This window comes from Streptomyces sp. NPDC006193, from assembly GCF_040613915.1.
In the GTDB taxonomy this organism is placed as follows: domain Bacteria; phylum Actinomycetota; class Actinomycetes; order Streptomycetales; family Streptomycetaceae; genus Streptomyces.
On record NZ_JBEXTB010000006.1, the window covers coordinates 225,906 to 280,621 of the forward strand.

Here is a 54,716-nt window from a genome sequence, read left to right on the forward strand (position 1 = left end):
ATGGGACGGGGGTGACCCGATGACCGAAGTGCTCCTCCTGCTCGTGGCGATCCTGCTGTCGCTCGCCTGCGGCGCCTTCGTCGCGGCGGAGTTCTCGCTGACCACGGTCGAGCGCGGCGAACTGGAGCGGGCCGCCGAGCGCGGCGAACGCGGCGCCGCCGGCGCCCTGAAAGCCGTACGGAACCTCACCTTCCAGCTCTCCGGCGCCCAGCTCGGCATCACCGTCACCAACCTGGTGGTCGGCATGCTCGCCGAGCCGTCCGTCGCCGCGCTGCTCGCCGGCCCGTTCCGGGCGACGGGCCTGTCCGGCGGCACGGCGAACTCCGCGGCGCTGGTCCTGGGCACGGCCCTGTCCACGGTGTTCCTGATGGTCGTCGGCGAGCTGGTGCCGAAGAACTGGGCGATCTCCTCGCCGCTGGCCGTGGCCAGGCGCGTGGGCAACGCACAGCGCTGGTTCAGTGCCGCCTTCCGGCCCTTCATCACCCATCTGAACAACACCGCCAACCGGTTCGTGCGCCGCTTCGGCATCGAGCCCGCCGAGGAGCTGGCCTCCGCGCGCGGGCCGCAGGAGCTGGCCGCCCTCGCCCGGCACTCCGCCCGGGAGGGCTACCTGGAGCCGGACACCGCCGAGCTGTTCGTGCGGACACTGAACCTGGCCGACCTCACGGCGGAGAACGTGATGACCCCGCGCGTCCAGGTCGTCTCCCTCGACATCCAGGCGACCTGCGAGGACGTGGCGAACGCGACCCGGGCCACCGGCCTGTCGCGGTTCCCGGTCCACCGGGGCACCCTGGACTCCGTCGTCGGCACCGCCCACATCAAGGACGTGCTGGCCGTCCCCGCCGACCAGCGGCGCCACCGCACGGTCGGCCAGGTGATGCGCGAGCCGCTGCTGGTGCCCGAGTCCCTGACCGTCGACCGGCTGCTGGACCGGCTCGGCGGCAGGCGCACCATGGCCGTCGTCATCGACGAGTACGGCGGCACGGCCGGAGTGGTGACGCTGGAGGACATCGTGGAGGAGGTCGTGGGCGAGGTGCGGGACGAGCACGACCCGCACGAGACGCCCGACCTCGCTCCCGCCGGCGCGGACGAGGAGGGCCGGGGCCTGTACCTGGCGGACGGCGCCGCCCGCACCGACCAGCTCGCGCGCGTGGGTCTGCGCGTGCCCGAGGGACCGTACGAGACGCTGGCCGGCCTGGTCGCCACCGAGCTGGGCCGGATACCCGCCGCCGGGGACAGCGTCGACGTCGCCGGCTGGCGGCTGGAGGTGGTCGACGCCTCGGGCCGCCGGGCCGCCCGGGTGCTGCTGCACGCGCCGCTGGACGACGAACGGACCGACGCGCAGGCCGGTGACTGGGCCGGGGAGCGGACCACGGGGAGGTCCGGGGAAGAGTCCGGCGGGAGGGCCGGCGGGCGGACGCGCGCCGGTGGGGGATCCCGCGGGCGGACGCCGGCCGGCGACGAAGCCGGCGGGCGGACGCGGACCGGCGAGTGGCGGGAGGGGACGCGATGACCGCCGTACAGCTGCTGATCGGCCTGACGACCCTCGTCGTCAACGCCTTCTTCGTCGGCGCGGAGTTCGCGCTGATCTCCGTGCGGCGCTCGCAGGTCGAGCCGCTCGCCCAGGAGGGCGACCGGCGCGCGCGGAGCGTGCTGTGGGGACTCGAACACGTCTCCGCCCTGCTGGCCGCCGCCCAGCTCGGCATCACCCTGTGCACGCTGGTCCTCGGCGTGGTCGCCGAGCCGGCCATCGCGCATCTGCTGGAGCCGGTGTTCCACACGGCCGGCGTGCCGGCGGGCGCGGGTCACGCGGTGTCCTTCGTGATCGCGCTGACCCTGGCGACCTACCTGCACATGCTGCTCGGCGAGATGGTCCCCAAGAACGTCGCGCTCGCCGAACCCGTGCGCAGCGCCCTGCTCCTGGGCCCGCCCCTCGTCGCACTCTCCCGGGCGCTGCGACCGGTGATCTTCGCGATCAACGCCTTCGCCAACGGTCTGCTGAAGCTGCTGCGGGTGGAGGCGAAGGGCGAGGTCGCGGCGACCTTCACGGACGCCGAACTGGCGGAGATCGTCAAGGACGCCAGCGAGGCGGGCCTGATCGACGGCCGGGCGCAGGAACGGCTGCACGACGCCCTGGAGCTGGGCAGCCGGCCGGTGCGGGACGTGGTGGTGCCGCTGGAGCGGGTGGTCTACACGCACGTGGGCGTCACCCCGGAGCAGCTGGAGCGGCTGTCGGCCGAGTCCGGGTTCTCCCGCTTCCCGGTGGTCGACGCGGGCCGCCGGATCGTGGGCTACCTGCATGTGAAGGACGCGCTGGACGCCACGCCGCGGAACATCCCGTTCCGGCTGCGGGACATGCGGTCCATCGCGCGCGTCCGCGAGCGCACCCCGCTGGACGACGTCCTCACCGCCATGCGGGGCAGCCGGACACACCTCGCGGCGGTCCTCGGCGACGACGGCCGGCTGGCGGGCCTGGTCACCATGGAAGACGTCCTGCGGCAACTGTTCGGCCACCCCGCGCAGGGGTGATCCCCCCTGCGCGGCCACGGCGGCCCCCACCGGGCGGCAGGCCGGCGGGCGGGGCGGTACCGGGACCCGCACCGGGCACTCCGGTGCGTCGGGCCGGGCGGCGAGGGAGGGCGCACGGCCCGGCCGGGTGCGCAGCCCACCGCGGGGGCGCGCCGGGGCCGGGGCGGGACGGTGGGTGGCGCGGGGGGACCGACCGGCGGGTATGCCGGGGGGATACCATCGCTGTCGCCATGCAGACGAACTCCACACCTCCCCGTTACTCAAGCCTGGTCGCGGTCGGCGACTCCTTCACCGAGGGCATGTCGGACCTGCTGCCCGACGGCTCCTACCGGGGCTGGGCCGATCTGCTCGCCGCGCGGATGGCCGCCCGCACCCCCGGGTTCCGGTACGCCAACCTGGCCGTGCGCGGGAAACTCATCGGGCAGATCGTGGACGAGCAGGTGGGCGTGGCGGCGGCCATGAACGCCGACGTCGTCACCCTGGTCGGCGGGCTCAACGACACCCTGCGCCCCAAGTGCGACATGGGCCGGGTCCGCGACCTGCTCACCGAGGCCGTGGAGCGGCTGGCGCCCTCCTGCCGGCAGCTGGTGCTGATGCGCAGCCCCGGCCGCCGGGGCCCGGTGCTGGAACGGTTCCGGCCGCGCATGGAGGAGCTGTTCGCCTGCGTGGACGAGCTGGCGGCCAAGCACGGCGCGCTGGTGGTCGACCTGTACGGGGCGCCCGCGCTGGCCGACCCGCAGATGTGGGACGTGGACCGGCTGCACCTGACGGCGGAGGGGCATCGCCGGGTCGCCGAGGCGGTGTGGCAGGCCCTCGGACACGAGCCCGAGGACCGCGAGTGGCACGTGCCGATGGCGGCCGCGGTACCGCCGGGCTGGGTGACGCGCCGGATCGCCGACGTCCGGTTCGCCCGGCAGCACCTGCTGCCGTGGATAGGCCGCCGTCTGACCGGCCGCTCCTCGGGCGACGGCCGCCCCGCCAAGCGTCCCGAGCTGCTCCCCTACGAGGACCCGGCGTAGGCGCCCGCCCCGCCCCGCAGCGAGGGCCCGGCACCCTGGAGTGACCGGGCTCTCGTAGCTTCCGCCGAACACCCCGGTGGCGCTCGCCTGCACGAACCGCCAGTAGAATCTGGACACGTGACTTCTGCGCCCGCCAAGCCCCGCATCCCCAACGTCCTCGCCGGACGGTACGCCTCCGCCGAGCTCGCCACTCTCTGGTCGCCCGAGCAGAAGGTGAGGCTGGAGCGGCAGCTCTGGCTCGCCGTGCTGCGGGCCCAGAAGGACCTCGGCATCGACGTCCCGGACGAGGCGATCGCCGACTACGAGCGTGTCCTGGACACCGTCGACCTGGCCTCGATCGCCGAGCGCGAGAAGGTCACCCGGCACGACGTGAAGGCGCGGATCGAGGAGTTCAACGACCTCGCCGGGCACGAGCACGTGCACAAGGGCATGACCTCCCGCGACCTGACGGAGAACGTCGAGCAGCTGCAGATCCGGCTGTCGCTGGAGCTGATGCGCGACCGCACCGTGGCCGTCCTGGCGCGGCTCGGCAAGCTCGCCGGCGAGTACGCCGAGCTGGTCGTGGCCGGCCGTTCGCACAACGTCGCCGCGCAGGCCACCACCCTGGGCAAGCGGTTCGCGACCGCCGCCGACGAACTGCTCGTCGCCCACGCGCGCGTGGAGGAGCTGCTGGGCCGCTACCCGCTGCGCGGCATCAAGGGCCCGGTCGGCACCGCGCAGGACATGCTGGACCTGCTGGGCGGGGACGCGGCCAAGCTCGCCGAACTGGAGGGGCGGATCGCGCAGCACCTCGGCTTCGGTCAGGCGTTCACCTCCGTCGGCCAGGTCTACCCGCGCTCGCTGGACTACGAGGTCGTCACCGCGCTGGTGCAGCTTGCGGCCGCGCCGTCGTCGCTGGCGAAGACGATCCGGCTGATGGCCGGGCACGAACTGGTCACCGAGGGCTTCAAGCCGGGCCAGGTCGGCTCGTCGGCGATGCCGCACAAGATGAACACCCGCTCCTGCGAGCGCGTCAACGGCCTGATGGTCGTCCTGCGCGGCTACGCCTCGATGACCGGCGAGCTGGCGGGCGACCAGTGGAACGAGGGCGACGTGTCCTGCTCGGTGGTGCGCCGCGTCGCGCTCCCGGACGCCTTCTTCGCCCTGGACGGTCTGCTGGAGACCTTCCTGACGGTCCTCGACGAGTTCGGCGCCTTCCCCGCCGTCGTCGCCCGTGAGCTGGACCGCTACCTGCCGTTCCTGGCCACCACCAAGGTGCTCATGGGCGCCGTGCGGGCCGGCGTCGGCCGCGAGGTCGCGCACGAGGCGATCAAGGAGAACGCCGTGGCCACCGCGCTGGCGATGCGCGAACAGGGCGCCGAGCGCAACGACCTGCTCGACAAGCTCGCCGCCGACGAGCGGCTGCCGCTCGACCGGGAGCAGCTGGCCGCGCTGATGGCCGACAAGCTGTCCTTCACCGGCGCCGCGGCCGACCAGGTCGGCGTGGTCGTCGGCCGGATCGAGGAGATCGTCAAGCAGCATCCGGAGGCCGCCGGTTACACCCCCGGAGCGATCCTCTGACCGGCACGCCCCGCCCTGCACGCTTCACGCGGGCGGAACTGGAGGCCGCCCGCGACCGTCTCGTCCCGGACGTGGTCTCGGACGGCCTCCGGGTGCTGTTCTGCGGCATCAACCCGGGGCTGATGACAGCGGCGACCGGGCACCACTTCGCCCGCCCCGGCAACCGGTTCTGGCCGGTGCTGCACCGGTCCGGTTTCACGCCGCGGCTGCTGAAGCCGGCCGAGCAGCGGGAGCTGCTGTCCTACGGCCTCGGCATCACCAACGTGGTGGCGCGGGCGACCGCGCGGGCGGACGAGCTGACCGCCGAGGAGTACGTCGAGGGCGGTCGGCTGCTGAGCGAGAAGGTGCGGCGGCTGCGGCCGGGCTGGCTGGCCGTGGTCGGGGTGACCGCGTACCGGGCCGCCTTCGGCGACCGCACGGCCAGGGTCGGCCCGCAGGAGCGGACGATCGGGGACACCCGGGTGTGGGTGCTGCCCAACCCCAGCGGCCTGAACGCGCACTGGACCACGGCCACGATGGCGGAGGAGTTCGCCCGGCTGCGCCGGGCGGCGGACGGGACCGGTCACGGCGGGTCGGTCTCCGTCACTATCCCGAGCAGCTGAAACGGCAGCTCCTCGTCCCACTGGGACACACCGAGGGCGATCCAGCGGCCCGCCCCGGGCGGCCGCCACAACTGGACGTCCGGGACGTGGCCGCTGAGTCCCGCCCACGGTTCCTCGAGATCCTCGCCCGTCATGGTGCGTTCGAACACGCTGTACAGGCTGATGTGCTGCGGCGGCCCCCACCGCTCGCCGAGGCGCTCGGCGAGCGCATCCCGCTCGGCCTCGTACTGCGCCCGCGTCCGGTCCCGTTCGCTGCCGTCGCCCTCCCAGAAGCCCTCGCTCGTCCGTAAAGCGGCTATGTGGTAGCCGGGCCCGCTCTCGCCGTGCTCCGTCCCGGCGCGCGCCGGCGGGAACCGCCGGGCGCACAGCAGGTCGATGAGGGTCAGGCACTGCGCGATGTCCATGCGATCCAGTAAACCGGTCGCCACTGACACTTGGCGTTCCGTCAGCCGGCCCCCGCTCCCCGCCGTCCGTCAGGCGTCCCTGGACCGGATGCTCCATCCGCCCGCGAGCAGCGCCGCCGCCGTCCACAGCGCGGTCACCGCGAGCCCGCTCCACGGGCCGAGGGCGCCCTCCCAGGTGCTGTGCAGGGCCACTTGGCCGGCCCGGTCCGGCAGGAAGTCCGCGACACCGCCGGCCAGGTCGCCGACCACGAAGGACACGATCAGCACGAAAGGGACGAGCACGGAGAGGGTGGCGGCGCCGCTGCGCAGGACGGCCGCGAGTCCGGCGGCGAACAGGGCCATCAACATCAGGTGCAGGCCGCAGCCGACGGCGCCGCGCACGCCCTCGGCCCAGCCGGGAGCGGACGCGCCGAGCGCCGCCCGGCCGACCAGGAGCGTGACGAACCCCGTGAGCAGCCCGACCACCAGCGCCGGCAGGGCGATCGCCGTCGCCTTCGCCGCGAACCAGCGCCCCCGGTCGGGCACCGCCGCCAGGGTCAGTCGCAGCGCGCCGCCCCGGAACTCCGCCGAGACGGCCGCCGTGCCGAAGGCGATCGCGGCGACCTGGCCGAAGCTGATGCCGAAGAACACCGAGTACAGCGGGTCGGAGTCGTCGCCGTCGGCCGTGGCGAGGGCGGACCAGGCGGCGGTGGCGACGAGGACCGCGGCGAGGGCGCCCAGCAGGGAGCGCAGCGTGCGGATCTTGAGCAGTTCGGCGTGGAGCACGGGTGCGAAGGGCATGGTCAGTCCTCCTCGGCCGGCGCGGCGAACTCGGCCTCGGCCGCGGTGAGATCGAGATAGGCCTCCTCCAGGGTGGCCTCCCGGGGGGCGAGTTCCAGGACGGGCAGGCCCGCCTCGGACATCAGCCGGCCGATGTCGTCCGCGCGTGCGTGCCGGACGGTCCAGGCGCCGTCCGCGTCCCGTGAGGCGTCGTGGCGGTGCCGGGCGAGGAGGTCGCCGAGGGCGGCGGGCTCGGTGGTGCGGATACGGACCCGGGGCCGTACGCGGGCGTGGATGAAGTCTTCGACCGGCGTGTCCGCGAGCAGCCGGCCGCGGCCGAGGATCAGCAGATGGTCGGCGAACGCGGCGGTCTCGCCCATGAGGTGGCTGGACACCAGGACCGTGCGGCCTTCCCCGGCGAGCCGGCGCAGCAGCGTGCGGATCCAGACGATGCCTTCGGGGTCGAGGCCGTTGGCGGGTTCGTCGAGCAGGACGGCCTCGGGGTCGCCGAGCAGGGCCGCGGCGATGCCGAGCCGCTGGCGCATGCCGAGGGAGTACGTCCGCACCGGGCGCCGGGCCACCGGGGCGAGTCCGGTCTCCTCCAGGACGGCGTCGACGCGACCGGGCGGGATGCGGTTGCTCGCGGCGAGGACCCGCAGATGGTCGCGGGCGGTGCGGGAGCCGTGTGCGGCGCGGGCGTCCAGCAGGGAGCCCACCCGGCGCAGCGGGTCGCACAGTTCGCGGTAGGGCCGGCCGCCGACGGTCGCGGCGCCGGCGGTGGGCCGGTCGAGGCCGAGGACGAGGCGCAGGGTGGTGGACTTGCCGGCGCCGTTGGGGCCGAGGAAGCCGGTGACCCGGCCCGGGTGCACGCGGAAGGTGAGCTGGTCCACGGCCCGCCGGCCGCCGTAGTCCTTGCTGAGGTCTCGTACGTCGATGCTGGTCATGGCACCAGCCTGGCCGCACGAGGGGGCCGGCTCCTCCCCCGCCGGTGGAGACCGTGTCCCCCCTGCGGGGGAGGTGTGCCGTCGCTCCCGCCTGCGACGATGAGCTCATGGCCCGCTTTCTGCGCCCGCTGCTGCGTGGGACGACGTACACCCGCCTGCTGCACCTGTGGGTGCCGGCGCTGGCGGTCAGCGTCTGGCTCCTGATCGACGTGTCGACCCCCTGGGTGCCCGCGCTGCTGCTCGTCCCGCTCGGCCTGGTGCCCGCGGTGCGCACCGCCGAGGGCGTGCAGGCGCGGCTGCTGCTCACGCCCGGCGAGCCGGAACCGGGCATCTCCGAGACGCCGTCGGCGACCTGGCGGGACCGGCTGCGTACGCTGCTGTGGCTGGAGCTGCGCATGCTGCTCGGCTGGGCCACCGCGTTCGCCTCGGTGTGGCTGCCCATCCTCTGCTGGGAGCTCGCGCGTTGCGCGTGGGGGGAGGAACCGGCCGGGGTCCCGCTGCTGGACCGGCTGCCGCCGCACCGCGCCTGGGCGCTGCTGGCGCCGCTGCCCCTGCTCGCCCTGTACGGCGTGGTCGTCGCATTGGGCGCCATGATCACCACCGGTGCGCGCCGGCTGCTCGGGCCGTCGGCCGCCGAGCGGCTTGCGGTGCTGGAGGAGCGCACCGAGCGGCTGCTGGAACGCACGCGGATCGCGCGGGAGTTGCACGACTCGATCGGGCACGCCCTGACGGTCGCGGTGCTGCAGGCAGGCGCCGCGCGCGCGGCCCGCGATCCGGAGTTCACCGACCGGGCGCTGAGCGCCGTCGAGGAGACCGGCCGGGCCGCGCTGGAGGACCTGGAGCGGGTGCTGGGCGTGCTGCGGGAGGCCGAGCAGCCGGTGAGCGCGCGGCCCACCCTGGCCGACGCGGGGCGGCTGCTGGAGTCGGCGCGGGCCGCCGGGGCGGCGGTCGAAGCCGAGGTGACGGGTGCGGTCGAGGCCGTGCCGGGGCCGGTGTCCCGGGAGGGGTACCGCATCCTTCAGGAGGCACTGACCAACGTGCTGCGGCACGCGGGAGCCGTGCCGGTGCGCGTCCGGGTCGCGGTCGACGGCGGCCTGCTCGCGCTGGAGGTCCGCAATCCGCTGCCCGGCACGACACCCGGCCCCGGCCGGGGCAGCGGCCTGCGCGGCATACGGGAGCGGGCCGCGCTGCTCGGCGGCACCGCCCGCGGCGGCCCCCACGAAGGCGACTGGCAGGTGCGCGCGGAGCTGCCGCTCGGCTGATCTACGCTGGCCGGATGCCCGTCACCGTGCTCGTCGTCGACGACGAACCCCTGGTCCGCGCGGGGCTGCGTGCCGTGCTGGAGGCGCAGCCGGACATCGAGGTGGCCGGCGAGGCCGCCGACGGCGCGGCGGTCATCCCGCTGGTCCGGCGGCTACGGCCGGACGTGGTCGCCATGGACGTGCGGATGCCCCTCATGGACGGCATCGAGGCCACACGCGCGGTGCTGCGCACGGTCCCCGAGCCGCCGAAGATCCTCGTGGTGACCACGTTCGAGGACGACGAGCTCGTGTACGAGGCGCTGCGGGCGGGCGCCGACGGCTTCCTGCTGAAGCGGGCCCGGCCGGCGGAGATCGTGCACGCGGTGCGGCTGGTGGCGGAGGGCGAGTCGCTGCTGTTCCCCGCCTCCGTACGGCGCCTCGCCGCCCGGTACGGCGACGGCGGCCGCCCCGCGCGGGCCGCGCTGGAGCGGGCCCGGCTGACGGAGCGGGAGGCGGAGGTGCTGCGGCTGATGACGCGGGGGCTGTCGAACGCGGAGATCGCCGCCCGGCTGGTCGTCGGCGCGGAGACGGTGAAGTCGCACGTGAGCGCCGTCCTGGCCAAGCTGGGCGCGCGGGACCGCACGCAGGCGGTGATCGCGGCCTACGAGTCGGGGTTCGTGGAGCCGGGCTGACCGGGGGCCGGCCGGCGGAACCCGGCACTCGCCGGGGTGGGCGTGGCCGAGTAGCATCCGGCCAACACGTCTGCGAGCTGGAAGGACGGACGGTGGGGCAGCTGACCGGTGGCGATCCCTCGCTGCTGCGAAGGATCAACTCCGCGGTGGTGCTGCACGCCCTGCGCGCGACGGACCGGGCGACGCTCACCGAGATCGCCCGCGTCACCGGACTGTCCCGGCCGACCGTCGAAGGGGTCGTGGAAGGACTCGTCGACGGCGGCCTCGTCGTGGAGGCGGCGGCCGACGGGGGCGGCACGCGCCGGCAGGGACGGCCCGCCCGCCGGTACCGGTTCCGGGCGGAGGCGGGGCACCTGCTGGGCCTGGAGGTCGGGCCGCACCGGGTCGCCGCGCTCCTGTCCGACCTCGACGGGCGGGTGCTGGGCGCGCAGGCCAGGGAGGTCGACGAGACGGCCCCGGCCGACGAGCGGCTGGACCGGTTGCGCGGCGCGGCCGCCGAACTGCTGCGCCGGGCCGGGGTCGCACGCGGCTCGCTGCGGGCGGTCGGCGTGGGCACGCCGGGCATCGTGGAGGCCGACGGCACGGTGCGGCTGAGCACGGCCCTGCCGCAGTGGACCGGCCTGCGGCTCGGGGAGCGGCTGAGCCGTTCCTTCCGGTGCCCGGTGCTGGTGGAGAACGACGCCAACGCGGCCGCCGTCGCCGAGCACTGGAAGGGTGCGGCGGCCGACTCGGACGACGTGGTGTTCGTCCTGGCGGGACTGAGCCCGGGGGCCGGTTCGCTGATCGGCGGACGGCTGCACCGGGGCTACGGCGGGGCGGCCGGGGAGATCGGCGCGCTGCATCTGCTGGGCCGGGAGGCGACGCCGGAGGCGTTGCTGTCCACCACCGACAAGCCGTTGCACCCGCTGGACGAACAGGCCGTCGCCGAGGTGTTCGCACTGGCGCGGCAAGGTGACCCGCGGGCCCTGGCGGCCGTCGCGCGGTTCATCCAGCGGCTCGTGCACGACGTGGCCGCGCTGGTGCTGGCGCTCGATCCGGAGCTGGTCGTGGTCGGCGGCTGGGCCGCCGGGCTGGACGGCGTGCTGGAGCCGCTGCGGCGTGAACTGGCGCGCTACTGCCTGCGGCCGCCTCGGGTGACGCTGTCGGTGCTGGGTGAGGCGGCCGTGGCCACGGGGGCGCTGCGGCTGGCCTTGGACCATGTGGAGGAGCAGCTGTTCGCCGTGGCCGCACACCGCTGATCCCCTGCGGGGTGGCGGGGGTACGGGGCGCGGGGTGCGCCTTCTGCGCCGGGTGCGGGCGGATGCGGGCTGAGCGCGCAGTTCCCCGCGCCCCTGAGGGGGTTGCGCCGGCCCCCGCTGGGAAGTGCGCTCGGCAACGGGGGTGCGGGTGCGCGTGCGTGGGGGGCTGAGGTGCTCCCCTCGGGATGAGGGGATGTCATTTCTCGGTCCCGGGCCGAGGGGTGACTGCGGCCGAAACGCAGGGTGGGGGCTACGGCGCGGGCGGCTTGTTGGGTGGTTCCCAGCCGTGTGTGAGGAGGTCGAAGATCGCCTCGATGGCGGCTCGGCGGTCCTGCCGACCGCGAGCGAGGGCCGGGATGTCGAGTACGAATCGAGCAAGGGCCGCACATGCGAGGTCGTCGTGGTCCACGCCGATCTCGTCGGCGATGGCTGCGCTGAGGCTGTCGGTGTACCGGGTCCACATGCGTTCGGCGTACGCCCGCAGCGCCGGCGTGGAGTTCACCAGGTTGGTGAACTCCGCCGCCTGAGGATGTGCCTCGACCGAGGGCCAGGTGTCGAGGAGGTGATGCCGGAGGGCGTCGAGGATGCTCTGACCGGAGGGTCGCTGCCGCACCGCGGCGATCAGTTCTGACTCCCTGTCCTTGTCCTGATCGAACACCAGGGCTTCCTTGCCGCTGAAGTGCTTGAAGACCGTGGCGGTCGACACGTCGGCGGCGTCGGCGATGTCACGGATGCCTACTTGATCGTAGCCATGCTCCAGGAAGAGCTGCAGTGCGGCGTCGGCGATCGCCTGCCGGGTGGCCGCCTTCTTGCGGTCGCGGCGGCTGACGGGGGGCACGGTCATGTCCAGAGCGTATCCGACAGTCGAACCAATCGCTAAGTAGAGTCGTTGCAGTTTTTTGCTTGTTCTGATTCCATGACGGTTGTGGGCACCTGAGCGGCACATACGTCCCGGCACCGTCATCACCCGCACCGCACCACCCGTCGCCGCCCTGCCCGGCGAGGCGACACGCGAGGCGTCTCCATGACCGGGGCCAGCACCGGGAGCGCCCCGCCCCGCTCCGTTCGCCCGATGCCTCCTCTTCGCCGACCGATAGGGACGACCATGAACTCCCCACATCCCGCCGACGCCCGCATCAGCATCATCGGCGCCGGACCCGGCGGACTGACCTGCGCCCGCATCCTCCAGCAGCGCGGCATTGCGGTCACCGTCTACGACCGCGACCCGGGCCCCGACGCCCGCAACCAGGGCGGCTCCCTCGACCTGCACGCCGACAACGGCCAGATCGCCCTGCGCGAAGCCGGCCTGCTCGACGAGTTCTTCGCCCTCGCCCGCCCCGAAGGGCAGGAAATGCGCCAGATGGATCCCACCGGCACGATCACATTCCATGAACTCCCGGCGCCCGACGAGCTCTTCAAGCCGGAGATCGACCGCGGCCAACTGCGCAACCTGCTGCTCGACTCCCTGCGGCCGGGAACCATGCGCTGGGGCCGCGCCCTCGACAGGGTCAGCGGACCCGCCGACGGGCCGCGGCGATTGCACTTCGCCGACGGCACGAGCATCGAGACCGATCTGGTCATCGGCGCCGACGGCGCCTTCTCCCGGGTGCGCCCGGCCGTGTCCCCCGCTGTCCCCGAGTACACCGGGGTCAGCTTCCTGGAAGCCTGGTTCTCCGACGTCGAGAACCGGCACCCCGAGATCGCCGAGCTGGTCGGTTCGGGCAGCGCCCACGCAGCCGACGGCGAACGCGCCCTGTTCGCCCAGCGCAACAGCGGGAACCACATCCGCGTCTACATAATCCGACGCGTCCCGGCCGACTGGATCAGCACCCACGGGCTGACCGCCGAGGACACCGACGGCATCCGCGCCGTGCTCCGCGACGAGTACGCCCACTGGTCGCCCCGAATGCGCCGGATGATCACCGAGAACGACGGCCCTTACATCGACCGCCCGATCCTCGCCCTCCCGGTCCCGCACACCTGGGAACACAACGCGACGGTGACCCTGCTCGGCGACGCCGCCCACCTCATGCCCCCGCTCGGCGTCGGCGTCAACCTCGCCATGCTCGACGCCAGCGAACTCGCGCTCGCCCTCGCGAACGCCGCCACCGTCGGCGACGCCGTCCGCGCCTACGAGAAGACCATGCTCCCCCGCTCCGTCAAGACAGCCAAGGCCCTCGAACACGGCGCCGAACACCTGCTGTCCGCCGACGTGCCCGACTCCGGCGACGACGACGCCCAGCCCTAGACCCGACGCCGCTCGGTCAGCGGTGGGTGTGTGGTGTCAGGAGGCCTTGCGGTGGGGGTCGTGGTGTATCTCGACGTCGGCCGTTTCGCCGAAGGTCAGCCGGCAGGTGTCGGCGCGGTACGTCGCCACCGAGAGCGCCGCGGTGCGGCCCTGGGCGAAGAAGCGGGTGGTGACGACGAGGACGGGCGAGCCGGGGAGCCGGTCGAGTGCCTTGGCGTCGTCCGCGCGGGCGGAGCCCAGTTCGACGGCGCGGTCCTCCCCCTCCAGCGGCAGGTGCTGCAGTTCCCGCAGCACCGCACGCGCGCGTGCCGGCCCGGACGGGGCGTCGATCGCGGTCAGGCCGGGCACCGAGGCCGCCGGGATGTAGAGCAGCTCCGTGGCGACCTGCTGGCCGTGGGAGGTGCGGGAGCGGCGCACGGTGTGGACGGGTTCGTCCAGGCCGGTCTCCAGGGCCGCGGCGACGGCGGCGGGCGGTGTCGCCGGCACGCTGTCGACGGGCTGCCAGGCGTCCCCGGCGGCGCCGGGCCAGGCGTGCTGCCGGGTGCCGACGGCCACGCCCATGCGCGGGGGCGCGACGGTCGTGCCCACACCGCGGCGGCGCTGCAGCCTGCCCTCCAGCTCCAGCTGTTCGAGGGCCTGGCGGAGCGTGGCGCGGGCCACGCCGAAGCGGGCGGCGAGGTCACGCTCGTTGGGCAGGATCTCGCCGACCGAGAACTCGGAGTCGAGTGCCTCGGTGAGCACGGTCTTGAGATGCCAGTACTTCGGTTCCGGTACCGATTCCAGCTGCGTGGTCCCCACCCTGTCCTCCGCAAGAGCCGTGGTCCGGCGGTTTTCGGCGCCCTTGTTTATTAAAGGTTGTTGCACTTCTCTGCGACCATAGGGCGGCCGTCACCCTTGGTCAAGACCAATCCTCGGGGTTCGGGGAGCGCACGGGAGGCCGGACGCAGAGCGTTCATGAAGCGTTCGTACGCGGGGGTGCGCGTGACATCGCGGCAAAGCCCCCGTCGTACGACGGGGCGCGCCGGGTGCGGCTCAGCGGCCGGTGAGGGTCCGCAGCTTGTCGGGGTTGCGGATGACGTACACGGACGTGACCCGCCCGTCGGCGATGTCCAGCTGGAACAGGGTGTCGGGCTTGTCGCCGGCGAGGACCAGCACGGCCGGGCCGCCGTTGGCCTCGATGAGCCGCAGGGTGAGGCCCGCGAGGCCGGAGCGCGCGACGCCGACGAGGAACCGGCCGACCTTGTCGGCGGTGTGCAGGGTCCGCAGCGGCGCCTTGGCCTTGCCGCCGCTGTCGCCGACCAGCCGGACGTCCGGGGCGAGCAGGGACATCAGCCCCGCCAGGTCGCCGTCGACCGCGGCGGCGATGAACCGCTCGGTCAGGTCCCGGCGCCGGGCGGGGTCGACCTCGTAGCGCGGGCGCCGCTCCGCCACGTGCCGGCGGGCCCGGCCGGCGAGCTGCCGTACCGCCGCCTCGCCGCGGTCCAGCGTGGCGGCGATCTCGGCGTAGGGGTAGCCGAACGCCTCCCTGAGCACGAAGACCGCCCGCTCCAGCGGCGAGAGCGACTCCAGGACCACGAGGACGGCCAGGGAGACGGTGTCGGCGAGCACGGCGCGGTCCGCGGAGTCCGGGGCGGTGTCGCCGAACTCGGTGAGGTACGGCTCGGGCAGCCACGGCCCGACGTACGCCTCGCCGCGCGACCGCACCTGGCGCAGCCGGTCGATGGCCAGGCGGGTGGTGACGCGCACCAGGTAGGCGCGCGGTTCGCGGACCTCGGTGCGGTCGGCCCGGTACCAGCGCAGCCAGGCGTCCTGGACCACGTCCTCTGCGTCGGCGACGCGGCCGAGCATGCGGTAGGCGACGCCCATGAGGAAGGGCCGGTGCTCTTCGAAGACGTCGGTGGCGAGGTCTGCGGTCACGGTTCCATCCCATCCGACACACCCGCCGGTGTCCACCCGGAATAACCAGCTCCGGCAGGGGTGCGGATCACAATGACCGCGGACCGCCGGCGGGCGGCGGCGGACGACCCGGAGGTGGCCGATGCGGTACGCGGTGCTGGGCACGGGCGAGGTGGGCCGCACACTGGGCGGCAGACTGCTGGAGCTGGGGCACGAGGTGACCCTCGGGTCGCGCTCCCGGGACAACCCGGTGGCGCTGGGGTGGGCCACGGCCGCGGCCGGCCGTGCCCGTGCGGGCACGTTCGCGGAGGCGGCAGCGGCGGGCGAGGTGGTCGTCAACGCGGTGGGCGGCCGGGTGGCGCTGGACGCGCTGCGGGCGGCCGGCGCGGAGCGACTGGACGGCAAGGTGCTGGTGGACGTGTCCAATCCGCTGGCGTTCGAGGACGGGTGGCCGCGGCTGGACCCGGTGGAGTCGGACAGCGTGGGCGAGCGGATCCAGCGGGCCTTCCCGCACGTGCGGGTGGTGAAGGCGCTGAACACCGTCAACTGCCGGGTGATGGTGGACCCGGGCCGGGTGCCGGGCGAGCACCAGGTGTTCGTGTGCGGGGAGGACGCGGGGGCCAAGGAGCAGGTGACGGAGCTGCTCGGGGAGTTCGGGTGGCCGGCCGGGCGGGTGCTGGACCTGGGCGGCATCCGTGCGGCGCGGGCGGTGGAGATGTATCTGCCGCTGTGGCTCGCCCTGTCCGGCCGTTTCGGCGGGGCCGACTTCAACGTGGAGGTGCGCCGGGCCGGTTGAGGCCGTACGCCGGCCAGGGAGCGTACCCCGGCCGGGGGCCTTGGGCCGGGGGCGGCGCGGCGGCACGCGGGGTGACACCGGGGGCTACCCGTTGGTAGCAATTGCTGACAAGCTGTCTACCCCGTCCGTCAGCAGCCCAGACGAGGAGCATCCCCATGTCCGCCACCGTCTCCTTCGAGGTCCCCGCCCCGCACGGCCCGAGCGACGTGACCGTGTCCTACGCGCGCACCGGACGCGGCGAACCGCTGGTCCTGCTGCACGGCATCGGCCACCACCGGCAGGCCTGGGACCCGGTCGTGGACATCCTCGCCACCGAGCGCGACGTGATCGCCGTCGATCTGCCGGGCTTCGGCGCCTCCCCCGGCCTGCCGGACGGCCTGGCCTACGACCTGCGCACCACCCACCTGGTGCTCGGCGGCCTGTTCGAGGCGCTGGAGCTGGACCGCCCGCACGTCGCGGGGAACTCGCTGGGCGGCCTGCTCGCCCTGGAACTGGGCCGCGAGAAACGCGTACGGTCCGTCACGGCCCTTTCCCCGGCCGGTTTCTGGACGGAGGCCGAGCGCCGGTACGCCTTCACGGTGCTGCTCGCGATGCGGGGCATCGCCCAGCGGCTCCCGCTGCCGCTGGTGGAGCGGCTGGCGGGCACGGCGGCCGGCCGGACCGCGCTGACCAGCACCATCTACGCCCGCCCCGCGCGCCGTTCCCCGGAAGCGGTGGTCGCCGAGACGCTCGCGCTCGTGGGGGCCACCGGTTTCGAGGCGACCCTGCGTGCGGGCGTCGCCGTCCGGTTCACCGACAGCCTGCCGGGCCTGCCGGTCACGGTGGCCTGGGGCACCCGGGACCGGATCCTGGTGCGCCGCCAGGGCGTCCGGGCCAAGCAGCTGATCCCGCACGCCCGGCTGGTGCGCCTGCCCGGCTGCGGCCACTGCCCGATGAGCGACGACCCGGCGCTGGTCGCCCGCGTCATCCTGGACGGCAGCCGCTGAGCGGACCCGCCGGGTCGCCGCTGGAGTCACGGCCGGCGTGACACCTGCGGAACGGCCGGGGTGACACCGCCGGAACGGCCCGGGGTGAGGGCCGGGGTGAGGGCCGGGGTGACGGCCGAGAGGACGGTCCGGGCGCGGGAGCGGGACGGCGCGGTACCGTTCACGCGGACGCCGCAGCCGGCCCGGCCGCCTGCCGCCTGCCGCCTGCCGCCTGCCGCCTGCCGCCTGCCGTTGACGGTAGAAACGGCAACAAATGGGGCGGAGCATGCTTTACCCATCGGTCACAATCAGTTCGTGATCACGCAACACCGCTCCTCCACAGTGGCTGCATGACTCCAGACATGTCCGATGTGACCCGGGCCAGGCACGGCCGGCCCGCGCACCACTGGCGGCGGGACGTCGTCGAACTCGCCGCCCTCTTCACGGCGGTCGCGGTGGCGGACGCCGTGGCGAACCTGATCGGGCACGGCCCGGACGGCCCGGCCCTGCTGGTGATCTCCGCGATCGTGCTGGCCGCGACGGCGGCCTTCCACGTGTGGTGGTCACGACGCCACGGACACGCACCGCCCAGCGGTGATACCGGCGCCCGGCGGGCCGCGGGGACGCGGCCGGCCGGGCCCTCCGCACAGCCCGGCGCCGGGGAGGCGGCCGGCGTCGGCACGCTGTGGCGGATGCGCACGACGGTGCGGGACGCGCCGGGCTCGCTGGCCGCGTTGTGCACGGCGCTGGCCGAGCAGCGGGTGGACATCCTCAGCCTGCAGACGCACCCGCTGGCCGACGGCACCGTGGACGAGTTCCTGCTGCGGGCGCCGGACGCGCTGACGGCGGCGGGGATCACCCGGGCGGTCGCGCTCGCCGGAGGCACGGGCACCTGGATCGAGCGGGCCGACGCCCACGACCTGGTCGACGCGCCCACCCGGGTGCTCGGCCTGGCCACCCGCACCGCCCTCGACGCCGCCGAACTGCCTCTTGCCCTGCGTCAGTTGCTGGGCCGCTGCACGATCCGCACGCTTCCCGCCGTTCCGGCCGGCGGCGGACGCGGTCCGGAGCCGGTGCCGGAGGAGGGCGTCCTGGAGGACACCGTGCTGCGGCTGCGGGCCCCGGAGGGCGGTGTGCTCACCGTGGAGCGGCCCTATCTGCCGTTCACACCCACCGAGTTCGCCCGGGCCCGGGCGCTGGTGGAGCTGGACAGCCGGCTCGGGCCGCGGATCCCGAGCGGCCGGGACGTGCTGACGCTGCCCGAGGGCAACGACATCGCCGTCCGCCGGGCCGGCAGCGGGGACCTCGCCGCGGCCAGGGCGATGCACGAGCGGTGCTCCCCGCGCACCCTCGGCCTGCGCTACCACGGCCCGGTCGGCGACGCGGACCGTTATCTGAACCACCTGCTCAGCCCCCGCTTCGGCCGGACACTGGCCGCGCAGACCGCCTCCGGCCGCATCGTGGGCCTCGGGCACCTGCTGTGGGACGGCGACGAGACGGAGGTCGCCCTGCTGGTCGAGGACGACTGGCAGCGGCGCGGCGTCGGCGGCGAACTGCTCGGCCGGCTGGTCGCGATGGCCGTGGAGGCGGGCTGCGAGAGCGTGTACGCCGTGACGCAGGCCGCGAACACCGGCATGGTCGCCGCGATGCGCGGCCTCGGGCTGCCCCTGGACTACCAGGTCGAGGAGGGCACGCTGGTCATCACGGCCCGGCTGGACACCGCCCCGGCGACCGCCGCCCCGCAGGCACGGCCCCCGCACGCCGGCTGAGACCGGCGGGCCCGGCGCCCGAAGGAGCGGCGGCCCGCGGCGGCGCCGGCGACGGCGCCGGAGGACCCGCCGCTTCCCCGTGACGGCGCCGGCGGCCGGGCCGTCAGCGTGCCGTCCGCCGCGGCCGCGCCGGTGTCCCGGCCGGCCGCTGCCGCGCGCCCAGCGCCCGGTCCAGGTCGGCCCACAGGTCCTCGACGTCCTCCAGCCCCACGGAGAGCCGCAGCAGCCGGTCGCTCACCCCCGCCCCGCGCCGGTCCGCGGCGTCCACGATGCGGTGGCTGATGGACGCCGGGTGCTGGATGAGCGTGTCGACGCTGCCCAGGCTCACCGCGGGGGTGACCAGCCGGACCCGGGAGACGACCTCGTGCGGGTCCCCGTGCACCTCGAAGGCGACCATCGCGCCGCCGAGCCGCGGATAGCGGACGCGGGCCACACGCGGGTCGGCGGCGAGCCGGCGGGCCAGTTCGGCGGCGTTCGCGGAGGCCGCCCGGACCCGCACCGGAAGCGTGGCCAGCCCCCTGAGCAGCAGGTAGCCGGCCAGCGGATGCAGGACTCCCCCGGTGGCGAACCGTATCCGCCGCAGCCGGCCGGCGAATTCCTCGTCGCAGGCGACCACCCCGGCCAGCACGTCGCCGTGGCCGCCGAGGTACTTGGTGGCGCTGTGCAGCACCAGCCGGGCGCCCTGCCCGGCCGGGCGCTGCAGCACGGGCGTGGCGAAGGTGTTGTCGACGAGCAGCGGCACCGAGCCGCAGGCGTGGGCGACCGCCCGCAGGTCGAGTTCGGCGAGCGTCGGGTTGGCCGGGGACTCCACCATCACCAGGCCGGTGTCCGGGCGCAGCGCGTCGGCGATGCCGGCCGGGTCGGTCCAGGTGACCTCCGTGCCGAGGAGCCCCGCGGTCAGCAGGTGGTCGCTGCAGCCGTACAGGGGGCGTACGGCGACGACGTGCCGCAGGTCCAGGGCGGTCCGGGCGAGGAGGACGGCGCTGAGCGCGGCCATGCCGCTGGCGAAGGCCACCGCGGACTCGGTGCCCTCCAGGCGGGCGAGGGCCCTCTCGAAGCGGGCGACGGTCGGGTTGCCGAGGCGGCCGTAGACCGGCGGCCCGGCCGGGTCGGCGCCGTCGGCCGCGAAGGCGTCGATGCGGGCGGCCTCGGCACGGCTGTCGTAGGAGGGGTAGGTGGTGGACAGGTCGATCGGCGGGGCGTGCAGTCCCTGCCGGGCCAGGTCGTCGCGGCCGGCGTGCACGGCCTCGGTGGCCAGGGCTCTTGATGCGGTGCGCACGTCGTCGTGGGCACCGGTGCTCGCTGCGTCCATGCGGGAAGGGTGAACATCGGACGGTTACCGGGGGCCGGACCCCGTGCTACGTTCGGCCCATGACCGAATCCGTCGTACTGGATCCGGTCGATCTGCATCTGCTGCGGCTGCTGCAGAACGACGCCCGGACCACCTACCGCGATCTCGCCGCGCAGGTGGGCGTGGCGCCGTCGACGTGTCTGGACCGGGTGACCCGGCTGCGCCGCTCCGGCGTCATCCTCGGTCATCGGCTGCGGCTCGATCCGGCCAAGCTCGGGCGCGGGCTCCAGGCTCTGCTGTCGGTGCAGGTGCGGCCGCACCGCCGGGAGCTGGTCGGGCCGTTCGTGGAACGGATCCGGGCACTGCGGGAGGCGCGGACGGTGTTCCACCTGACCGGTCCCGACGACTATCTGGTGCATGTGGCCGTCGCGGACATGGCCGATCTGCAGCGGCTGGTGCTGGACGAGTTCACGGCGCGGCGCGAGGTGGCCCGGGTGGAGACCCGGCTGATCTTCCAGCAGTGGGAGTGCGGGCCCCTGCTGCCTCCCGGCCACGCCCACAGCTGAATCGCTCCACGCGCGGGTGACGCGGAGATCCTCCCGTACCAGGATGGGCCGCATGTCTGACACCAAGAGCCCCCTGCCCCGTCAGGTCGCCGACGCGTACGTGGACGACCTGATCGCCCTCGACCCGGTCCTGGGTACGTACCTCGGCGTGCGGGAGAGCGCCGGGAGACTGCCCGACTACTCCCCGGCCGGGCAGGAGGCCGTCGCCCGGCTGGCGCGGACAGCACTCGCCCGGCTCGCCGAGGCGGAGCGGCAGCCCGGCGCGGACAGCGGCGTGGAACGGCGCTGCGGGCGGCTGCTGCGGGAGCGGCTGACCGCCGCACTCGCCGTCCACGAGGCGGGCGAGCACCTGCGCGCGGTCGGCAACATGCGCACACCGGGTCACGCGGTGCGGGACGTGTTCACGGTCATGCCGGTGCGGACGCACGAGGACTGGGCGGCGATCGCCGAGCGGCTGCGCGCGGTGCCGGACGCGCTCGCCGGATACCGCGCCTCGCTCGAACTCGGTCTCGAGCGCGGGCTCTTGGCGGCGCCCCGGCCGACCGCGGCCTTCATCGGCCAGCTGACGGAGTGGACCGACACCGACGGCTCGGGCCGCGGCTGGTTCGAGGACTTCGCCGCCACCGGCCCGCAGGCGCTGCGGACCGCACTGGACGAGGCGGCGCGTGCGGCGACCGGCGCCCTGACCCGGCTGCGGGACTGGCTGCGGGACGTGTACGCGCCTGCGGTCGAGGGCGCCCCGAACGTGGTCGGCCGGGAGCGGTACGCCCGCTGGGCCCGCTACTTCAACGGCACCGACCTCGACCTGGACGAGGCGTACGCCTACGGCTGGGCGGAGTTCCACCGGCTCCTCGCCGAGATGAGGCAGGAGGCGGAGAAGGTCCTGCCCGGCGCGAGGACGCCGTGGGCCGCCCTCGCGCACCTGGACGAGCACGGGCGGCACATCGAGGGCGTGGAGGAGGTCCGGCAGTGGCTCCAGGACCTCATGGACAAGGCCGTCGCGGACCTCGACGGCACGCACTTCGATCTCGCCGAGCGGGTGCGGAGGGTGGAGTCCCGCATCGCTCCCCCCGGCAGCGCGGCGGCCCCCTACTACACGCCGCCGTCGGAGGACTTCTCCCGTCCGGGCCGCACCTGGCTGCCGACGATGGGACAGACCCGGTTCCCGGTCTACGACCTGGTCTCCACCTGGTACCACGAGGGCGTGCCGGGGCACCACCTGCAGCTGGCGCAGTGGGCGCACGTGGCGGAGGACCTCTCCCGCTACCAGGCGACGGTCGGCCGGGTCAGCGCGAACGCCGAGGGATGGGCGCTGTACGCGGAACGGCTGATGGACGAGCTGGGCTACCTCACGGGCCCGGAGGAGCGGCTCGGCTACCTGGACGCGCAGATGATGCGGGCGGTCCGGGTGATCGTGGACATCGGCATGCACCTGGAGCTGGAGATCCCCGCGGACTCGCCGTTCCACCCCGGTGAGCGGTGGACTCCGGAGCTGGCCCAGGAGTTCTTCGGCGCGCACTGCAGCCGGCCCGCGGACTTCGTGGACAGCGAGCTGACCCGCTACCTGACGATCCCGGGCCAGGCGATCGGCTACAAGCTGGGCGAGCGGGCATGGCTGCTGGGCCGGGAGAGGGCGCGCGAGCGGCACGGCGACGCGTTCGACCTGAAGGCGTGGCACATGGCGGCGCTGTCGCAGGGGGCGCTGGGCCTGGACGACCTGGTGGACGAGCTGTCCCGGCTCTGACGCACGGGACCGGGCCCCGCCGCCCGCGGAGGCCGTCCGGACGCGGTGACCGCGACCGGGTCATCCGCACGGCCCAACGCCGGTGACCATCCTCGGAGTCGACGACCTCGCCGTTGGTCCGGCCCGCCTCGTCGGTGGCCTGCCAGGCGATGAGGCGGGCGGGGTCGTCGGGGACGCCCCGGCGCTCGTCGGGGAAGCGGGCGGCGACGGCCGCGTGGACCTCACCGGTGGCGTAACCGGTGTCCACAGATGCCGCCCCGTCCCTCCGCACGCGGTCGTGCCGGAAGGGAGCCCTCGCCTCGATTGCACCCGCTCGGCGGATGCCTCCACGCGGTGGCACGCCGCGGCGGCGACCCGGGCGGCAGCACCCGGACGACATCAGCGCCGCCGGCGGTGGCTCACTCGATCGGCGTGCCCGGCGCGCGGGCGCCTCCCAGCGGCTCGCATGCTGGCCGGGGGACGACCGCAGTCCGGAGCCGCACGCGCGCGCGAAACCGGACGGGCCACCGGAAGGGCGGAGCGTCGATGAGGCTCGTCGTCGATCTCAACAGGTGCCAGGGCTACGCGCAGTGCGCGTTCCTCGCCCCGGACGTCTTCACCATGCACGGCGAGGAGGCGCTGCTCTACGACCCGCACCCCGGCGACGAGCAGCGGGAGCGGCTGGCGCGTGCCGTCGCCGCGTGCCCGGTGCAGGCGATCACGGCCGAGGGCCTGGACGGCACCGGTCCCCTTCCCGGTTCCACGGGCGGAACGGCGCCCGGCCGCCTCCCGGAGGCGTCCGATGGCCGTTGACTCCGTGGAACGGCTGCGGCGTGCGGGCCGCATCGTGATCGTGGGCGCTTCGCTGGCCGGGCTGCGCGCGGCCGAGACCCTGCGGGCGGAGGGCTTCACCGGCGAACTGACCATGATCGGCGAGGAGCCGTACGCGCCGTACGACCGGCCGCCGCTGTCCAAGGCCGTGCTGCTGGGCATGGCGTCGCCGCACCACACCGAGCTGCCCCGCCGCCGGGAGATCGACGCCGAGTGGCGCCTGGGCGTCGCGGCGACCGGGCTGGACCTGGCGGCCGCACGGGTCCGGCTGGCCGACGGGGACGAGGTGGAGTACGACCGGCTGCTCATCGCGACCGGCGTCCGCGCCCGGCCGTGGCCGAAGGAGGAGGAGGCCCGGCTGGACGGCGTCTGCCTGCTGCGCACCCGGCAGGACGCAGCGGACCTCGTCCGCCGGCTGAAGGCGGGTCCGCGCCGGGTGTTCGTGATCGGGGCGGGGTTCGCCGGTTCGGAGGTCGCCTCCGCGTGCCGGGAGAGAGGCGTCCCCGTGACCGTGGCGGAGCGGGCGGGCGCGCCGCTGGTGGGCGCGCTCGGCGGTGTCGTCGGCGCGGTCGCGGCCGATCTGCAGACCGAGAACGGCGTGGACCTGCGCACCCGTGTCACGGTGACCTCGCTGGAGGGCGACTCGGCCGGCAGGGTGCGGGCGGTCCACCTGTCCGACGAGAGCGTCGTCGAGGCGGACGTGGTCGTGGTCTCGCTGGGTTCGCTGCGCAACACCGAGTGGCTGGCCGGGTCGGGGCTGGGCGCCGGGCCCCGGGGCATCGCCTGCGACGCGGGCTGCCGTGCGTTCGACTTCCGGGGCATCGTCACGGACGACGTCTTCGTGGCCGGCGACGTGGCGCGCTCCCCGCACGCGCTGTTCGGCTACCAGTTCCTCTCGCTGGAGCACTGGGGCAACGCCGTCGCCCAGGCGGAGACCGCGGCGCACAACATGATCTGCCCGGCCGCCGAGCGGCGCCCGCACCTGTGGATGCCGGCGTTCTGGTCGTCGATGTTCGGGGTCAACATCAAGTCGGTCGGGGTGCCGCCGATGGCCGACCAGCTGATGATCACGCAGGGTTCGCCGGCCGAGCGCCGCTTCGTCGGGGTGTACGGGCATCAGGGCCGTGTCGTCGCCGCCGTGGCCTTCGACAACGCGAGGTGGCTGGAGTTCTACCAGCGGCAGATCGAGCGGGGTGCGCCGTTCCCGGTGGAGTTCCCGACGGTGGACCGGCGGCCCGAGGGCCGGCGGCCGGTGCCGGCCGACTTCCCCGACCCGTCCCTGCCGACCCACGGCCCCATGGTGACCCTCAGCGGCTACTCACCGGCCGACCGGCGGTTCGTCTTCCATCCCGCCCGGCACTGACCGCCCCCGCACCGGCCTGCGTCCTCCCCGCACCGACCGCCGCCCGCACCGACCGCCGCCCGCACCGGCCTCCGTCCGGCCCCGACCTCAAGGACCCGTCATGACGCAAGCCTCGCTGGTGCGCCGGATCACCGACTTCGCCAGCCGCGCCGACCCCTACCCGCTGTACGAGGAGCTCCGCAGGACCCCGGTCCTGCACGAGGAGGAGGGCGGCCCCTACGTCATCAGCTCCTACTACGACATCGAGGGGCTGCTGCACGATCCCCGGATCAGCTCCGACGCGGCCAATCTCGCCGCCGCCGGGGACGACGGGACCGCTCAGGCGGAGAGCGCGGGTCTGCCGCCGTCCTTCCTGCGGCTGGACCCGCCGGAGCACGACCGGCTGCGGCGCATCGCGGGCAGCGCCTTCGGGCCGCCGCACCGGCCGCGCCGGGTGGAGAACCTGCGGGGCGAGATGGCGTCCGTCGTCACCGGGCTGATCGACGGCTTCGGGGACGCGCGGCGGATCGACCTGGTCGACAGGTTCGCCTACCCCTTCCCGGTGACGGTGATCTGCCGGCTGCTCGGCGTGCCGCGGGAGGACGAGCCCCGCTTCCGTTCCTGGGTCGATCCGCTCGTCGCCACCCTGGATCCCGGGACGCGGCGGTCGGCGGACGCGGCATTCGTGCGGACGGCGCAGGAGGCGCGCACGCAGCTCGGCATGTACCTGGCCGGTCTGGTGGAGCAGCGCACCAGGGAACCGCAGGACGACCTGCTCTCCGACCTGGTGCACAGCCAGGGTCCGGACGGCCCCATGACGATGATGGAGGTGCTCAGCACCGCGGTGCTGCTGCTGATCGCCGGTCACGAGACGACGGTCAACCTGATCACCAACGGCATGCTCACCCTGCTGCGCCACCCGGACGTCCTCCAGCGGCTGCGGGAGGATCCGGGCCTGTCCGTGCGGATCGTGGAGGAGCTGCTGCGCTACGAGCCACCGGTGCAGATCGTGCCGCAGCGCACCTGCCTCACCGACGTCGAGGTGCGCGGGGTCACCATCCCCAAGGGCGCGCGTCTGTGGCTGGTGCTGGCCGCGGGCAACCGCGACCCCGAGCGGTTCACGGACCCCGGGCGCTTCGACCCGGACCGCGAGGACCTGCAGCACCTCGGTTTCGGCAGCGGCGTGCACAGTTGCTTCGGCGCCCCGCTGGCCCGGCTGGAGACCCAGCTCGCCCTGTCCGAGCTGGCCCGGCGACTCGTGGACCCCCGCCTGGTCGAGGACCCGCCGCCGTACCGGGCCAACGCGGTGCTGCGCGGCCCCCGCCGGCTCGACCTCGCCTTCACCGGCCTGCGGTGACCGCCACCGGCCGGCCGGGTCACCGAGCCGTGCCGCGCTGCCTCAGCGTGGACCCGGTCCTGCCCTTGACGACCTCCAGCTGGGCGTGGATGCGGCGGCGCAGGTCGGGGACGTGGCTGACGATGCCCACGCTGCGGTCGCGCTCGCGCAGCGAGTCCAGGACGTCCAGCACCTCGTCCAGGGTCTGGTCGTCGAGGCTGCCGAAACCCTCGTCGATGAAGAGGGTGTCCAGGCGGACGCCGCCCGCCTCGTCGGTGACGACGTCGGCGAGGCCGAGGGCGAGCGCGAGGGAGGCGAAGAAGGTCTCCCCGCCGGAGAGGGTGGCGGTGTCCCGCTCCCGTCCCGTCCAGGCGTCGACCACGTGCAGTCCCAGCCCGCTGCGGCCGCGTCCGGTGCGGCCGTCGGAGTGGACGAGGGTGTAGCGGCCCGACGACATGCGCTGCAGGCGGACGGTCGCGGCGGCGGCGACCTGTTCGAGCCGCGCCGCCAGGACGTACGACTCCAGGCGCATCCGGCGTTCGTTGTCGGCGGAGGTGCCCGCGGTGAGCGCGGCGAGCCGGGCCACCCGGTCGTACTCCTCGCGCAGCGGGGCGAGCCGGCGTACGGCGTCGGCGGCGCGCGCCGAGAGGCGGTCCAGCTCGGTGCAGCAGCGGGCGGCGGCGTCGCGCGCGGAGGCGGCCTCGCGCAGCCGCCGTTCGGCGGCGGCCGCCGCCCGCTCGGCCCCGGCCGGGTCGGCGGGCGGCCGCCGGGCGGCCGCGGCCGTGGCGGTCTCGGCGAGGATCGCGCGTACGGCGGCCTCCTCCTGCTGCCAGGCGTCCAGCCGGTGCTGCAGTTCCCGGTGGGCGGCGGCGTCCAGCAGGGCCGCCGCCGCGGCCTGCGGGGTGTCGAAGCCGGCCCGGTAGGCGGCGTCGGCGAGGCGGGCGTCGGCGTCCTTCAGCCGCTGGGCGGCGTCCTCGGCGGCGCGCGCCGCGTCGGCGGCCCCGGTGAGCAGTGCGGCCAGCCGCTCCAGCTGCGCGGCGCGCGCGGCCACGCTGCCGGCGTTCCCGCGGGCCTGCTCCAGCTCGGCTTGAAGCAGCGTCCGTTCCCGTTCGAGGGTGTCGCGCCGGCTGAGCCGGGAGGCGGCCCGTACGGCGGCCTGCTGGCGGTCGGCGAGCCGCTGCTCGCGCTCCTGTTCCGCGCGCCGCAGCTCCTCCTGCGCGGCGTGCAGGGCGGATGCCTCGCGGCGGGCGCGGGCGTACTCCTGTTCCAGGGCGTCGGCTTCGGCGGCGAGCCGTTCGGCGGGCGTGTCGCCGGCCTCGGCGCCGGCGGCGGCCAGGGCCTCGCGGAGGGCGCCGAGGCTGCGCTCGTCCGTGGTGTGCTGCTCCTCGGCCCGCTGGTAGGCGGCGAGGGCGCGGTCCTCCGTGGCACGGTCGACGTGTCCGGCGACCTTGCGGGCCGGGGCCGGGTGCTCGGTGGCTCCGCAGACCGCGCAGGGCTCGCCGTCGGCGAGGTGGGCGGCGAGTTCGGCGGCGATGCCGTTGAGCCGCTGTTCCTTGAGGTCGAGCCAGTGGGCGCGGGCGTCGAGGGCGCGCTGTGCGGAGGCGTGCGCGCGCTGCTGCGCCTGTTCCAGGTCGGCGGCCAGCCGGTCGCGGGTGCGGGCCGCGTCGAGCCGCCGCCGCAGGGGGGCGCGCTGGACGGCGAGCTGTTCGGCGCGGGTGGCGGCCTCCCGGGCGGAGTCGATGCGGGCCTGCAGGGCGGCGCGCGTGGCGTCCCAGCCGTCGAGCCAGGTGTCGGCCTCGCGCAGGACGTCCTCGTCGGCGCGCTCCTGCCGGTCGAGTACGGCGCGCTCCTCGGCGAGTTCGGCGAGCCGCCGTTCGGCGCGCCGGGCGGCGTCCAGGCCGCCGAGTTCCTCGGCGGTCCGGCGGGCGGCGGCGGTGAGTCCGCCGGCCCCGGCGTCGGCGTGCGGGGCGGGCAGCAGCCCGCGCGCGCGGGCCTCGGCCTCGGCGGCCCGGCGGTGTTCCGCCTCGGCTGCCTCGCGCAGTTCCAGCGCGGGCGCGACGGCCTCGGCCTTGCGGGCCCGCTCCATGCGCTCCTGCGCCGCCCGGTGGCCGGCGGCCTGTTCCCGCAGCCGTTCGGCGCGCTGCCGGGCCTCGGCGAACCGCTGCTGGAGGCGGGCGAGTTCCCGTGCCTCGTCCAGGGCTCGGCGGGCGGCGGCGTGGGCGGACTCGGCGGCGGCGAGGCGGCAGTGGGCGACGGCGAGGCGCTCCCGGGCGGTGCTGCGGGCGACGGCGGCGGCTTCGAGGACGGCTGCGGCCAGGCCCGGGTCGCCGGGGGCCAGCTCGGGCAGTTCCATGGCGTCGCCGGCCTCCTGCTGCATGCGGTGGGCGTCGGCGAGCAGCGCCGCGTCCCCCTCGCGCACGCGTGCCTCGGTCGCCCTGCGGCGTTCGGCGAGGCGCTTTTCGACGTCGGCGAAGCGCTGGGTGTCGAAGAGGCGGCCGAGGAGTCTGCTGCGGGCTTCGGCGTCGGCACGCAGGAAACGGGCGAAGTCGCCCTGGGGCAGCAGGACGACCTGGCAGAACTGCTCACGGCTCATGCCGAGCAGCTGGGTGATCTCCTCGCCGATCTCCTGGTGGGAGCGGCTGCGGTCGCGCCACACGCCGGCCGCGCTGTCGTACTCGCGCAGCCAGGTCTGCGCCTTGTCGACGGTGGTTCCCCGGCCGCGCAGCTTGGGGCGTTCCCACGGCGGCTGCCGGGTGATCTCCAGCCGGCGTCCGGCGACGGTCAGGTCGAGGCGGACCCCGGTGCGGGTGCCCGGCGGGGCGTGGTCGCTGCGCAGGTGCGCGCCCTGGCCGCTCTGCCGGGCGCCGGGGACGGAGCCGTAGAGGGCGTAGCAGACGGCGTCCAGGACGGAGGTCTTGCCCGCGCCGGTGGGGCCGTGGAGCAGGAACAGCCCGGCGGCGCAGAGGGCGTCGAAGTCGACGGTCTGGGTGCCGCCGAAGGGCCCGAAGGCGGTGATGTCGAGCCGGTGCAGTCTCATCGCGCCACCTCCTGTGCGGCGCCGTCGGCGCGTACGGCGTCGAAGGCCTCGCGCAGTACGGCCGCCTCCTGCTCGTCGGGGCCGGCGCCGCGCACGTGGGCGACGAAGTCCTGGGCGATCTGCTGGTCGCTGCGGCCGGCGAGGCGGCGGGCGTACGAGGCCCGGGGGTCGTCGGGGGCGCGCTCGGGGGCGAAGACCAGGCTGAGGGTGTGCGGGAAGCGCTCGGTGAGGCGGGCCATGGGGTCGGCCGGGCGGACCGGGTCGGTGAGGGTGGCCTCGACCCAGGCGTCCTCGTGGGGGGTCAGCGCGGGGTCGGCGAGGAGTTCCTCCAGGGTGCCGCGGATGCGGGCGAGCGGGCGCGGCACCGGGCAGTCGACGCGCTCGGCGGTGACCGAGCCGTCGGCGTCCAGGTCGACCAGCCACATGCTCTTGCGGTGGCCGGCCTCGGAGAAGGAGTAGGCGAGCGGCGAGCCGGAGTAGCGCACGCGCTCGGTGATGGTCTGGCAGCCGTGCAGGTGGCCGAGGGCCACGTAGTCGACGCCGTCGAAGACGGCGGCCGGTACGGCGGCCACCCCGCCGACGGTGATGTCGCGCTCGCTGTCGCTGGCGCGGCCGCCGGTGACGAAGGCGTGGGCGAGGACCACGGAACGCGTGCCGGGCGCGCGGGTGGCGAGGTCGGCGCGGACGCGGTCCATGGCGGCGCCGAGCACGGCCTCGTGCCCCACCCTGTCGACGGCGAACTCGCTTCGGACCAGGGCCGGTTCGAGGTAGGGCAGACCGTAGAACGCGACGTCGCCGTGCGCGTCCTGCAGGACGACCGGGGTGCCGGCGGCGGACGGGTCGGTGCGCAGGTGGATGCCCGCGCGGTCGATGAGTCCGGCGCCGACGCCGAGGCGGCGGGCGGAGTCGTGGTTGCCGGAGATCATCACCGTGGGCACGCCGAGGTCGGCCAGGCGGTGCAGGACGGTGTCGAACAGTTCCACCGCGGCGAGCGGGGGCACGGCGCGGTCGTACACGTCGCCCGAGACGACCACGGCGTCCACCGCGCGCTCGCGCACAGTGCGGACGAGGTGACCGATGAACTCGGCCTGGGCCCCGAGCAGGTTCACCCGGTGGAAGGCCCGGCCGAGGTGCCAGTCGGACGTGTGCAGGAGTCGCATGGCCCCCGAGACTAACGGCAGGGTCCGACATCACGGGCGGTCGCTCCCGCACCGGCTGTCACGGCCCGCGGCAACACGGACCGTTATGCCCGGTTCACCCCAACTGTCAGGCGTCCCCGTAGGCTTCGCCGCCCAGTTCGAAGCCGGCCGTGCCGGCCGTCGCGTCGGCGAGCCAGGCGCGGAAGGCGTCCACCTCGGCGTCCGGCAGGCCGATCTCCAGGGTGACGGCCTCGCCGTAGCGGACGTCGCGCACCTCACGTCCGGTGGCCCGCAGGTCGTTCTGCACCTTGCCCGCGCGCTGGTGGTCGACGGTCACGGTGGCGAGCCGGAAGCGGCGCCGGGTGAGCGTGCCGAGTGCGTCCAGGGCCTCGCCGACGGCTCCGCCGTAGGCGCGGACGAGTCCGCCCGCGCCGAGCTTGACGCCGCCGTAGTAGCGGGTGACGACGGCGACGACGTAGCGCATGTCGCGGCGGAGCAGCATCTGCAGCATGGGGACCCCGGCGGTGCCGCCCGGTTCGCCGTCGTCGCTGGCCTTCTGCACGGAGGCGTCGGCGCCGATGACGTACGCCCAGCAGTTGTGGGTGGCGTCGGGGTGCTTCCTGCGGACGGCGGCGATGAAGTCCTGCGCCTCCTGTTCGGTGGCGGCCGGGGCGAGGGCGCACAGGAAGCGGGAGCGGTTGATCTCGGTCTCGTGCACGCCCGCGCGGGCGACCGTGCGGTACTCGTCCTGCATCCCGTCAGCCTATGTGAGCGCCGGGAGCGTCCCCCGGCGCCCTCGTCCCGGTCACCTCTTCCTGCCGCGCGGGACGGTGAACGAGGTCAGCAGCGCCGTGCCCGGCGCGAGGGCCGGCCAGCCGGCGCCGCGCCAGTCGAGGACGGCGACGGCGCAGGTCGGGAACGCGGCCCGGACCCGTTCCAGGGTGTCGTCGAGGCCGTCCGCGGCCAGCGCCCGCACCAGCTCCTCCAGCCCCGGGTTGTGCCCGACGAGCAGCAGCGTCTCCACCTCCGGCGGCACCTCGCGCACGACCTCCAGCAGCCGGTCCGCGCCGGCCGCGTACAGCCGCGCGTCGAAGCGCACCGGCGGCGGGGTGCCCCACTCGGCGGAGGCCAGTTCCCAGGTGCGGCGGGCGCGCACGGCGGTGGAGCACAGGGCGAGGTCGGGCAGCGAGCCGGAGGCGGCCAGGGCGCGGCCGGCGGCCGGGGCGTCCCGCAGCCCGCGCGGCGCGAGCGGCCTGCGGTGGTCCTCGACGCCCTCCGGCCGGGCCGACTTGGCGTGCCGCAGCACCACCAGCCGGCGCAGCGGGCCCGCGCCCGCGCGCTCGATCACCCGCGCCCGCCCGGATGGGGCACCGGCCGCCGGCCACCGGGCGCGCACACCGCGCCGGCGACGCGGCCGGCACCCGCGGGGCACCGCCCGCACTCCCCCGCCGCACCCGCCGGCCAGGCCGGACCGGCGTGCCGCGGCGCCACCGGCCGGCGCGGCGGGTCCCCGCCCGCGCGCCCGGTCACGCGGGGCTCCCGAGCTCGCGGGCGAGGTCGAGGGCGAGCAGCCGGTCGGCGAAGGCGTAGCTCTCGAAGCGGGCGCCGTCGGGCAGGTCGGGGGCGCGTTCCACGTCCCGCAGCACCTCCAGGGCGGCGGGCAGGTCGAGGTCGTCGTCCCAGGCGGTCCGCAGCCGGGTCCGCACCCGGTCGGGCACCGGCCGTGAGGGCTGCCGGGCCCATCCCGCCACGGCGCGCCGCCAGTGGGCGAGCTGCCGGGCGGCCCGGTCCAGGGCGGCGCGGTCGAGTCGCGCGGGTTCGTGCCGGCGGACGGAGAGGAGGGCGAGACGCAGGGCGGCGGGGTCGGCGAGGAGGGCGGGGAGCGGCGGCTCGGGGCCGTCCCAGGTCACCGGGGCGACGGCCGCCACCGGCCCTTCGGCGCGGACGGCCGGGGTGTGCCGGTCCGCCGCCACGTGGATCACCTGGGCCTCGCCGAGGCCGGACGCGAGGTCCCGGCCGTCCTCGAAGGGGCGGATGGCGAGCTGGGTGGCGGCGGTGCACAGCTCGGGCTGGTCGCGGGGGGCCGTGAGGATGGTCCAGACCGGCGTGCCGCCCAGTTCCAGGGCGCGCACCAGCAGATCGGTGGTGACCAGCACCCGCAGGGCCGTCGGGTCCAGGCCGGAGGCGTGGGCCTCGATGCGGGTCAGGCCGCGCCGGGCGGGCGCGGCGGCGACGGGCTCACCGGTTCGGACGTCGAGGATGCGCAGCACGGGGCGAGCGTAGGCGGACGGGCGGCCGTATGCAGGCAGCTTGCACCGATTCCGGCGGCCGTGGCGGGGTACGGCGGGAATCCGCACCCGTCGGGACGCTGTTGCCCCGACACGCTGGTGCACACAGCGCACTGTTCCCCGCAGCCCCGAGGAGGCGGCCGATGTACGGCGACGAAGCGACGATCCGCAGGATCCTGACCGAGCTGGGCGACACCTGGGCCGTGGTCGGCCTGTCCGCGAACCGGAGCCGGGCCGCGTACGGGGTGGCGCAGACGCTGCAGCGGTTCGGCAAGCGGATCGTGCCGGTGCACCCGAAGGCGGAGACGGTGCACGGCGAGCGGGGCTACGCCTGTCTCGCGGACGTCCCCTTCGACGTGGACGTGGTGGACGTGTTCGTCAACAGCGCCCTGGCCGGCGCGGTGGCCGACGAGGCCGTGGCGAAGGGCGCGAAGGCGGTGTGGTTCCAGCTCGGGGTGATCGACGAGGCGGCTTGGGCGCGGACCCGGGCGGCCGGTCTCGAGATGGTCATGGACCGCTGCCCAGCGATCGAGATTCCCCGCCTCCGCTAGCCTGTCTCACCTTCTTCTCACAATTCCGCGCTGAATATTGACATTCCGACTACGCACCTGACCTGTACGGATGCCGCGACCGCAATGGGCCGAGCCACAAGGTCAAGTTTTCGGAAACAGTCTTTTGCCGGCGCGGAAGTCCTTCCTAGCCTGTGGCGTCCTTGCGTGTCGTTCCTGCAGACATGAACTGAGAGGCCACTCGATGGCGAAAGTCGACCACGCCGTGCCACAGGCCGGGACGGACTCCGGCGGTCTGCGCCGGGATGTCGGGCTGATCGGACTGATGTGGGCCTCCGTGGGCTCCATCATCGGGTCCGGCTGGCTGTACGGCGCCGAGAAGGCCGTCGTCGTGGCCGGCCCCGCGGCGATCGTCTCGTGGGTGATCGGCGCGGTCGCGATCGTGCTGCTGGCGCTGGTGCACGCCGAGCTCGGCGGCATGTTCCCGGTGGCGGGCGGCACGGCCCGCTACCCGCACTACGCGTTCGGCGGCCTGGCGGGCATGTCCTTCGGCTGGTTCGCCTGGCTCCAGGCCGCCACGGTGGCCCCGATCGAGGTCGAGGCCATGATCGGCTACGCCGGCCACTGGACGTGGGCCCAGGGTCTGCAGCACGCCGACGGAACGCTGTCGACCAGCGGTTTCGTCACGGCGGTCGTGCTGATGGCGGTCTTCGTCGGCGTCAACTTCTTCGGCGTCCGGGCCCTGGCGCACACCAACAGCGCCGCCACCTGGTGGAAGATCGCCGTCCCGCTCGGGGCGATCTTCGTCATCGCCGCGGGCAACTTCCACGCGGGCAACTTCACCTCGGAGGGCTTCGCGCCCTTCGGCGCCAAGGGCATCCTCGGCGCCATCAGCTCCAGCGGCATCATCTTCGCGCTGCTCGGCTTCGAGCAGGCGATCCAGCTGGCCGGCGAGAGCCGGAACCCCCGGCGCGACCTGCCGCGGGCGACCCTCGGCTCGGTCGCGATCGGCGCCGTGATCTACATCCTCCTGCAGGTCGTGTTCATCGCCGCGCTGCCGCACACCGCCTTCGCGCACGGCTGGGCCGAGCTGGACTTCCCCGGCATCAGCGGCCCCTGGGCGGGTCTGGCGACCCTGGTGGGCCTGGGCTGGCTGGGATGGGTGCTCTACATCGACGCGATCATCTCCCCCGGCGGCACCGGCCTGATCTACACGACCGCCACCTCCCGCGTCTCCTTCGGCCTGGCCAAGAACGGCTACGCGCCGAAGGCGTTCGCCAGGACCGACAAGCGCGGTGTGCCGTGGTTCGGCCTGGTCATGTCGTTCGTCACCGGTGTGATCTGCTTCCTGCCGTTCCCGAGCTGGCAGGAGCTGGTCGGATTCATCACCTCGGCGAGCGTGCTGATGTACGCGGGCGCGCCGCTGGCCTACGGCGTCTTCGCCGACCGCCTGCCGCACCTCGAGCGCCCCTACCGGCTGCCGTACGGCGCGGTCGTCTCGCCGGTGTCCTTCGTGGTGGCCAACCTGATCATCTACTGGGCCGGCTGGGACACCCTGTGGCGGCTGGGCTTCGCCATCCTGCTCGGCTATGTGCTGCTGGGCTCCTACGCCTGGTACGCCACCGCCAAGCGGCTGCCCGACGCGCCCCGGCTGGACTTCCGGGCGGCGCAGTGGCTGCCCGGCTACCTGGCCGGCCTGGGCGTGATCTCCTGGCTGGGCGGCTTCGGCGGCCGGGGCGTCATCCCGCTGTGGTGGGACATCCTGGTCGTGGCGGTCTTCTCCCTGGCCGTCTATCACTGGGCCAAGGCCGTCGCGTCGGAGCCGGAGGCGATCGAGCGCAGCATCGAGGAGGTCGCGGTCACGGACGCGCCCGCGCACTGACCCCCGCCCGCCCCACCGCGGTGTCCCGTCGGCCGTGCTGACGGGACACCGTCATAATGCTCGCGTGACGTTCCCTTCCCCCCACGCCGGCCCGCCCGCCGCGTCCCGTCTCCCGGTCGTGATCCTGGGCGCCGGACCGGCCGGCCTGACCGTCGGCAACATCCTGCGGGCCGGGGGCGTCGACTGCCTGGTCCTGGAGACCGAGAGCCGGGAGTTCATCGAACGGCGGCCGCGCGCCGGGGTCGTGGAGGAGTGGGCCGTACGCGGCCTGGAGGAGCGCGGCCTGGCGGGCAACCTGACGGCCCGGGCCCAGCGGCACGCCGAGTGCGAGTTCCGCTTCGACGGCCGCGGCCACCGCTTCCCCTACGGGGAGCTGACGGGCCGTCACCACTGGTTCTACCCGCAGCCCGCGCTGGTCACGGACCTGGTGCGCGAGTACGCCGACGTGCGCGGCGGCGCCATCGCCTTCGGCGTGCGGGACGTCCGCCTGCACGACCTGGACTCCGGCCGTCCCTCCGTCTCGTACACCGACCCGGACAGCGGCGAACGCCGCCTGGTGCGCTGCGACTTCGTGGCGGGCTGCGACGGCGCGCGCGGGGCGAGCCGCGGGGCGCTGCCGGCGCGGGCGCGGATCTCCCGGTACGACTACGGCATCGGCTGGCTGGCGCTGCTCGCCGAGGCGCCGCCGTCCTCCGACTGCGTGCTGTTCGGCATGCATCCCGACGGGTTCGCCGGGCACATGGCCCGCAGCCCCGGCGTGACCCGGTACTACCTCCAGTGCCCGCCCGGCGACGACCCGGACGACTGGCCCGACGAGCGGGTGTGGGCCGCGCTCCAGCAGCGTCTGCGCGCGGCGGACCGACCGCCGCTGACGGAGGGGCGGCTGCTGGAGAAGCGGGTGCTGGACATGCACAACTACGTCGTGGAACCGATGGTGTTCGGCCGTCTCTTCCTGGCCGGCGACGCCGCGCACCTCGTCGCGCCCATCGCCGCCAAGGGCATGAACCTCGCCCTGAACGACGCGTTCCTGCTCGGCGACGGCCTGGTCGCGTATCTGACGCGGGGCGAGGCGACGGGCCTGGACGGCTACTCGGAGGCGTGCCTGCGGCGGGTGTGGGACTACCAGGAGTTCTCGCAGTGGCTGTCGGAGATCTGTCACGGCGCGTCCCACGGCGACCCCTACCGCGCCGGCACCACCCTGGCCCGGCTGCGCCGGCTGTTCACCTCCCCGGCAGCGGCGGCGGCCTTCGCCGAGCAGTACCTCGGCACGGCCGCCGGGTACTGAGCGGACGGCGCCCGGCTCACCGCGCCGGGCCGGTCCGCTCGGCGAGGCGGTGGTCCGCGGTGCTCAGCGCCTCCTCGACCAGCCGCCGCACGTGCTGGTGGCGGAGCGAGTAGATCACCCGGCGGCCCTCTTTGCGGGTGTCCACCAGACCGGCGAGCCGCAGCCGGGCCAGGTGCTGGCTGACGGCCGGACGGGCGGCGCCGCACGCCTCGGTGAGCGTGGTGACGTCGGCCTCGCCGGCGGTCAGCGTGTGCAGCAGGGCGAGCCGGGTGCGGTCGCCCAGCAGGGCGAGGAGGCCGGCGGCGAGCGCGAGCTGCTCCTCGCCCGGGGTGCGCCGGTGCGCATCGTGCGCAGGTGACAGGTGCATGCGTGCGCTCATACGCACATAATGGGCCGGTGGGCGCCGTGCGTCCACCTCCGCACCGGAAGGAGCCCCACGTGAGCGACCGGCACCCCGATCAGCACCGCAGCCACGGGCATCCGCGCGGCGGCGGTGCGCACGCACAGGGACACGGGCAGGGACACGCGCACGGACACGGCCAGGGGCCGTCGCACGGGCACGGGCAGGGGCCGTCGCACGGGCACGGGCAGGGGCCGTCGCACGGGCACGGGCAGGGGCCGTCGCACGGGCACGGGCAGGCGTCCTCCCCCGGCCCGCTGCACCGTCTCGCCCATCTCCTCGCCCCGCACTCCCACGAGACGGCCGACAGGCTCGATCCCGCGCTGGAGTCCTCGGCGCAGGGGATGCGGGCGCTGCGGGTGTCGCTGGCCGTGCTGGGGGCGACCGCGCTGGCCCAGGCGGCCGTGGTGGCCGTCTCGGGCTCCGTGGCGCTGCTCGGCGACACGGTGCACAACGCCGCCGACGCGCTGACCGCCGTCCCCCTCGGCATCGCGTTCCTGCTCGGACGGCGGGCGGCGACGCGCCGGTTCACCTACGGCTACGGCCGTGCCGAGGACCTCGCGGGACTGGTGATCGTGCTGGCCGTGGCCGCCTCGGCGGCCTTCACCGCGTGGGCGGCCGTGGGGCGGCTGCTCGACCCCCGTCCGGTCGCGCACCTGCCCGCGGTCGCGGCGGCCGCCCTGGTCGGTTTCGCCGGCAACGAGTGGGTGGCCCGGTACCGGATCGGGGTGGGCCGCCGGATCGGCTCGGCCGCGCTCGTCGCCGACGGGCTGCACGCCCGTACCGACTCATTCGCCTCGCTGGCCGTGCTGCTGGGCGCCGGTGGCTCCGCGCTGGGATGGCGGCTCGCCGACCCGGTGGTCGGGCTGGTGATCACGGCCGCGATCGTCCTGGTGCTGCGGGACGCGGCGCGCGAGGTGTTCCGGCGGGTGCTGGACGCCGTGGACCCGGCGCTGCTGGACCGGGCCGAGCGGGCGGTGCGACAGGTGCCGGGGGTGCGCGGGGTGGGCGAGCTGCGGCTGCGCTGGACCGGGCACCGGCTGCGGGCCGAACTCGCGGTGGTGGTGGACGGCGAGGCGACGCTGCGGCAGGCGCACGCGATCGCCGTCGAGGCGGAGCACGCCCTGCTGCACGCGGTGCCGGGGCTGACGGCGGCCCTGGTGCACGCCGACCCGGCGCCGGCCCCGGGCGAACCGGACCCCCACCTCGCCCTGGCCCACCACACCGCACCCTGAGGCGCACACCGGCACGGCCCACCGGGACCGGCGGCGCGGGACGCCGCCGCGGGCCTCGCGCCCTCGCGTACGGGCACGGGCGCCCGCGGGCCGGGGCCGGCGCGGTGTCGGGCGTGCCTGGGCGCACGCGGCGCCGGTGTCCGGGGTCAGGCGACGCCCAGGCCCTCCAGCACCACCGCGCCCGGCGGTTCGGCGAGGGCCATGCCCGGCACCAGGAGTCTGCCGCGGCGGCGGCCGCTGCCGACGAGCACGTAGGGCAGGTCCACGACGGCCGTGTCCCCCAGCACCGGCCAGCCGGTCGGCAGTCCCGGCGGGGTGATGCCGCCGTACTCCATGCCGGTTACGCCCGTCGCCGTCTCCATCGAGGCGAAGGAGGCCTTGCGGGCGCCCAGCCGGCGGCGGACCGGCGTCTCAGGGCACGGGCGGCACGGACACGGCCATCACCATCTCCATCGGGGCGTCACCCCGGTTGCCGTAGCGGTGGGGGACGTTGGCCTCGAAGGTGGCGCTCGCGCCCGCCGGGACGCGGTACTCCTCGCCGTCCACGGTGAGGGTGAGTTCGCCCGCGGTGACGTGGACCAGTTCCACGGTGCCGGCGGGGTGCGGCTCGGAGGGGCTGCTCTCGCCCGGCATCAGCCGCCAGTCCCACATCTCCAGCGGTCCGGGGGCCTCGGTGCCGGCGAGCAGCCGGTTGTAGCTGCCGGCCTCGGTGTGCCACAGCCGTACGGCCCGTTCGGCGGGGACGACCCGGACCTTCGGCCCCTGTTCGTAGTCGAGGAGCGTGGTGACGCTGACGCCGAGCGCGTCACCGATCTTGACGACCGTGCCGATGCTCGGGTTGGTGCGGGCCTGCTCGATCTGGATGAGCATGCCCCGGCTGACGCCGGCCCGGGCGGCGAGCACGTCCAGGGTGAAGCCGCGCACCGCGCGCCAGTGCTTGACGTTGCGCGCCAGGGACTGGGTCAGGAGTTCGAGGTCCGACACGTTCCGTCCAATATCCGGGAAGTTCAATGACGTGGTGAGCGCAGTTCAATGGAGTGAACTACGGTGGGGTGCACCCGACCGTCCACCGAACTGTACTGCGAGGTCGCCGTGACAGCACTCTTCGCCCTGATCACCAGCCTGCTGTGGGGGCTGGCCGACTTCGGCGGCGGTCTGCTGACGCGGCGCACGCCCGCGCTGACCGTGGTGGTGGTCTCCCAGGCGATCGCGGCCCTCGTGCTGGGCGTGATCGTGGCGGCCACCGGCGGCTGGAGCGAAGCGGGCCCCCGCCTGTGGTTCGCGTGCGCGGCGGGCGTGGCCGGGCCCGTGGCCCTGCTCTCCTTCTACAAGGCCCTCGCCCTCGGCCCGATGGGGGTCGTCTCCCCGCTGGCCACCCTCAGCGTGGCCGTGCCCGTCGGCGTGGGCCTGGTCCTCGGCGAGCGCCCCGGACTGCTTCAGGCCGCGGGCGGCGCGGTCGCCGTCACCGGGGTCGTGCTCGCCGGCGGCCCGCAGCTGCGGGGCGCGGCGGTGCAGCGGCGCGCGATCATGCTCACCCTGGTCGCGGCGCTCGGCTTCGGCACGGTGTTCGCGCTGATCAGCGAGGCGTCCACCAACGTCACCGGTCTGTTCCTGGCGCTGTTCGCGCAGCGGGTGACGAGCGTGGCGGTGGGCGGGGCTGCGCTGGCCGCCTCGGTGCGGCGCGGCGGCGCGGTCGTGCCGGAGGGCGGCTTCCCCTGGGCGTCGCTGCCCGCGCTGGCCTTCGTCGGACTGGCCGACGTGGCGGCCAACGGCACGTACGCGATCGCCGCCCAGCACGGCCCGGTCACCGTCGCGGCCGTGCTCGCCTCGCTGTACCCGGTGGTGACCGCACTGGCCGCCCGCGGCTTCCTCAGCGAGCGGCTGCGCGCGATCCAGGCGGCGGGGGCGGGGCTGGCCCTGCTGGGCACGCTGCTGCTGGCCACCGGGTGACCGGGCGGGTCAGCCCTCCGGCTCCAGCTCGGTGAGGCGGGCGACCACGTCCTCGTCCAGCTCCGCCAGCGCCCGCAGCTGCTCCGGCGTCGCCCCGGCCGGGATCGGCACCGGGGCCGGGGTCCGCAGCGGGGGCTGCCAGCCGTCGCCGGGGGTCCAGCGCCGTACGACCCGGGCGGGCGCCCCCGCCACCACCGCGTGGTCGGGCACCGCGCCCCGGACCACCGCGCCGGCCGCCACGACCACGTTCCGGCCGATCCGCGCGCCCGGCAGGATCACCGCGCCGGTGCCGACCCAGCAGCCCGGGCCGATCTCGACCGGCTCCATGCGCGGCCACTGCCGGCCGATGGGCTGGTGCGGGTCGTCGTAGGAGTGGTTGGTGGACGTGACGTAGACGTACGGGCCGAAGTAGCAGTCGCTGCCGATCGTGACCGTCGTGTCGGCGATGACATGGCTGCCGCGGCCGAGGACCACGCCGTCCCCGATGCGCAGGATGGGGTCGGGGCCCAGGTCCAGGCCCGGCATCAGACCGGCGGTGAGGGTGACCTGCTCGCCGATGATGCAGTGGGCGCCGATCCGGATCCACGGTTCGCCGAAGACCGTGCCCAGCGGGAACGCCAGCCTGGTGCCCGCTCCCATCGCGCCGAAGCGGAAGCCCGCCGGGTGCTCGGCGGTGACGGAGCCCGCGCGCTGCGCCCAGGCCCAGGCCGTGTGGACGGCACGCTGGGCGAGACGGCGGCGCCAGGACGGGAACGTGTTCTTGCGCTTCGGCACGGGGTCACGTTACTCAGCGGTCGCCTCGGCGGAGCGGACGGACCGCTGTGATCTTCACCCCACCGTGTGCCGTACCGTGCCGTGTACGGCCGACACGAGGAGACGTGATGACGCGGAGGGCGCTGATCGTGGGTATCGGGGGCAAGGAACCGCGGATCGACCCGGAGACGTTCGTGGCGCCGACGGCGTCGGTGATCGGGGACGTCACGCTGCACGCGGGCGCGAGCGTCTGGTACGGCGCGGTCGTGCGCGGCGACGTGGAGCGCATCACCGTGGGGGCCGAGGCCAATGTGCAGGACAACGTCACCCTGCACGCCGATCCCGGCTTCCCGGTGACCGTCGGGGAGCGGGTGTCCATCGGGCACAACGCGGTGGTGCACGGGGCGACCGTGGAGGACGACTGCCTCATCGGCATGGGGGCGACCGTGCTCAACGGCGCGGTGATCGGGGCGGGCTCGCTGGTCGCCGCCCAGGCCCTGGTGCCGCAGGGGATGGTGGTGCCGCCCGGGTCGCTGGTGGCGGGGGTGCCGGCGAAGGTGAAGCGCAGCCTGACCGAGGAGGAGCGGCAGGGGGTCACCCTGAACGGCACCCTGTACGCGGAGCTCGGCAAGGCCCACAAGGACGTGCACCGGTAGCGGCCTCACGCGCGGCCGGCGGGGCCCCTGCGCGGCCCGGCGCCCCGGATCCCTACTCCCCGGCGCCCACCGGTTCCGGCTCCGGCTGCTCCGTCGCCGTCTGCGTCCTCCTGGCCTTGCGGCGCAGGATCAGCACGGAGGTCAGACCGATCAGCAGGGCCACCACCAGGCCCAGGTACGAGAAGCGCTTCAGCCAGTCCTCGGCGACGATGCCGACGTAGTGGACGACGGCCGTGGTGCCGCCGGCCCAGCAGATGCCGCCGAGGACGTTGGCGGTCAGGAACTTCCAGTACGGCATGTGCAGGACGCCCGCGAGGGGGCCGGCGAAGATGCGCAGCAGGGCGACGAAGCGGCCGAAGAACACCGCCCACATGCCCCACTTCTCGAAGGACCGCTCGGCGGTGGCCACATGGCCCGCGCTGAAGTGCCGCGGGAACTTCGCGCCCAGCCAGGCCAGCAGCGGACGTCCGCCCTTCCGGCCGATCGCGTAGCCGATGGAGTCGCCGATCACGGCGCCGGCGGTCGCGCAGACACCCAGGACGACGGGGTCGACGCCCGTGTGCTGGGAGGACATCAGGGCCGCGGAGACGAGGACGATCTCGCCGGGAAGCGGGATGCCGAGGCTCTCCAGACCGATCACGAGGGCCACTACGGCGTAGACGGCGGCCGCCGGCACCGAGTCGAGCCATTCCTGGACGTGCACCGCCGGTACCTCCCCTGTCGCTGATCCTGCCCGCGGGGGCCCCGCATGCACGGTGCTCCCCTGGGGAAGGCTACCTGGTCGGCAGTGAACGGCCCCCTGCTCGCGTCCGTCCGGCGGTGCCGGCCCGCCCCTGCCCTGGTGTTTTCCGGACATGTCCGAGGGCGGGCCGCGGCAGCACGCGGCGGACCGCCCCCGTCTCACGGCCGCTGCCGTGGGTCGGACGGCGTGTACGGGGCGAGCCGGACGTCCGTGCCCGTTGCGGCCCGACCGCCCCGCTACGTCCAGGCGGAGCCGGGACCCGACGCCGCGCGGGGAACCGTGCGGGACCCCGGCGGATCACCGGCAGAGGCGGTGGAGAGCGGGACGGCGGCGCGCGGGCCGGTGGGGCGTACGGCGTCGCCGGCCGGGGCGCCCCAGTGGGAGCCGGGTGCGGGGGCCCCGTCGCCGCCGCGGGCCACCAGGACGGTGGCGAGCAGCGCGAGGGAGGTCAGCACGGCCCCGACGGCCACGGCCGTGCGCGGGCGGCTCCCCGCACCGGGGCGACGGCCGCCCCCCGCTCGGGTGCGGTGACCGCTCTCCGCCGTGGCGCGGCGACCGCTGACCGCGCCGGAGCGGTGGCGGGCGCCCGGACCGGGGTCGTGGCGGCGGCCCCCCTCGTCGCGGCGCCGGACCCCGGGCGCTCGGTGCTCAGGCGCTCGGTGCTCGGCGGCGGGGGACGAGGGCGGCACCGCCGAGGGCGGCGTCCGCTCCTCGGCTGCGCCGCGGCCGGGGCGCGAGTCGAGGTAGCGGCGGGCGCCCCAGCCGAGCACGGTCTCGGCCAGCAGGAGGGGCAGACCGCCGTCGAAGAGGGCGAGTTGTCCGGCGGCGTGCGCGCAGTGGCGGCAGACCGCCGTATGCCGGTGCGCGCCGGGCAGCGGGTCCCCGCCGCGGCGGAGGGGGACGTCGAGGAGCCGGTTGTGGGCGCGGCATTCCCCGGACGGCGCGAGTTCCCGGTGGGCGCGGACGCAGCCCGCCCGGAATTGCTCGCGCGCCTGTTCCAGGGCGGCTCTCGCCGTGGTCGTGTCGATACCCAGCAGACCGGCGGGCACGTCCACGGGCTCGGCCTCGACCTCGGTGTGCCAGAGAAGGCACTGGGAGGCTTCGGGCAGTTCCCGGAAGGCGCGCGCGGCGAGCTTCCGGCTTTCCGGCGTCCCGGTTCGTGTCGCGCGCAGACCGCGGCCGCCGGTGGTTCTGCGCAGTTCCGGCAGGGCGATACAGGCCGCCTCGTCCGCGGCCCAGGCGCGGACGGTGTCGCGCACGGCGACCAGGAGGTGCGGGCGGAGGGCGCCGGCGACGCCGCCCGCCGTGCGGCCGAGGGCCTGGTGGAAGGCGGCGTTGGCCACCAGCCGGGCGGAGGAACTCGTGGAGGTCAGGCAGATCATGGCGTAGTCGCGGACGGGCCGCCAGTGCCGGGCGAGCAGCAGCGCGACGGCATGATGCGGAGCGTCGCCGGGGCCGCTCAGTTCGGCCACGAGCGCGCGGTCGGATCCGCCGGCCCGATCGGGCAGGGGCGGCCGAGGCGGGCGCGGGGGGTGGGGGGACTGCACGGAACCCGTTCCTCTCCAGACGCAGGACGGCACACGGCGGCGCGTCCTGTCGGAAGGCGGTGCCTGATCGGTGCGTACCGGAGGGCCGGCCATGACGTCGAAGTCCGCCTTCGCCTCCCGTGGGGACGCTCACCTTCGCACAGGCGTCTGACGGGAAACAAGAACAGGCAAGAAGAAGGGGACCCTTGTGCCGGGCGACCGGGCGCGCGCCCGGCGGGTGCGGCAGGGCGGCCCGGCGGGTGCGGCAGGGCGGCCCGGCGGGTGCGGCAGGGCGGCAGGGCGGCAGGGCGGCAGGGCGGCAGGGGCAAGCGTCTCCCGCGGTCCCGGGCCCCGGCCGCCCACCGCCGCTACTGGTGCGGCCGCAGTGTCCAGACGACGGTCATCTCACCGGTCACGGCGCCGTCCGCGCGCCGGATCTCGACGGACACCGGGAACTCGGGGCGCTGCCCGGCGTCCAGTTCGGCGACGACCTCGGCGGCCGGGCGGCCCAGCGTGGCGGTCGCGGTGACGGCGCCCATGGCGAGTTTCCGGTAGGCGATGTCGGCGCGGACGGCGAGCGGCACGGCGCGCGAGAGCTGGTCCCCGAAGGCGGCGAGCACGATGGCGCCGCTGGCCGACTCCCCGAGCGTGAACATCGCGCCGGCGTGCGGGCCGCCCACGTGGTTGTGGTACGCGCTCTGGTCCGGCAGGGACACCACGGCCTTGTCGGAGGTGGTCTCCAGGAACTCCAGGTTCAGCGTCCGGGCCATGGGCACGGTGGCGGCGAGCATCTCGCCGATCGACATCTGGTCTGCGCTCATGACCGGCATGTTACTTGCGAGTAGCCTGGTCTGGCCAGAGATGCGCACTAGGGTTGCTGGCCATGTGGCCAGATCAGCAGCCGCCAGGGGGCGCGCAGAACCCGCAGAACAACCCGTACCAGCAGCCGGGTCACCAGCAGCCGAACCCGTACCAGCAGCCCGGTTACCAGCAATATCCGCAGACCGGCCCGTACGGGCAGCAGCCGCAGTGGGGGCAGCCGCCCACCGCGCCGATACCCGTGCCCCCGCAGGGCGGTGGCGGCCGTACGAAGCTGATCGCGGTCGTCGCGGCCGCGGCCGTGGTGGTCACGGCGGCCGTGACCGGCTATCTCGTCCTGGGCGGGAAGGGCGGCGAGCACGACGAGGCGAACGCCGGCAAGGGCGGAGGGAAGACGAGCGGGCCGCCCACCTCCGCGCCCACGGCCACGCCCTCCGTGACCGACGACCCGCGCGGCAACGAGACGGAGAAGCCGACCGTTGCCGGCTGGAAGGTCGTGGTGAACCCCAAGTGGGGGATCGCCTTCGACGTGCCCGCGGACTGGGAGGTCCACTCCCCGGGGCTCAGCATCGGCTTCGAGTACCCGGAGAGCGAGACGGACACGGGCATCACCATGTCCGGGACCGCCGAGCGCGAGCCGACGTGGTGCACCTCCGACGACGACAAGGACGGCCGCACCGAGGAGACCCCGCTCGGGGTCGTGGGCACCAAGGGCGCGAGCGGTGCGAAGGACACCGACCAGATCGCCGTCAACACGCCGGCCTGGTGGGTCTACGGCGGCTACACCCAGCCCGACAAGAAGAGCATCTCCTGGGACAAGAAGGCCACGCCCTTCACCACCGCTTCGGGCGTCAGGGGCAGCTACGCCTGGGCCCGTTCGACCGGTACGCCGAAGAAGGGCAAGTGCGCCAGCGACGGCAAGGCGCTCACGTTCGGCTTCAAGAACTCGGCCCAGGACTACGTGTCGTTCAACTTCTACGGGGCCGCGGGCGTGAAGGGCGAGGTGCCCCGCACCACCGTCCTGAAGATCCTGCGCACCGTCCGGCTGCACGGAACCCCGACGAACCAGTGACCCCGCGGGGGCCGTCGCCCAGGTCAGGCCATAGCGGCAGGCGGTGTCGGCACAGCTGGACGGCGCGGTGGAGGCGGGCGCCGGAGACGGCTGACCGGACACAGCGGTGTTCGCCACCGGAAACCGTCTGGCCAAGACGCGCCGGGTGCGTGACAGTCGCCCGGTGACATCAGCCGACCTCCCGCGCCGCCCGCGCAGACCCTCCTGGGCGGGACGGAACTACTCCCTGCTGGCCACCGCCGCCGTCGTGACCTCCCTCGGGTCCAACGGATCGCTGATCGCCGCCGCGTTCGCCGTCCTGCAAGCGGGCGGCGACGGCGGGGACGTCGGACTGGTGGCCGCCTCCCGCACCCTGCCACTGGTGGTGTTCCTGCTCATCGGCGGAGCGGTCGCGGACCGGCTGCCCCGGCACCGGGTGATGGTGGCCGCGAACGCCCTCAACTGTCTCTCGCAGGCGGCCTTCGCCGCGCTCGTCCTGGCAGGTGAGCCCCGGCTGTGGCAGATGGCGGCGCTCACCGCGCTCGGCGGCACCGGACAGGCGTTCTTCGGCCCGGCCGCCGAGGGCATGCTGATGTCCTCTGTCGAGGGAGAGCAGGCCGGCCGGGCGTTCGCCGTGTTCCGGATGGCCACCCAGGGCGCCGCCCTCGGCGGTGCGGCGCTCGGCGGGGCCCTGGTCGCGGCCGTCGGCCCGGGCTGGGTGCTCGCCACCGACGCGGCGGCCTTCGCAGTCGCCGGGGCGCTGCGCTGCTTCCTCGACGTCGGTCACATCCCGCCGCGCGCCCCGGGCGGCGGCCTGCTGGCCGATCTGCGCGACGGCTGGCGGGAGTTCACCGGCCGGCCCTGGCTGTGGGGCGTCGTCGTCCAGTTCTCGGTGGCCAACGCGGTGGTCGGCGCCGCCGACGCGGTCTACGGGCCGCTCGTCGCCCGGGACAGGCTGGGCGGCGCCGGCCCGTGGGGCCTTGCCCTGGCCGCGTTCGGCGCGGGCACGGTGGCCGGCGCCCTGCTGATGACCCGCTGGAAACCCCGCCGCCTGCTGCTCGCCGGCACGTTCTGCGTCTTCCCGCTCGCCCTGCCCTCCGCCGCCCTGGCCGTGCCGGTACCGGTGGGCGTCCTGTACGCGGTGATGTTCGGCACCGGTGCGACCACGCAGGTGTTCGGCGTGTCCTGGATGACCGCGCTGCACCAGGAGATCCCCGAGGACAAGCTGTCCAGGGTCTCGGCGTACGACTGGTTCGGCTCCGTCTCCCTCATCCCGCTCGCCGCCGCCCTGGCCGGCCCGGCCGAGTCGGCGTTCGGCCGCACGGTCGCCCTGTGGGGCTGCTCCGCCCTGGTGGTTCTGGTGACCGCCCTGGTGCTGCTGGTCCCGGAGGTCCGTACGCTGGCCCGCCGCCCTCCGCCGATCACCGCCTCCCCGCCCGCGTCAGCCGATGCCGAACGCTCCGTCGGGGGGTTCGGGTGACGGAACCGCGTCGGCGTCCTCGACCGGCCGGGCCGAGCCGATGAACCGCCGTACCGCGGCGCCCTGTTCGACCCGCGCCGGAAAGGCGTCCGCCGCAGCGCGGCGGGCCGGCGCCGCCAGGTCGAGCGGCCGGTGCGCGGCCACGACGACCGCGTTGCCGAACCGCCGCCCGCGCAGCACCGCCGGCTCTGCGATCAGCGCCAGCTCCTCGAACACGGCCGCCAAGGTGGCCAGTTGGGACCGCAGGAACCCGAACGGGGCGGCGTCGGCGAGGTTGGCCAGATAGACCCCGCCGGGCCGCAGCACCCGCTCGGCCTCCCGGACGTAGGCGAGCGTCGTGAGGTGGGCGGGCACGCGCGAGCCGCCGAACACGTCGGCGATCAGCACGTCGGCGAGACCGTCCGGAGCCCCCTCCAGCCAGGCCCGCGCGTCGGCGGCGTGCAGCAGCACACCCGAGCCGTCCGGCAACGGCAGGTGCTCGGTGACCAGTTCCAGCAGCCCGCGGTCGGCCTCGACGACGTCCTGCCGGGACCCGGGCCGGGTGGCCGCCACATAGCGGGGCAGCGTCAGGGCGCCCCCGCCGAGGTGGACCACGTCCAGCGGTGCGCCCTCCTCGGCCACGGCGTCCAGGACGAAGCCCAGCCGCCGCGCGTACTCGAACTCCAGGCACGCCGGGTCCCGCAGGTCGACGTACGACTGCGGGGCCCCGTCCACGGTGAGCAGCCAGGCCCGCTCCCGGTCGACGTCGGGCATCAGCCTGGCGGTGCCGTGGTCGGTGACACGGGTGACGGGTATCGGTTCACGCACCCGTCCATTGTGCGGTGCCCGCGCCTGCCCGGAGCGCGGGCACCGCACCGGTGGCCGGCTCGGCCGCGCGACCGCGACAGGCGGCCCCGCGCGCGGCCGGCGTCGGGAGCCGGCCCCTACGGGCTCAGCCGGCTCCGCCCACGGAGGTCACCGTGCCCGCCCCCACGGTCCGCCCGCCCTCACGGACGGCGAACCCGAGCCCCGGTTCCACGGGGACGGCGCGCCCCAGCTCGACGGTCATGACGACCGTCTCGCCCGGCCGCGCGGTGCCCGCCTCCCCCAGGTCCACGACCCCCGTCACGTCCGCGGTCCGGATGTGGAACTGCGGCCGGTACCCGCTGCGGACCGGTGTCGTGCGACCGCCCTCACGCCCGGACAGCACGTACACCCGTGCCGTGAAACGGCGGCTCGGCACCACGCTCCCCGGCGCGGCGACCACCTGGCCGCGCCGGACGGCGTCCCGCGGCACCCCCCGCAGCAGCAGCGCCACGCTGTCCCCGGCCTGTGCCTCGGACATCGGCCTGCCGAAGGTCTCCAGCCCGGTCACGACCGTCCGGGCGCCGGCGCCCAGCACCTCGACGCGGTCGCCGACCCGGACCACGCCCCGCTCGACCGCACCGGTGACGACGGTTCCCCGCCCGGTGATGGTCAGCACCTTCTCGACGGGCAGCAGGAACGGCGCGTCCGGATACCGCTCCGGCACCGGCACGTACGTGTCCACCGCGTCGAGCAGCGCCTCCACGGACGCCGTCCAGCGCGGGTCGCCCTCCAGCGCGCGCAGAGCGGAGACCCGTACGACGGGTACGGCGTCGCCGGGGTAACCCCGCGCGGTGAGCAGGTCGCGGACCTCCAGCTCGACCAGGCCGGTCAGCTCCTCGTCCCCGGCGTCGGCCTTGTTCAGCGCGACCACGATGTGGTCGACGCCCACCTGCCGGGCGAGCAGGACGTGTTCGGCGGTCTGCGGCATCACCCCGTCGAGCGCGGAGACGACGAGGACGGCCCCGTCGAGCTGTGCCGCGCCGGTGACCATGTTTTTGACGTAGTCGGCGTGGCCCGGCATGTCCACGTGGGCGTAGTGCCGGGTGTCGGTCTCGTACTCGACGTGCGCGGCATTGACGGTGATGCCGCGGGCGGCCTCCTCGGGGGCGCGGTCGATGCGGTCGAGCGGCACGAAGACACCGGTGCCGCGCTCGGCGAGGACCTTGGTGATGGCGGCGGTCAGCGTGGTCTTGCCGTGGTCGACGTGCCCCATGGTGCCGATGTTCAGGTGCGGCTTGGTGCGCACGTACGCGGTCTTGGACATGGCTGTACCTCGGAGCCTCTCAGCCGTGCGGGGATGCGGGACCCCGAGGACCGGCCGACCCTCCCCCTGCGGGGTCCGCCGGACGATCCGGAGAGGGTCAGCTTCGGGCGCCGTCGACAGCGGCCACGAGGAGCGGGACGGCAGCCTTCGGCGCATCCGCGACGGCGGATGCTGCGAGGACGCAGGCGTACCGGGACATGCCCTCGATCATCACCGACCGCGGATGCGGCGTCGAACGGTTTTCCACGGCGGGTGAGTTCGGGCTCACGGCGATCACCCGCCTCGGTCGGCTACTGTCGGCGGATGCTCGATGCCAACCGCTCTGGCACCGCCACGGCCTCTCCCCGGGCCGCCGCCACGGAGCTCGCCGTCCCCGTCGCCGTTCCCGCCCCAGCCGCGCCGCCGGGGGCGCGCGAGGGGTTCGCCGCGCGCTGCACGCGTGCGCTGACGTCCCCGTACACCCGGCTGTCGCTGCTGCTCGCCCTGCTCGCGGGCGGCGCGGTGTGCGTGCTGCTGTTCGAGCCGCAGCGGCTGCTGACCCAGGGCTGGCCGCCGCAGCTCGGCGGGGCTGCGGCGGCCCTGGTGTTCGCGGCGGCGTACGGGCTGTGCACCGTGGCGTTCGTGCCCCGCCCCCTGCTGAACCTGGCCGCGGGCGCGCTGTTCGGCTCGCAGCTGGGGCTGGCGACGGCGCTCGCCGGCACGGTGCTCGGCGCCGGGGTGGCGTTCGGGCTGGGCCGGGTGCTCGGGCAGGAGGCGCTGCGCCCCCTGCTGCGCGGCCGCTGGCTGCGGGCGGCCGACGGGCAGCTCAGCCGGCACGGGTTCCGGTCCATGCTGGCCGCCCGGCTGTTCCCGGGGGTGCCGTTCTGCGCGGCGAACTACTGCGCGGCCGTCTCCCGGATGCGCTGGCTGCCGTTCCTGCTGGCGACGGCCCTGGGCTCGATCCCCAACACGGCCGCCTACGCGGTCGCCGGCGCCCGCGCCTCGACGCCGACCTCCCCCGCGTTCCTGATCGCGATGGCCTGCATAGCCCTGCCGGCGTTCGCGGGCACGGTGGTCGCCTGGCGCAAGCGTCACCAGCTGCGCGGCCGGTGAGCCGTCCCTGACGGCCGTCGCGCGGGCGGGACCGCCCCCGCACGGCGCGGCGGCGCCGCGGCCGGCGTCGGCCCAGCGGTGCGCGCGCCGGCGGTGCGCGCCCCGACGGTGATCCCGCAGGGGCGTCTCGCTCCCGGACCCTCGGCCGGGACGCCGCTCAGATCCCTTCCAGGATCATCGCGTTGGCGAGGCCGCCGGCTTCGCACATGGTCTGCAGGGCGTAGCGGGCGCCGCGTTCGCGCATCGCGTGGACCAGGGTGGTCGTCAGCCGGGTGCCGCTGGCGCCGAGCGGGTGGCCGAGGGCGATGGCGCCGCCGTGCACGTTGACCTTGGCGAGGTCCGCGCCGATCTCCTGCTGCCAGGCCAGCACCACGCCGGCGAAGGCCTCGTTGACCTCGAAGAGGTCGATGTCGGCCGGCGTCAGCCCCGCCCGGCGCAGCACCTTCTCGGTCGCCGGGACGACGCCGGTGAGCATCAGCAGCGGGTCGGAGCCGGTCACGGCGAAGCTGTGCAGCCGGGCCAGCGGGCGCAGGCCGAGCCGGGCCGCGGTGTCGCTGGAGGTGATCAGGACGGCGGAGGCGCCGTCGTTGACCGGGCTGGCGTTGCCCGCGGTGACGTTCCACTCGATCTGCGGGAACCGCTCGGCGAAGCCGGGGTCGTAGTAGGCGGGCTTGAGGCCGGCGAGGATCTCCGGGGTGCTGTCCGGGCGGACGCACTCGTCGCGGGCGACGCCGTCCAGCGGCGCGATCTCGGCGTCGAACAGCCCCGCCCGCCATGCGGCGGCGGCCTTGTGGTGCGAGGAGACGGCGAACTCGTCCATCCGCTCCCGGGTGAGGGACCACTTGGCGGCGATCAGCTCGGCGCTGATGCCCTGCGGGACCAGGCCCTCCGGATAGCGTGCGGCGACTTCGGGTCCGAACGGGTCGGCGCCGGCGGGGACGTTGGACCACATCGGGACCCGGCTCATGGACTCCACACCGCAGGCGACGACGAGGTCGTACGCGCCGGAGAGCACGCCCTGGGCGGCGAAGTGCACGGCCTGCTGGGAGGAGCCGCACTGGCGGTCCACCGTGGTGGCGGGGACCGACTCGGGGAAGCCGGCGCCGAGGACGGCGTACCGGGTGGTGTTCATGGCCTGCTCGCCGACCTGGTCGACGGTGCCGCCGATCACGTCGTCGATCAGGGCCGGGTCGACGCCGGAGCGCTCGACCAGGGTGCGCAGGGTGTGCGCGAGGAGCTGCACGGGGTGGACGTGGGCGAGGGAGCCGTGGGGCTTGCCCTTGCCGATGGGGGTGCGTACGGCTTCGACGACGACGGCGTCACGCATGGGGCCGGCCTCCAGCGGTGATCGGCGGTGCTACCGGTGAGTAGGAAATCCGGACTCACCATAACCCGGTGAGTTGGAAAATCAAACCCTCTCCGGATCCTCCCTTAGACTGAGCCGCATGGCCGCCACGAAGGACCCGCGCCCCTGCTCCATCGCCGACGCCCTCTCCCTGGTCGGGGAGAAGTACTCGCTGCTCGTGCTGCGGGAGGTGTGCCTGGGCAACGGCCGCTTCGACCAGCTCGTGCGCAACACCGGGGCGCCGCGCGACGTCCTGGCGGCCCGGCTGCGCCGGCTGGTCGAGGCCGGGGTCCTCACCAAGCGCGTCTACAGCGAGCGCCCCCAGCGGTTCGAGTACCGGCCCACGCAGGCCGGACTGGAGCTGGAGCCGGTCCTGCTGACCCTCATGGCCTGGGGCGACCGGCATCTGCGCGCGGAGGGCGACCGCCCCATGCTGGTCGAGCACTCCTGCGGCAGCGCCCTGCGCCCGGTGGTGACCTGCGGGGGCTGCGGCGAGCCCGTGCGCCACGAGGACCTCGACTGCCGTCCGCAGGTCCCCGGCTGGACCGTCGCCGGCCCGACCGCGGCGGCCTGAGCGGAGCGGCCTGAGCGGAGCGACGGCGGCGGGAGCGGCCCGGGCGACGGGCCGGCTGCCCGGCGGGGGGGCGGCGCGCCGGGCACCGACCGGCTGCCGGGCGAGGGACGTGCCGGGGGGTGTGCGAGCCACCCGGGCGAGCGGGCCGGTGCCGGGCGGGCGGGGTGTCCCGCCCCTGTTTCCGCGCCGTCGCCCGGGCCCGCTACGCTGCCCTCGTCATATGATCACCATTTCTTCCCAGCGCTTGGACGCCGTACCTCCATGTCTTGGTTTGAATCCCTCGTCCTCGGACTCGTCCAGGGGCTGACCGAGTTCCTTCCCGTCTCCTCCAGCGCGCACCTGCGGCTGACCGCGGCGTTCTCGGGCTGGAAGGACCCCGGAGCGGCCTTCACGGCGATCACCCAGATCGGCACGGAGGCCGCGGTGCTGATCTACTTCCGCAAGGACATCGGCCGGATCATCGCGGCCTGGTTCCGCTCGCTGGGCGACAAGGCGATGCGCCGGGACCACGACGCGCAGATGGGCTGGCTGGTGATCGTCGGGTCCATACCGATCGGCGTGCTGGGCGTGACGCTCAAGGACCAGATCGAGGGGCCGTTCCGCGATCTGCGGGTCACCGCCACCATGCTCGTCGTCGTCGGCCTGGTCATCGGCGTCGCCGACCGCCTGGCGGCCCGCGACGAGACCGGCGGCCGGCACCGGGCGCCCAAGCAGCGCAAGACGCTGGAGCACCTCGGCGTCAAGGACGGCCTGATCTTCGGCCTGTGCCAGGCCTGCGCGCTCATCCCCGGCGTCTCCCGTTCCGGCGCGACCATCAGCGGCGGCCTGTTCATGGGGTACAAGCGCGAGGCCGCGGCCCGCTACTCCTTCCTGCTCGCCATCCCGGCCGTCCTCGCCTCCGGCGCGTTCGAGGTGAAGGACTCGCTGAGCGAGGGTCATGTGGCCTGGGGGCCGACGCTGTTCGCCACGGTGATCGCGTTCGCGTCGGGATACGCGGTGATCGCCTGGTTCATGAAGTGGATCTCCAACAAGAGCTTCATGCCGTTCGTCTGGTACCGCATCGCCCTCGGCATCGTGATCATCGCCCTGGTCGGCGCGGGCGTCCTGAGCCCGCACGCGGCGGAGTCGGCGGGCTGACGGCGCTCACCGGCGCCGTTTCGGACATCCTCCGGCCCTCCTCGGCCCGCCCCCGACCTGCGCGGGCGCCCCGCGCCCGCCGCGCGCTCGGCCCCGACGAACGGGTTGCCGCGCGGCGCCGGTGACCGACCCCCTACCTTCTGCGTAGCGACGCGGTAGCGCACGGTCAGCCCTTGCCCCTAGGCTGGTCCGCATGTCCCCCGATGTCCCACCCCCTGGTTCCGTGCGGTCGGCCGCCGAGGTGAACGAGCAGATCCGGGCGCTGTGGCTGCGTGCGGGCGGCACCCTGTCGGCCCAGGAACGCGCGGAGTACGAGCGGCTGGTGATCGAGTGGGCGGAGGCGGTCCGCAGCCGCGTCGTCGAGGCGGCCTGACCGCGCCGCCCCCGCCCGCCTCCGCCGCGGTCCGGTGCGCCCCGGTCACCCCCGCAGGTGCGCCAGCACCTCGTCGGCCACCGGATACGGCCGCTCCTCGGGCAGCAGCCCGCGCGCCCGCTCCGTCTCACCGGCCCGTACCAGCGCATGCACCTCGGCCGCCAGCGGGGTGACGTCCTCGATGCCGGCGATCCACTCGTCGGCGTAGCGGGCCGCCGCCTCCCCGGCGAGACCGAGCTGCAACGACCGGTACGGCAGCGGTTCGAGGCGCAGGTCCCGCTCCGGGTCCCACTGCACCCGGGCCGGTGACCGCCGCAGCTGCCGTCTCCAGGCGGCCTCGTCGCCGTGCAGGTCCGGCACGTGGTGCGACAGGCAGGCGTTCCGCAGGGCCCATTCGAAGCCGGCGCGGTCGATCTCGACGGCGAGGACGGTCTCCTGTCCCTCCTTGGCGCCCCAGCCGCAGCGGTACATCATCCACAGGAAGGACGGCTTGATCCACGTCATCCGGTCCCGCTTCCAGGCGGGAGGGAAGCGTCCGGTGCGGGCCGCCGGGCGGCCGATCTCCGGCCGGTAGGCCTGATAGACGGTGACCGTGGCATCCGTGTGCCGGGCCCGGATGCGGAACACCGGTTCGGTCGCGGCTGTTCGTTCGTTCACGGGGACAGGGTGGGGTGCCGCACGTCCCGCGCACCAGTGAATATCGGTGCCGCACCCCTCGCGCACGCGGTGCGGAGATCGCTTCCCGCAGGCACACTGGAGCCGGCACTGGGTAGGGAGGGTCGGTATGAGGACGATCGACCGCTGGCTCACCTCCCCCTGGCGACGCTCCGGCGCCGCGGCTCTCGCGGGCGCCCTGCCCGTGCTCGCGTTCCCGGCGCCGTCGCTGTGGTGGTTCGCGTACATCGCCCTGGTGCCGTGGATCCTGCTGGCCCGCTCCGCGCCGACCGGGCGGCGCGCGGCGTACGACGGCTGGTGCGGCGGCTTCGGCTTCCTGGTGGCCGTGCACCACTGGCTGCTGCCGAGCCTGCACGTGTTCATCTTCCTGATAGCCGTCCTGCTGGGCGCGCTGTGGGCGCCCTGGGGCTGGCTGGTGCGCCGGTTCCTGGGCGGGGCGCCGTCGCCGGGCCGGGGCGCCGCCGCGCTGCTGGTGCTGCCGTCGGCCTGGCTGGCGGTGGAGCTGGTCCGCTCCTGGCAGGGGCTCGGCGGGCCGTGGGGCATGCTGGGCGCCAGCCAGTGGCAGGTGGGCCCGGCGCTGCGGCTGGCGTCGGTCGGCGGGGTGTGGCTGCTCAGCTTCCTGGTGGTGGCCGTCAACGTCGCGGCGGCCGTGCTGGTGGCGATACGCGCGGCACGCGTGCCGGCCGTGGCATCGCTGGTCGCGACGGCCGCCGCGGCCGGTGCCGCGTGGGCGTGGGCGCCGCGCCCGGACGTCGACGGGCGGGTCCGGATCGCCGTGGTGCAGCCGGGCGTCGTGGCCGGCGAGGCCAGCGGCGAGAAGCGGTTCGACCGCGAGGAACAGCTGACCCGGCGGCTCGCCGGGCAGGACGTGGACCTGGTCGTGTGGGGCGAGTCCAGCGTCGGCTTC

Annotated in this window: 51 protein-coding genes and 3 pseudogenes (1 of these 54 only partly in view); 30 read left to right on the forward strand and 24 right to left on the reverse strand. The window is 74.9% G+C overall.

The window, feature by feature from the left end:
- The first annotated feature begins 19 nt into the window (after positions 1 to 19).
- The 5 genes from ABZ261_RS09595 to mug all read left to right on the forward strand — a co-directional run bounded on the left by ABZ261_RS09595 (position 20) and on the right by mug (position 5,710).
- Positions 20 to 1,513 (forward strand): hemolysin family protein, encoded by a 1,494-nt coding sequence (locus tag ABZ261_RS09595; protein ID WP_356857093.1) that lies wholly within the window; start codon positions 20 to 22, stop codon positions 1,511 to 1,513.
- Positions 1,510 to 2,529, forward strand: a complete 1,020-nt coding sequence (locus ABZ261_RS09600) for a hemolysin family protein (protein ID WP_356857095.1) — start codon at positions 1,510 to 1,512, stop codon at positions 2,527 to 2,529. Before ABZ261_RS09595 ends, ABZ261_RS09600 begins: the two co-directional genes overlap by 4 nt.
- 230 nt (positions 2,530 to 2,759) lie before the next feature.
- A complete protein-coding gene (locus ABZ261_RS09605; protein WP_356857097.1) occupies positions 2,760 to 3,548 on the forward strand; it encodes an SGNH/GDSL hydrolase family protein in 789 nt (262 codons plus the stop codon).
- A gap of 117 nt (positions 3,549 to 3,665) precedes the next feature.
- Positions 3,666 to 5,108: an adenylosuccinate lyase gene (gene purB / locus ABZ261_RS09610; protein ID WP_356857099.1), complete on the forward strand. Its 1,443-nt coding sequence runs from the start codon at positions 3,666 to 3,668 to the stop codon at positions 5,106 to 5,108.
- 71 nt (positions 5,109 to 5,179) lie between these two features.
- Positions 5,180 to 5,710 carry a G/U mismatch-specific DNA glycosylase gene (gene mug, locus ABZ261_RS09615; protein ID WP_356857101.1) on the forward strand — a complete coding sequence of 177 codons (531 nt, stop codon included), beginning with the start codon at positions 5,180 to 5,182 and terminating at the stop codon, positions 5,708 to 5,710.
- Here mug and ABZ261_RS09620 read toward each other — a convergent pair.
- The 3 genes from ABZ261_RS09620 to ABZ261_RS09630 all read right to left on the reverse strand — a co-directional run bounded on the left by ABZ261_RS09620 (position 5,671) and on the right by ABZ261_RS09630 (position 7,817).
- Positions 5,671 to 6,114: a hypothetical protein gene (locus tag ABZ261_RS09620; RefSeq protein WP_356857103.1), complete on the reverse strand. Its 444-nt coding sequence runs from the start codon at positions 6,112 to 6,114 to the stop codon at positions 5,671 to 5,673. The genes mug and ABZ261_RS09620 overlap by 40 nt on opposite strands.
- Positions 6,115 to 6,183: 69 nt before the next feature.
- Positions 6,184 to 6,894, reverse strand: a complete 711-nt coding sequence (locus ABZ261_RS09625) for an ABC transporter permease (protein WP_356857105.1) — start codon at positions 6,892 to 6,894, stop codon at positions 6,184 to 6,186.
- 2 nt (positions 6,895 to 6,896) lie between these two features.
- Positions 6,897 to 7,817: an ATP-binding cassette domain-containing protein gene (locus ABZ261_RS09630; protein WP_356857107.1), complete on the reverse strand. Its 921-nt coding sequence runs from the start codon at positions 7,815 to 7,817 to the stop codon at positions 6,897 to 6,899.
- Positions 7,818 to 7,924: 107 nt separating this feature from the next.
- On the opposite strand from ABZ261_RS09630, the gene ABZ261_RS09635 reads away from it, so the two are divergent.
- The 3 genes from ABZ261_RS09635 (at position 7,925) to ABZ261_RS09645 (ending at position 10,988) form a co-directional block, all read left to right on the forward strand.
- Positions 7,925 to 9,079: a histidine kinase gene (locus ABZ261_RS09635; protein ID WP_356857109.1), complete on the forward strand. Its 1,155-nt coding sequence runs from the start codon at positions 7,925 to 7,927 to the stop codon at positions 9,077 to 9,079.
- Positions 9,080 to 9,093: 14 nt separating this feature from the next.
- Positions 9,094 to 9,750, forward strand: a complete 657-nt coding sequence (locus ABZ261_RS09640; RefSeq protein ID WP_356857111.1) for a response regulator transcription factor — start codon at positions 9,094 to 9,096, stop codon at positions 9,748 to 9,750.
- A gap of 92 nt (positions 9,751 to 9,842) precedes the next feature.
- Positions 9,843 to 10,988: an ROK family transcriptional regulator gene (locus ABZ261_RS09645; RefSeq protein ID WP_356857113.1), complete on the forward strand. Its 1,146-nt coding sequence runs from the start codon at positions 9,843 to 9,845 to the stop codon at positions 10,986 to 10,988.
- A gap of 250 nt (positions 10,989 to 11,238) precedes the next feature.
- Here ABZ261_RS09645 and ABZ261_RS09650 read toward each other — a convergent pair whose 3' ends face one another.
- The gene (locus ABZ261_RS09650) at positions 11,239 to 11,832 is read right to left on the reverse strand and encodes a TetR/AcrR family transcriptional regulator (protein ID WP_356857115.1); all 594 of its coding nucleotides are present in this window, start codon (positions 11,830 to 11,832) and stop codon (positions 11,239 to 11,241) included.
- 261 nt (positions 11,833 to 12,093) lie between these two features.
- On the opposite strand from ABZ261_RS09650, the gene ABZ261_RS09655 reads away from it, so the two are divergent.
- On the forward strand, positions 12,094 to 13,236 hold the full coding sequence (locus ABZ261_RS09655; RefSeq protein ID WP_356857117.1) for an NAD(P)/FAD-dependent oxidoreductase: 1,143 nt from the start codon (positions 12,094 to 12,096) through the stop codon (positions 13,234 to 13,236).
- Positions 13,237 to 13,272: 36 nt separating this feature from the next.
- Here ABZ261_RS09655 and ABZ261_RS09660 read toward each other — a convergent pair whose 3' ends face one another.
- Entirely contained in the window at positions 13,273 to 14,034 is a 762-nt protein-coding gene (locus ABZ261_RS09660; protein ID WP_356857119.1) for a GntR family transcriptional regulator, read from the reverse strand.
- A gap of 234 nt (positions 14,035 to 14,268) precedes the next feature.
- Positions 14,269 to 15,153, reverse strand: a complete 885-nt coding sequence (locus tag ABZ261_RS09665) for an RNA polymerase sigma-70 factor (RefSeq protein WP_356857121.1) — start codon at positions 15,151 to 15,153, stop codon at positions 14,269 to 14,271.
- A gap of 121 nt (positions 15,154 to 15,274) precedes the next feature.
- Between ABZ261_RS09665 and ABZ261_RS09670 the strand changes: the two genes are divergently transcribed.
- From ABZ261_RS09670 to ABZ261_RS09680, 3 genes are all read left to right on the forward strand, one after another.
- Positions 15,275 to 15,928, forward strand: a complete 654-nt coding sequence (locus ABZ261_RS09670; RefSeq protein WP_356857123.1) for an NAD(P)-binding domain-containing protein — start codon at positions 15,275 to 15,277, stop codon at positions 15,926 to 15,928.
- A 155-nt stretch (positions 15,929 to 16,083) separates the two neighbouring features.
- On the forward strand, positions 16,084 to 16,914 hold the full coding sequence (locus ABZ261_RS09675; protein WP_356857125.1) for an alpha/beta fold hydrolase: 831 nt from the start codon (positions 16,084 to 16,086) through the stop codon (positions 16,912 to 16,914).
- 329 nt (positions 16,915 to 17,243) lie between these two features.
- On the forward strand, positions 17,244 to 18,662 hold the full coding sequence (locus ABZ261_RS09680; protein ID WP_356857127.1) for a GNAT family N-acetyltransferase: 1,419 nt from the start codon (positions 17,244 to 17,246) through the stop codon (positions 18,660 to 18,662).
- A gap of 103 nt (positions 18,663 to 18,765) precedes the next feature.
- Here ABZ261_RS09680 and ABZ261_RS09685 read toward each other — a convergent pair whose 3' ends face one another.
- Positions 18,766 to 19,974, reverse strand: coding sequence for a PLP-dependent transferase (locus tag ABZ261_RS09685; RefSeq protein ID WP_356857129.1), 1,209 nt, complete (start codon positions 19,972 to 19,974; stop codon positions 18,766 to 18,768).
- A gap of 59 nt (positions 19,975 to 20,033) precedes the next feature.
- Between ABZ261_RS09685 and ABZ261_RS09690 the strand changes: the two genes are divergently transcribed.
- Positions 20,034 to 20,519: an Lrp/AsnC family transcriptional regulator gene (locus ABZ261_RS09690; protein WP_356857131.1), complete on the forward strand. Its 486-nt coding sequence runs from the start codon at positions 20,034 to 20,036 to the stop codon at positions 20,517 to 20,519.
- Between the two features lie 52 nt (positions 20,520 to 20,571).
- Positions 20,572 to 22,263 (forward strand): DUF885 domain-containing protein, encoded by a 1,692-nt coding sequence (locus ABZ261_RS09695; protein ID WP_356857133.1) that lies wholly within the window; start codon positions 20,572 to 20,574, stop codon positions 22,261 to 22,263.
- A gap of 76 nt (positions 22,264 to 22,339) precedes the next feature.
- On the opposite strand, the pseudogene ABZ261_RS09700 reads toward ABZ261_RS09695, so the two are convergent.
- Positions 22,340 to 22,510, reverse strand: a pseudogene (locus ABZ261_RS09700) (3-ketoacyl-ACP reductase); the annotation flags it as partial.
- Between the two features lie 278 nt (positions 22,511 to 22,788).
- Here ABZ261_RS09700 and ABZ261_RS09705 point away from each other — a divergent pair.
- From ABZ261_RS09705 to ABZ261_RS09715, 3 genes are all read left to right on the forward strand, one after another.
- Positions 22,789 to 23,055, forward strand: coding sequence for a ferredoxin (locus ABZ261_RS09705; RefSeq protein WP_356857135.1), 267 nt, complete (start codon positions 22,789 to 22,791; stop codon positions 23,053 to 23,055).
- Positions 23,045 to 24,436 (forward strand): FAD-dependent oxidoreductase, encoded by a 1,392-nt coding sequence (locus ABZ261_RS09710; protein WP_356857137.1) that lies wholly within the window; start codon positions 23,045 to 23,047, stop codon positions 24,434 to 24,436. Before ABZ261_RS09705 ends, ABZ261_RS09710 begins: the two co-directional genes overlap by 11 nt.
- Positions 24,437 to 24,536: 100 nt before the next feature.
- On the forward strand, positions 24,537 to 25,772 hold the full coding sequence (locus ABZ261_RS09715; RefSeq protein WP_356857139.1) for a cytochrome P450: 1,236 nt from the start codon (positions 24,537 to 24,539) through the stop codon (positions 25,770 to 25,772).
- A gap of 19 nt (positions 25,773 to 25,791) precedes the next feature.
- Here the strand turns inward: ABZ261_RS09715 and ABZ261_RS09720 are convergent, their stop codons facing one another.
- The 5 genes from ABZ261_RS09720 to ABZ261_RS09740 form a co-directional block, all read right to left on the reverse strand.
- A complete protein-coding gene (locus ABZ261_RS09720) occupies positions 25,792 to 28,788 on the reverse strand; it encodes an SMC family ATPase (protein WP_356857141.1) in 2,997 nt (998 codons plus the stop codon).
- A complete protein-coding gene (locus tag ABZ261_RS09725; protein ID WP_356857142.1) occupies positions 28,785 to 29,948 on the reverse strand; it encodes an exonuclease SbcCD subunit D in 1,164 nt (387 codons plus the stop codon). Before ABZ261_RS09725 ends, ABZ261_RS09720 begins: the two co-directional genes overlap by 4 nt.
- A 106-nt stretch (positions 29,949 to 30,054) precedes the next feature.
- Positions 30,055 to 30,681, reverse strand: a complete 627-nt coding sequence (locus tag ABZ261_RS09730) for a YigZ family protein (protein ID WP_356857144.1) — start codon at positions 30,679 to 30,681, stop codon at positions 30,055 to 30,057.
- Positions 30,682 to 30,732: 51 nt separating this feature from the next.
- Positions 30,733 to 31,275: a histidine phosphatase family protein gene (locus ABZ261_RS09735; protein WP_356857146.1), complete on the reverse strand. Its 543-nt coding sequence runs from the start codon at positions 31,273 to 31,275 to the stop codon at positions 30,733 to 30,735.
- Positions 31,276 to 31,453: 178 nt separating this feature from the next.
- Positions 31,454 to 32,197, reverse strand: a complete 744-nt coding sequence (locus ABZ261_RS09740; RefSeq protein ID WP_356857148.1) for a hypothetical protein — start codon at positions 32,195 to 32,197, stop codon at positions 31,454 to 31,456.
- Positions 32,198 to 32,358: 161 nt separating this feature from the next.
- On the opposite strand from ABZ261_RS09740, the gene ABZ261_RS09745 reads away from it, so the two are divergent.
- From ABZ261_RS09745 to ABZ261_RS09755, 3 genes are all read left to right on the forward strand, one after another.
- Positions 32,359 to 32,766, forward strand: a complete 408-nt coding sequence (locus tag ABZ261_RS09745; RefSeq protein ID WP_356857150.1) for a CoA-binding protein — start codon at positions 32,359 to 32,361, stop codon at positions 32,764 to 32,766.
- Between the two features lie 202 nt (positions 32,767 to 32,968).
- The gene (locus ABZ261_RS09750; RefSeq protein ID WP_356857152.1) at positions 32,969 to 34,606 is read left to right on the forward strand and encodes an APC family permease; all 1,638 of its coding nucleotides are present in this window, start codon (positions 32,969 to 32,971) and stop codon (positions 34,604 to 34,606) included.
- A 64-nt stretch (positions 34,607 to 34,670) separates the two neighbouring features.
- The gene (locus ABZ261_RS09755; RefSeq protein WP_356857154.1) at positions 34,671 to 35,891 is read left to right on the forward strand and encodes a 4-hydroxybenzoate 3-monooxygenase; all 1,221 of its coding nucleotides are present in this window, start codon (positions 34,671 to 34,673) and stop codon (positions 35,889 to 35,891) included.
- Between the two features lie 16 nt (positions 35,892 to 35,907).
- Here ABZ261_RS09755 and ABZ261_RS09760 read toward each other — a convergent pair whose 3' ends face one another.
- On the reverse strand, positions 35,908 to 36,270 hold the full coding sequence (locus ABZ261_RS09760; protein ID WP_356857156.1) for a metalloregulator ArsR/SmtB family transcription factor: 363 nt from the start codon (positions 36,268 to 36,270) through the stop codon (positions 35,908 to 35,910).
- Positions 36,271 to 36,548: 278 nt separating this feature from the next.
- On the opposite strand from ABZ261_RS09760, the gene ABZ261_RS09765 reads away from it, so the two are divergent.
- Positions 36,549 to 37,526, forward strand: coding sequence for a cation diffusion facilitator family transporter (locus tag ABZ261_RS09765; RefSeq protein ID WP_356857241.1), 978 nt, complete (start codon positions 36,549 to 36,551; stop codon positions 37,524 to 37,526).
- 146 nt (positions 37,527 to 37,672) lie between these two features.
- On the opposite strand, the pseudogene ABZ261_RS09770 reads toward ABZ261_RS09765, so the two are convergent.
- Together ABZ261_RS09770 and ABZ261_RS09775 are read right to left on the reverse strand one after the other, a co-directional pair.
- Positions 37,673 to 37,930: pseudogene (locus ABZ261_RS09770) on the reverse strand (YbaK/EbsC family protein); the annotation flags it as partial.
- A 7-nt stretch (positions 37,931 to 37,937) separates the two neighbouring features.
- The gene (locus ABZ261_RS09775; protein WP_356857158.1) at positions 37,938 to 38,510 is read right to left on the reverse strand and encodes an XRE family transcriptional regulator; all 573 of its coding nucleotides are present in this window, start codon (positions 38,508 to 38,510) and stop codon (positions 37,938 to 37,940) included.
- 108 nt (positions 38,511 to 38,618) lie between these two features.
- Between ABZ261_RS09775 and ABZ261_RS09780 the strand changes: the two genes are divergently transcribed.
- The gene (locus ABZ261_RS09780) at positions 38,619 to 39,476 is read left to right on the forward strand and encodes an EamA family transporter (RefSeq protein WP_356857160.1); all 858 of its coding nucleotides are present in this window, start codon (positions 38,619 to 38,621) and stop codon (positions 39,474 to 39,476) included.
- Between the two features lie 9 nt (positions 39,477 to 39,485).
- On the opposite strand, the gene ABZ261_RS09785 is transcribed toward ABZ261_RS09780, so the two are convergent.
- Positions 39,486 to 40,250 carry an acyltransferase gene (locus ABZ261_RS09785; RefSeq protein ID WP_356857162.1) on the reverse strand — a complete coding sequence of 255 codons (765 nt, stop codon included), beginning with the start codon at positions 40,248 to 40,250 and terminating at the stop codon, positions 39,486 to 39,488.
- 107 nt (positions 40,251 to 40,357) lie between these two features.
- On the opposite strand from ABZ261_RS09785, the gene ABZ261_RS09790 reads away from it, so the two are divergent.
- On the forward strand, positions 40,358 to 40,885 hold the full coding sequence (locus tag ABZ261_RS09790; protein WP_356857164.1) for a gamma carbonic anhydrase family protein: 528 nt from the start codon (positions 40,358 to 40,360) through the stop codon (positions 40,883 to 40,885).
- A 52-nt stretch (positions 40,886 to 40,937) separates the two neighbouring features.
- Here the strand turns inward: ABZ261_RS09790 and ABZ261_RS09795 are convergent, their stop codons facing one another.
- From ABZ261_RS09795 to ABZ261_RS09805, 3 genes and pseudogenes are all read right to left on the reverse strand, one after another.
- The gene (locus ABZ261_RS09795) at positions 40,938 to 41,588 is read right to left on the reverse strand and encodes a DedA family protein (RefSeq protein ID WP_356857166.1); all 651 of its coding nucleotides are present in this window, start codon (positions 41,586 to 41,588) and stop codon (positions 40,938 to 40,940) included.
- Between the two features lie 401 nt (positions 41,589 to 41,989).
- A pseudogene (locus ABZ261_RS09800) lies at positions 41,990 to 43,009 on the reverse strand (hypothetical protein); the annotation flags it as partial.
- Between the two features lie 512 nt (positions 43,010 to 43,521).
- Positions 43,522 to 43,974, reverse strand: coding sequence for a DUF4442 domain-containing protein (locus ABZ261_RS09805; protein WP_356857168.1), 453 nt, complete (start codon positions 43,972 to 43,974; stop codon positions 43,522 to 43,524).
- A 62-nt stretch (positions 43,975 to 44,036) separates the two neighbouring features.
- Here ABZ261_RS09805 and ABZ261_RS09810 point away from each other — a divergent pair, with 62 nt between their 5' ends.
- A complete protein-coding gene (locus ABZ261_RS09810) occupies positions 44,037 to 45,044 on the forward strand; it encodes a hypothetical protein (RefSeq protein WP_356857170.1) in 1,008 nt (335 codons plus the stop codon).
- 163 nt (positions 45,045 to 45,207) lie between these two features.
- Entirely contained in the window at positions 45,208 to 46,503 is a 1,296-nt protein-coding gene (locus ABZ261_RS09815; RefSeq protein WP_356857172.1) for an MFS transporter, read from the forward strand.
- On the opposite strand, the gene ABZ261_RS09820 is transcribed toward ABZ261_RS09815, so the two are convergent.
- Entirely contained in the window at positions 46,465 to 47,310 is an 846-nt protein-coding gene (locus ABZ261_RS09820; protein ID WP_356857174.1) for a fused MFS/spermidine synthase, read from the reverse strand. The two genes, ABZ261_RS09815 and ABZ261_RS09820, sit on opposite strands and share 39 nt — an antisense overlap.
- Before the next feature lie 124 nt (positions 47,311 to 47,434).
- Positions 47,435 to 48,613: an elongation factor Tu gene (tuf, locus tag ABZ261_RS09825; RefSeq protein ID WP_356857176.1), complete on the reverse strand. Its 1,179-nt coding sequence runs from the start codon at positions 48,611 to 48,613 to the stop codon at positions 47,435 to 47,437.
- Between the two features lie 303 nt (positions 48,614 to 48,916).
- On the opposite strand from tuf, the gene ABZ261_RS09830 reads away from it, so the two are divergent.
- Entirely contained in the window at positions 48,917 to 49,705 is a 789-nt protein-coding gene (locus ABZ261_RS09830; RefSeq protein WP_356857178.1) for a VTT domain-containing protein, read from the forward strand.
- A gap of 157 nt (positions 49,706 to 49,862) precedes the next feature.
- Here the strand turns inward: ABZ261_RS09830 and ABZ261_RS09835 are convergent, their stop codons facing one another.
- Positions 49,863 to 51,032 carry a thiolase family protein gene (locus ABZ261_RS09835; protein WP_356857180.1) on the reverse strand — a complete coding sequence of 390 codons (1,170 nt, stop codon included), beginning with the start codon at positions 51,030 to 51,032 and terminating at the stop codon, positions 49,863 to 49,865.
- Between the two features lie 118 nt (positions 51,033 to 51,150).
- Between ABZ261_RS09835 and ABZ261_RS09840 the strand changes: the two genes are divergently transcribed.
- The 3 genes from ABZ261_RS09840 to ABZ261_RS09850 all read left to right on the forward strand — a co-directional run bounded on the left by ABZ261_RS09840 (position 51,151) and on the right by ABZ261_RS09850 (position 53,134).
- Positions 51,151 to 51,624 carry a helix-turn-helix domain-containing protein gene (locus ABZ261_RS09840; protein ID WP_356857182.1) on the forward strand — a complete coding sequence of 158 codons (474 nt, stop codon included), beginning with the start codon at positions 51,151 to 51,153 and terminating at the stop codon, positions 51,622 to 51,624.
- A 261-nt stretch (positions 51,625 to 51,885) separates the two neighbouring features.
- Positions 51,886 to 52,761 carry an undecaprenyl-diphosphate phosphatase gene (locus ABZ261_RS09845; protein ID WP_356857184.1) on the forward strand — a complete coding sequence of 292 codons (876 nt, stop codon included), beginning with the start codon at positions 51,886 to 51,888 and terminating at the stop codon, positions 52,759 to 52,761.
- A 193-nt stretch (positions 52,762 to 52,954) separates the two neighbouring features.
- Positions 52,955 to 53,134 (forward strand): hypothetical protein, encoded by a 180-nt coding sequence (locus ABZ261_RS09850; protein WP_356857186.1) that lies wholly within the window; start codon positions 52,955 to 52,957, stop codon positions 53,132 to 53,134.
- A gap of 45 nt (positions 53,135 to 53,179) precedes the next feature.
- Here ABZ261_RS09850 and ABZ261_RS09855 read toward each other — a convergent pair whose 3' ends face one another.
- A complete protein-coding gene (locus ABZ261_RS09855) occupies positions 53,180 to 53,791 on the reverse strand; it encodes a DUF4291 domain-containing protein (protein WP_356857188.1) in 612 nt (203 codons plus the stop codon).
- A 127-nt stretch (positions 53,792 to 53,918) separates the two neighbouring features.
- Here ABZ261_RS09855 and lnt point away from each other — a divergent pair, with 127 nt between their 5' ends.
- On the forward strand, positions 53,919 to 54,716 hold the 5' portion of the coding sequence (lnt, locus tag ABZ261_RS09860) for an apolipoprotein N-acyltransferase (RefSeq protein ID WP_356857190.1). Its footprint extends 777 nt past the window's final position; only the first 798 of its 1,575 coding nucleotides appear in the window; the start codon lies at positions 53,919 to 53,921; its stop codon lies off the right edge, out of view.

Coding starts and splice junctions, on each gene's coding strand:
- ABZ261_RS09730 (WP_356857144.1), bottom strand. CDS start 30,681: ATGCAGGACGAGTACCGCACGGTCGCCCGCGCGGGCGTGCACGAGACC.
- ABZ261_RS09835 (WP_356857180.1), bottom strand. CDS start 51,032: ATGCGTGACGCCGTCGTCGTCGAAGCCGTACGCACCCCCATCGGCAAG.
- ABZ261_RS09750 (WP_356857152.1), top strand. CDS start 32,969: ATGGCGAAAGTCGACCACGCCGTGCCACAGGCCGGGACGGACTCCGGC.
- ABZ261_RS09790 (WP_356857164.1), top strand. CDS start 40,358: ATGACGCGGAGGGCGCTGATCGTGGGTATCGGGGGCAAGGAACCGCGG.
- ABZ261_RS09675 (WP_356857125.1), top strand. CDS start 16,084: ATGTCCGCCACCGTCTCCTTCGAGGTCCCCGCCCCGCACGGCCCGAGC.
- ABZ261_RS09720 (WP_356857141.1), bottom strand. CDS start 28,788: ATGAGACTGCACCGGCTCGACATCACCGCCTTCGGGCCCTTCGGCGGC.
- ABZ261_RS09725 (WP_356857142.1), bottom strand. CDS start 29,948: ATGCGACTCCTGCACACGTCCGACTGGCACCTCGGCCGGGCCTTCCAC.
- ABZ261_RS09830 (WP_356857178.1), top strand. CDS start 48,917: ATGCTCGATGCCAACCGCTCTGGCACCGCCACGGCCTCTCCCCGGGCC.
- ABZ261_RS09600 (WP_356857095.1), top strand. CDS start 1,510: ATGACCGCCGTACAGCTGCTGATCGGCCTGACGACCCTCGTCGTCAAC.
- ABZ261_RS09690 (WP_356857131.1), top strand. CDS start 20,034: ATGACCGAATCCGTCGTACTGGATCCGGTCGATCTGCATCTGCTGCGG.
- ABZ261_RS09850 (WP_356857186.1), top strand. CDS start 52,955: ATGTCCCCCGATGTCCCACCCCCTGGTTCCGTGCGGTCGGCCGCCGAG.
- ABZ261_RS09810 (WP_356857170.1), top strand. CDS start 44,037: ATGTGGCCAGATCAGCAGCCGCCAGGGGGCGCGCAGAACCCGCAGAAC.
- tuf (WP_356857176.1), bottom strand. CDS start 48,613: ATGTCCAAGACCGCGTACGTGCGCACCAAGCCGCACCTGAACATCGGC.
- ABZ261_RS09745 (WP_356857150.1), top strand. CDS start 32,359: ATGTACGGCGACGAAGCGACGATCCGCAGGATCCTGACCGAGCTGGGC.
- ABZ261_RS09840 (WP_356857182.1), top strand. CDS start 51,151: ATGGCCGCCACGAAGGACCCGCGCCCCTGCTCCATCGCCGACGCCCTC.
- ABZ261_RS09710 (WP_356857137.1), top strand. CDS start 23,045: ATGGCCGTTGACTCCGTGGAACGGCTGCGGCGTGCGGGCCGCATCGTG.
- ABZ261_RS09620 (WP_356857103.1), bottom strand. CDS start 6,114: ATGGACATCGCGCAGTGCCTGACCCTCATCGACCTGCTGTGCGCCCGG.
- ABZ261_RS09595 (WP_356857093.1), top strand. CDS start 20: ATGACCGAAGTGCTCCTCCTGCTCGTGGCGATCCTGCTGTCGCTCGCC.
- ABZ261_RS09605 (WP_356857097.1), top strand. CDS start 2,760: ATGCAGACGAACTCCACACCTCCCCGTTACTCAAGCCTGGTCGCGGTC.
- ABZ261_RS09760 (WP_356857156.1), bottom strand. CDS start 36,270: ATGAGCGCACGCATGCACCTGTCACCTGCGCACGATGCGCACCGGCGC.
- ABZ261_RS09705 (WP_356857135.1), top strand. CDS start 22,789: ATGAGGCTCGTCGTCGATCTCAACAGGTGCCAGGGCTACGCGCAGTGC.
- ABZ261_RS09680 (WP_356857127.1), top strand. CDS start 17,244: ATGACTCCAGACATGTCCGATGTGACCCGGGCCAGGCACGGCCGGCCC.
- ABZ261_RS09805 (WP_356857168.1), bottom strand. CDS start 43,974: ATGAGCGCAGACCAGATGTCGATCGGCGAGATGCTCGCCGCCACCGTG.
- ABZ261_RS09630 (WP_356857107.1), bottom strand. CDS start 7,817: ATGACCAGCATCGACGTACGAGACCTCAGCAAGGACTACGGCGGCCGG.
- ABZ261_RS09695 (WP_356857133.1), top strand. CDS start 20,572: ATGTCTGACACCAAGAGCCCCCTGCCCCGTCAGGTCGCCGACGCGTAC.
- ABZ261_RS09845 (WP_356857184.1), top strand. CDS start 51,886: ATGTCTTGGTTTGAATCCCTCGTCCTCGGACTCGTCCAGGGGCTGACC.
- ABZ261_RS09650 (WP_356857115.1), bottom strand. CDS start 11,832: ATGACCGTGCCCCCCGTCAGCCGCCGCGACCGCAAGAAGGCGGCCACC.
- ABZ261_RS09625 (WP_356857105.1), bottom strand. CDS start 6,894: ATGCCCTTCGCACCCGTGCTCCACGCCGAACTGCTCAAGATCCGCACG.
- ABZ261_RS09685 (WP_356857129.1), bottom strand. CDS start 19,974: ATGGACGCAGCGAGCACCGGTGCCCACGACGACGTGCGCACCGCATCA.
- ABZ261_RS09640 (WP_356857111.1), top strand. CDS start 9,094: ATGCCCGTCACCGTGCTCGTCGTCGACGACGAACCCCTGGTCCGCGCG.
- ABZ261_RS09655 (WP_356857117.1), top strand. CDS start 12,094: ATGAACTCCCCACATCCCGCCGACGCCCGCATCAGCATCATCGGCGCC.
- ABZ261_RS09635 (WP_356857109.1), top strand. CDS start 7,925: ATGGCCCGCTTTCTGCGCCCGCTGCTGCGTGGGACGACGTACACCCGC.
- ABZ261_RS09715 (WP_356857139.1), top strand. CDS start 24,537: ATGACGCAAGCCTCGCTGGTGCGCCGGATCACCGACTTCGCCAGCCGC.
- ABZ261_RS09670 (WP_356857123.1), top strand. CDS start 15,275: ATGCGGTACGCGGTGCTGGGCACGGGCGAGGTGGGCCGCACACTGGGC.